Annotated in this window: 36 protein-coding genes, 1 tRNA gene and 3 pseudogenes; 21 read left to right on the forward strand and 19 right to left on the reverse strand. The window is 72.0% G+C overall.

What is annotated here, in order from left to right; all coding sequences use genetic code 11:
- Together G3I41_RS37725 and G3I41_RS29055 are read right to left on the reverse strand one after the other, a co-directional pair.
- Positions 1-140 (reverse strand): annotated as a pseudogene (locus G3I41_RS37725) (BatC protein); the annotation flags it as partial.
- A 147-nt stretch (positions 141-287) separates the two neighbouring features.
- Positions 288-2,576: a glycosyl hydrolase family 18 protein gene (locus G3I41_RS29055; RefSeq protein WP_164403374.1), complete on the reverse strand. Its 2,289-nt coding sequence runs from the start codon at positions 2,574-2,576 to the stop codon at positions 288-290.
- Between the two features lie 212 nt (positions 2,577-2,788).
- Here G3I41_RS29055 and G3I41_RS29060 point away from each other — a divergent pair.
- From G3I41_RS29060 to G3I41_RS29080, 5 genes are all read left to right on the forward strand, one after another.
- Positions 2,789-2,861: transfer RNA gene (locus G3I41_RS29060), tRNA-Cys, on the forward strand.
- Between the two features lie 29 nt (positions 2,862-2,890).
- Positions 2,891-4,027, forward strand: coding sequence for a gala protein (locus tag G3I41_RS29065; RefSeq protein ID WP_164403376.1), 1,137 nt, complete (start codon positions 2,891-2,893; stop codon positions 4,025-4,027).
- Positions 4,024-5,760 (forward strand): ankyrin repeat domain-containing protein, encoded by a 1,737-nt coding sequence (locus G3I41_RS29070; protein WP_164403378.1) that lies wholly within the window; start codon positions 4,024-4,026, stop codon positions 5,758-5,760. The genes G3I41_RS29065 and G3I41_RS29070 overlap by 4 nt, the downstream gene beginning before the upstream one ends.
- Positions 5,757-6,968 carry an AAA family ATPase gene (locus tag G3I41_RS29075; protein WP_164403380.1) on the forward strand — a complete coding sequence of 404 codons (1,212 nt, stop codon included), beginning with the start codon at positions 5,757-5,759 and terminating at the stop codon, positions 6,966-6,968. The genes G3I41_RS29070 and G3I41_RS29075 overlap by 4 nt, the downstream gene beginning before the upstream one ends.
- Positions 6,969-6,972: 4 nt before the next feature.
- Positions 6,973-8,160 carry a VWA-like domain-containing protein gene (locus tag G3I41_RS29080; RefSeq protein WP_164403382.1) on the forward strand — a complete coding sequence of 396 codons (1,188 nt, stop codon included), beginning with the start codon at positions 6,973-6,975 and terminating at the stop codon, positions 8,158-8,160.
- 7 nt (positions 8,161-8,167) lie between these two features.
- On the opposite strand, the gene G3I41_RS29085 is transcribed toward G3I41_RS29080, so the two are convergent.
- On the reverse strand, positions 8,168-9,172 hold the full coding sequence (locus G3I41_RS29085) for a fibronectin type III domain-containing protein (RefSeq protein ID WP_343242244.1): 1,005 nt from the start codon (positions 9,170-9,172) through the stop codon (positions 8,168-8,170).
- A gap of 148 nt (positions 9,173-9,320) precedes the next feature.
- On the opposite strand from G3I41_RS29085, the gene G3I41_RS29090 reads away from it, so the two are divergent.
- Together G3I41_RS29090 and G3I41_RS29095 are read left to right on the forward strand one after the other, a co-directional pair.
- Positions 9,321-10,382 (forward strand): amidohydrolase family protein, encoded by a 1,062-nt coding sequence (locus tag G3I41_RS29090; protein ID WP_343242245.1) that lies wholly within the window; start codon positions 9,321-9,323, stop codon positions 10,380-10,382.
- Positions 10,383-10,419: 37 nt separating this feature from the next.
- A complete protein-coding gene (locus tag G3I41_RS29095; protein ID WP_164403386.1) occupies positions 10,420-11,010 on the forward strand; it encodes a TIGR03086 family metal-binding protein in 591 nt (196 codons plus the stop codon).
- A gap of 36 nt (positions 11,011-11,046) precedes the next feature.
- Here G3I41_RS29095 and G3I41_RS29100 read toward each other — a convergent pair whose 3' ends face one another.
- Positions 11,047-11,730, reverse strand: coding sequence for an alpha/beta hydrolase (locus G3I41_RS29100; RefSeq protein WP_203601816.1), 684 nt, complete (start codon positions 11,728-11,730; stop codon positions 11,047-11,049).
- Between the two features lie 60 nt (positions 11,731-11,790).
- Here G3I41_RS29100 and G3I41_RS29105 point away from each other — a divergent pair, with 60 nt between their 5' ends.
- A complete protein-coding gene (locus G3I41_RS29105; protein WP_164403388.1) occupies positions 11,791-12,621 on the forward strand; it encodes a chitosanase in 831 nt (276 codons plus the stop codon).
- Between the two features lie 65 nt (positions 12,622-12,686).
- Positions 12,687-13,391, forward strand: a pseudogene (locus G3I41_RS29110) (chitosanase); the annotation flags it as partial.
- Between the two features lie 56 nt (positions 13,392-13,447).
- On the opposite strand, the gene G3I41_RS29115 reads toward G3I41_RS29110, so the two are convergent.
- The 10 genes from G3I41_RS29115 to G3I41_RS29160 all read right to left on the reverse strand — a co-directional run bounded on the left by G3I41_RS29115 (position 13,448) and on the right by G3I41_RS29160 (position 22,933).
- Positions 13,448-14,896, reverse strand: coding sequence for a nucleobase:cation symporter-2 family protein (locus tag G3I41_RS29115; RefSeq protein WP_164403390.1), 1,449 nt, complete (start codon positions 14,894-14,896; stop codon positions 13,448-13,450).
- Positions 14,897-15,168: 272 nt separating this feature from the next.
- Positions 15,169-16,566 (reverse strand): 8-oxoguanine deaminase, encoded by a 1,398-nt coding sequence (locus G3I41_RS29120; protein WP_164403392.1) that lies wholly within the window; start codon positions 16,564-16,566, stop codon positions 15,169-15,171.
- 42 nt (positions 16,567-16,608) lie between these two features.
- Positions 16,609-18,006 (reverse strand): nucleobase:cation symporter-2 family protein, encoded by a 1,398-nt coding sequence (locus tag G3I41_RS29125; RefSeq protein ID WP_164403394.1) that lies wholly within the window; start codon positions 18,004-18,006, stop codon positions 16,609-16,611.
- 70 nt (positions 18,007-18,076) lie between these two features.
- Positions 18,077-19,000 carry a factor-independent urate hydroxylase gene (gene pucL / locus G3I41_RS29130; RefSeq protein ID WP_018100513.1) on the reverse strand — a complete coding sequence of 308 codons (924 nt, stop codon included), beginning with the start codon at positions 18,998-19,000 and terminating at the stop codon, positions 18,077-18,079.
- Between the two features lie 7 nt (positions 19,001-19,007).
- Complete coding sequence (gene uraH, locus G3I41_RS29135; protein WP_164403396.1) at positions 19,008-19,400, reverse strand: hydroxyisourate hydrolase; 393 nt, start codon at positions 19,398-19,400, stop codon at positions 19,008-19,010.
- Positions 19,401-19,419: 19 nt separating this feature from the next.
- Positions 19,420-19,929 (reverse strand): 2-oxo-4-hydroxy-4-carboxy-5-ureidoimidazoline decarboxylase, encoded by a 510-nt coding sequence (uraD, locus tag G3I41_RS29140; protein WP_164403398.1) that lies wholly within the window; start codon positions 19,927-19,929, stop codon positions 19,420-19,422.
- 176 nt (positions 19,930-20,105) lie between these two features.
- Positions 20,106-20,483: a helix-turn-helix domain-containing protein gene (locus G3I41_RS29145; protein ID WP_164403400.1), complete on the reverse strand. Its 378-nt coding sequence runs from the start codon at positions 20,481-20,483 to the stop codon at positions 20,106-20,108.
- Positions 20,480-20,731, reverse strand: coding sequence for a hypothetical protein (locus tag G3I41_RS29150; RefSeq protein WP_143618285.1), 252 nt, complete (start codon positions 20,729-20,731; stop codon positions 20,480-20,482). Before G3I41_RS29150 ends, G3I41_RS29145 begins: the two co-directional genes overlap by 4 nt.
- A gap of 65 nt (positions 20,732-20,796) precedes the next feature.
- Positions 20,797-21,978 (reverse strand): lactonase family protein, encoded by a 1,182-nt coding sequence (locus G3I41_RS29155; RefSeq protein WP_164403402.1) that lies wholly within the window; start codon positions 21,976-21,978, stop codon positions 20,797-20,799.
- Positions 21,979-22,093: 115 nt separating this feature from the next.
- A complete protein-coding gene (locus G3I41_RS29160) occupies positions 22,094-22,933 on the reverse strand; it encodes a GntR family transcriptional regulator (protein ID WP_164403404.1) in 840 nt (279 codons plus the stop codon).
- 226 nt (positions 22,934-23,159) lie between these two features.
- Here G3I41_RS29160 and G3I41_RS29165 point away from each other — a divergent pair, with 226 nt between their 5' ends.
- From G3I41_RS29165 to G3I41_RS29200, 8 genes are all read left to right on the forward strand, one after another.
- Positions 23,160-24,428, forward strand: a complete 1,269-nt coding sequence (locus G3I41_RS29165) for an extracellular solute-binding protein (RefSeq protein ID WP_164403407.1) — start codon at positions 23,160-23,162, stop codon at positions 24,426-24,428.
- A 39-nt stretch (positions 24,429-24,467) separates the two neighbouring features.
- Entirely contained in the window at positions 24,468-25,454 is a 987-nt protein-coding gene (locus G3I41_RS29170; protein ID WP_164403409.1) for a sugar ABC transporter permease, read from the forward strand.
- Complete coding sequence (locus G3I41_RS29175; protein ID WP_164403410.1) at positions 25,451-26,293, forward strand: carbohydrate ABC transporter permease; 843 nt, start codon at positions 25,451-25,453, stop codon at positions 26,291-26,293. The genes G3I41_RS29170 and G3I41_RS29175 overlap by 4 nt, the downstream gene beginning before the upstream one ends.
- A gap of 89 nt (positions 26,294-26,382) precedes the next feature.
- The gene (locus tag G3I41_RS29180; RefSeq protein WP_164403412.1) at positions 26,383-27,975 is read left to right on the forward strand and encodes a beta-N-acetylhexosaminidase; all 1,593 of its coding nucleotides are present in this window, start codon (positions 26,383-26,385) and stop codon (positions 27,973-27,975) included.
- Between the two features lie 75 nt (positions 27,976-28,050).
- Positions 28,051-29,493 carry a cellulose binding domain-containing protein gene (locus G3I41_RS29185; RefSeq protein ID WP_164403414.1) on the forward strand — a complete coding sequence of 481 codons (1,443 nt, stop codon included), beginning with the start codon at positions 28,051-28,053 and terminating at the stop codon, positions 29,491-29,493.
- Positions 29,494-29,735: 242 nt separating this feature from the next.
- Complete coding sequence (locus G3I41_RS29190) at positions 29,736-30,575, forward strand: TIM barrel protein (protein WP_164403416.1); 840 nt, start codon at positions 29,736-29,738, stop codon at positions 30,573-30,575.
- A 44-nt stretch (positions 30,576-30,619) separates the two neighbouring features.
- Positions 30,620-31,519, forward strand: coding sequence for a 2-hydroxy-3-oxopropionate reductase (locus G3I41_RS29195; protein WP_164403418.1), 900 nt, complete (start codon positions 30,620-30,622; stop codon positions 31,517-31,519).
- A 229-nt stretch (positions 31,520-31,748) separates the two neighbouring features.
- A complete protein-coding gene (locus G3I41_RS29200; protein ID WP_164403420.1) occupies positions 31,749-33,206 on the forward strand; it encodes a catalase in 1,458 nt (485 codons plus the stop codon).
- A 649-nt stretch (positions 33,207-33,855) separates the two neighbouring features.
- Here the strand turns inward: G3I41_RS29200 and G3I41_RS29210 are convergent.
- Together G3I41_RS29210 and G3I41_RS29215 are read right to left on the reverse strand one after the other, a co-directional pair.
- Positions 33,856-34,500: a pentapeptide repeat-containing protein gene (locus tag G3I41_RS29210; protein WP_343242246.1), complete on the reverse strand. Its 645-nt coding sequence runs from the start codon at positions 34,498-34,500 to the stop codon at positions 33,856-33,858.
- Positions 34,497-35,426 (reverse strand): AraC family transcriptional regulator, encoded by a 930-nt coding sequence (locus tag G3I41_RS29215; protein WP_164403423.1) that lies wholly within the window; start codon positions 35,424-35,426, stop codon positions 34,497-34,499. Before G3I41_RS29215 ends, G3I41_RS29210 begins: the two co-directional genes overlap by 4 nt.
- Positions 35,427-35,530: 104 nt before the next feature.
- On the opposite strand from G3I41_RS29215, the gene G3I41_RS29220 reads away from it, so the two are divergent.
- The gene (locus G3I41_RS29220; protein ID WP_164403425.1) at positions 35,531-35,902 is read left to right on the forward strand and encodes a cupin domain-containing protein; all 372 of its coding nucleotides are present in this window, start codon (positions 35,531-35,533) and stop codon (positions 35,900-35,902) included.
- A gap of 118 nt (positions 35,903-36,020) precedes the next feature.
- Here G3I41_RS29220 and gcl read toward each other — a convergent pair whose 3' ends face one another.
- The gene (gcl, locus tag G3I41_RS29225; RefSeq protein ID WP_203601817.1) at positions 36,021-37,805 is read right to left on the reverse strand and encodes a glyoxylate carboligase; all 1,785 of its coding nucleotides are present in this window, start codon (positions 37,803-37,805) and stop codon (positions 36,021-36,023) included.
- Between the two features lie 261 nt (positions 37,806-38,066).
- Here gcl and G3I41_RS29230 point away from each other — a divergent pair, with 261 nt between their 5' ends.
- The gene (locus tag G3I41_RS29230) at positions 38,067-38,765 is read left to right on the forward strand and encodes a hypothetical protein (RefSeq protein WP_164403428.1); all 699 of its coding nucleotides are present in this window, start codon (positions 38,067-38,069) and stop codon (positions 38,763-38,765) included.
- Positions 38,766-38,918: 153 nt separating this feature from the next.
- Entirely contained in the window at positions 38,919-39,143 is a 225-nt protein-coding gene (locus G3I41_RS29235; RefSeq protein WP_164403429.1) for a hypothetical protein, read from the forward strand.
- A gap of 181 nt (positions 39,144-39,324) precedes the next feature.
- Here G3I41_RS29235 and G3I41_RS29240 read toward each other — a convergent pair whose 3' ends face one another.
- Complete coding sequence (locus G3I41_RS29240) at positions 39,325-40,932, reverse strand: AMP-binding protein (protein ID WP_164403431.1); 1,608 nt, start codon at positions 40,930-40,932, stop codon at positions 39,325-39,327.
- Positions 40,929-42,605 (reverse strand): AMP-binding protein, encoded by a 1,677-nt coding sequence (locus G3I41_RS29245; protein WP_164403433.1) that lies wholly within the window; start codon positions 42,603-42,605, stop codon positions 40,929-40,931. The genes G3I41_RS29240 and G3I41_RS29245 overlap by 4 nt, the downstream gene beginning before the upstream one ends.
- A 135-nt stretch (positions 42,606-42,740) precedes the next feature.
- On the opposite strand from G3I41_RS29245, the pseudogene G3I41_RS29250 reads away from it, so the two are divergent.
- A pseudogene (locus G3I41_RS29250) lies at positions 42,741-43,036 on the forward strand (helix-turn-helix transcriptional regulator); the annotation flags it as partial.

The raw sequence follows: 43,036 nt of genomic DNA on the forward strand, positions 1-43,036 counted from the left end.
CCCGGGGCACCGGCCGCGCCACCGTCCGCGGGGCCCTCGGCCCCACCGTCGGCGCCGCCGTCGTGGACGCCGGGCGTGCCCGCCGCGCCACCGTCCGCGGGGCCTTCCTGCTGGTTCGGGTCCTGCTCGGGGCTGGTCATGGTTCCTCCCGCGCGTCGAACGGCTGGGGCCGGACCCCGTGACGGGGCCCGGTGGTGAGGCACGGCGGTGCCACGGGGGCACCGCCGCGACCAGCCTACCGCTATGGGCGGTAAGTCTCGATTTGAGGGAAATGAACCATTGACGGGCTATTTCAGCCCGTTGTCCAGGGCGCCCATGAGCGTGCCCTGGGTGGTGTCGCCCGACATCTCCCAGACCATGACGCCGAGCAGCCCCTTGTCCTTGACGTAGTCCGTCTTCTTGCCGATGGACCAGGTGTCGTCGAAGGACCACCACTGGCTTCCGGTGTAGCCGTACGTGGAGATGGACTGCTCGTCGTGGTGGACCGCCATCGCCGGGTAGGCGCCGATGAGGTTCGAGTAGCCCCGGGTGCCGGCCTCCTCGGCGAACTGGCCGGGGGCGGCCCCGCCCGCCGGCTGCCACTCGCCCGCGGTGCCGCCGTCGGTGACGCCCTGCCAGCCGCGGCCGTAGAACGGGATGCCGAGGGTCAGCTTGCGGGGTTCGACGCCCGCGTCCGTGTACGCCTTGATGGCGCTGTCCGCGCTGAAGTGGAAGTCGTACGGGTCCTGGGTGTCGTTGTAGAGGTTGGCCTGGTGGCCGGTGCGGTTCGGTTCCCAGGAGTTGTCGCTGCCGGAGCCGTGGAAGTCGTAGCCCTGGACGTTGGCGACGTCGAGCGAGTCGAAGACCTTCGACAGGTCCCAGCCCTCGTCGATCTTCTGCGGATCGGCGGGGGTGAACGCGGTGAGGAGGCGGTGGCCGCCGCCCAGCGCGTCGAGCTGCCTGCGGAACTCGGCGAGCAGCAGCGTGAGGTTGTCCTTGTCGTCGGGCGAGTAGTGGTTGCCGGGGTGCCCGGTGCCGGTCCCCGGCCACTCCCAGTCGATGTCGAAGCCGTCGAAGATGCCGGCCGCGCTGCCCGGGCCGCCCGCGCCGTTGTACTGGGGCAGATTGCCCTTGATGTACATGTCGATGCAGGAGGAGACGAACTTCTTGCGGGCGGCGTCGGTGGCGGCGACGTCGGAGAAGTACTTGGAGTACGTCCAGCCGCCGAGCGAGACCACGATCTTCAGGTCGGGGTGCAGCTTCTTCAGCTTCTTGAGCTGGTTGAAGTTGCCGCGCAGCTTGCCCCAGCCGTCGTCCGCGATCCCGTCCACCGACTGGGCGGCGCTGAACGGGCGGGCGTAGTCGGCGTCCGCGTCGCCCGCGCCGGTGCCCTGCTCGGGGTCCTGCGGGTCCGCGGTCGTGCCCTTGGTGACACCGTTGAGGCAGGTGAGGTTGTTGGGGTCGATGTTGGCGAAGGCGTAGTTGACGATGTCGAGCTTGTCGGCGGCGCCGGAGGTCTCCAGGTTCTTGACGAAGTACTGGCGGCCGTAGATGCCCCACTGGACGAAGTAGCCGACCTTGGCGTAGTTGCCGGGGCCCACGATGTCGTCCGTCTTCACGGTGAGGGCGTTGCTCGCCGGGGAGGCGTTGTCGGCGGCGTCGCGGGCCTTCACGGTGAAGGTGTACGAGGTGGAGGGCGACAGGCCGCCGACCGTCGCGGTGGTCGTGGTGCCGGAGACCGTGGTGGCCAGTGCGGAGCCGCGGTAGACGTCGTACGCGGCGACGCGCTGGTTGTCCGTCGCGGCGTTCCACGCCAGCGTCACGGACGAGGAGTCGGTGGCGGTGGCCCGCAGGGCGCCGGGGGCCGTCGGGGCCGAGGTGTCGGTGGCCGGGTCGACGGTCGTGACCGTCAGCGGGGCGCTCTCGGCGGAGACGTTGCCGCGGGTGTCCTTGGCCCGGACGGTGAACGCGTAGGCGGTGGCCGGGGTCAGGCCGGTGACGGTGGCGGAGGTGGCCGCGGTGGCGGAGCCGACGACCTTGCCGCCCGCCAGGATGTCGTACGAGGCCACGGGGAAGTCGCCCGCGGTGGCGGCCGTCCAGGACAGGGACGCGGTGCGGGCGGTGACGTCGGTCCGCTTCAGCCCGCCGGGCGCGCCCGGGGGCGCGTCGGCGGAGCCGTCGCACTTGTCGTCGTTGATCCGGCACCCGGTGGGTGCGGTGATCGGGCCGGTGGCGACGAACCAGAAGCTGTACGGTTCCGTGCTGCTGTGCGCGGCGACCGTGCCGTTGTAGTGCGCGTTGACGGCGGTGATGTGCCTGCCCTGGGTGGTGGTGGTCCCGTTGTACGAGGACTGGATCGCGACCCCGGCGGGCAGGTCGAACTCCAGGCTCCAGCCGGTGACGGCGGTGTCCGTGTCGTTGCGCAGGACGTAGGTGCCCTTCCACCAGGGGCCGTTGTCGGCGGAGGTGAAGGTCGCCGTGAGCTTGCCCGCCGCGTGCGCGGGGACGGCCTGCAGGGACAGGAGCGCGAGGAGGAGGCCGAGGACGGCGAGCAGCGCGGTCGCCGTTCTGCGTCTCAGTGGCATGTGCTCGGACATGGTTTCTCCCTTACGGCAGGGACCGGTGAGGCGGTCCTCGGGGAGGTGCGGATGTCGTGCCATGGAGCACACGGGAAGGTAATTGGTCTGGACCAAGGCGTCAATAGGTACAGACCACTTGAGATGCGCGCGCCCCTCGGCCACCGGCGCCCGCGCACGTGTTGGTGCAGGTGTGCGAATTGATCGCCGTCGCGGTTAGGATCATCGGCGGCAAGGCTGTAGCGCAGAGGTCGTCGCGCCCTAGCAGCAAGCTGGAGGACGTCGGTTCGAATCCGACCGGTCTTGCCGCCTTTTCGTAGACGCGGGGGTAAGAGATGTCGCAGCCGATGCCGGTGCGCTGTCCGGCCATTGACCATCCGGACCTGCCTCTCGCCGATCCGGCGTCGCTGGGGCCGCTGCTCGACCGGCTGGCGGCGACGGAGCCCGTCGGCGCCGACGAGGCGTTCCCGCTGGGTGCGCTGCGCGCCGACGGGCGCGTCGATCTCTGCAAGCAAGGGCTCGGCGCGGCCGGCGCCGCCCGGGTCATGCCCGCCGCCGCCCGCTCCCCGCACGCCACCCACGTCCTGCTCGGCACCAACTCCCTCGGCGACGAGGGCGCTTCGGCCGTGGCCGCGGCGACGGCCGGGTCCGGCCACGGGCTGCGCACCCTCTACCTGGGCTGCAACCGCATCGGCGCCGAAGGGGCCGCCGCCCTCGCCTCCGCCCTGGCCGACGACGCCACCGTCCGCGCCCTCTGGCTCAAGCGCAACCCCCTCGGCGACGCGGGCGTCCGCGCCCTGGTCCCGATGCTGCGCCGCAACACCTCCCTGCGCACCCTCGACCTGGTCAACACCGGGGTCACGGCCGACGGACTCGCCGCCCTGCTGGACGTCCTGAGCACCCGTCCGCGCCCCGTCGAGCGGCTCTTCCTCGGCGGCAACGGACTGGGCGGCGACGCCGCGCCGCTGCTGGCCCGGCTGATCCTGGACGCGGGGGTGCGGGAGCTGTACCTGCCGTCCAACCACCTCGGCGACGAGGGCGCCGCCGTCCTCGCGGGCGCCGCCGACCCGTCCCGCCCCATCCGGCTCGGCCTGGGCGGCAACGGCATCGGTCCCGAGGGAGCCCGCGCCCTGGCCGGCGCGCTCGACGGGATCGAGGCGCTCGACCTGGGCCGGCCGCCCTCGGAACGCAGCCTGGGCGCCCCGCCCAACGCCACCGGGGACCTCGGGGCGCACGCGCTGGCCGAGGCGCTGCCGGGCAGTCCGCTGCGCCGCCTGGAACTCAGCCACACCGGGCTGACCGGCCGTGGCGCGAAGACCCTGCTCGCCGCCGTCGCCCCGGGGTCCCGGCTGGAGTACGTGGGTCTGGGCCCCGGGCTGCCGCGCCGCGTGAAGCGCTCCTTCACGGCGCTGCTGCGTCCGGACGGCGGGGCCCACGCCGATCTGCGCGCGGTCAGGAGCCTGTACCGATGAGCCCGCGGGACGTCCGGCTGTTCCTCTCCCCGCAGGAGGCGTCCAGTTGGCGCCAGGTCCGCCGTTACGCCGTGCCGCGCTCGATGATCGAGGAGTCGGCAGCGCTGCGGAAGGCCGGCGACTGGCGCGGGGCCTGCGCGGCGGCCGGCTTCGACGTGCGCATCGACGTCGACCGGGTCTCCGCCACGTACGGCGCCGGGGTCGCCGAAGCCCTCCTCGCCGACCTCCGGGACCTGGTGCCGGACCTGCTGCGCTGGCACCTGCCCCGGATCCTCGCGGGCCGCTCGACCCTGGCGACCGACCGGACCGTCCTCCTCGCGGGCTACGGCTCAGCGCCCGGCGCGTACCTCCAGCTGTCCACCCCGGCCATGGCCGACGGCCCCCAGCGCCTCACGCTCCGGTTCGGCCCGCCACGGCGCCGGACCGAGTACGCGACCGTCGAGAACTGGCAGCCGCTCGGGCACCTGTGGCGCGCGAGCCGGGCCGGTGAGCTGCGCGCACGGGCGGGCGGGGGCACGGACCGGCTGCCGTTCCTCGCGGCCGACGGCACTCCGCTCCCGGCGGACCGGCTGCCGCGGGAGGACCCCGGCGGCGGCGACCCGGTGGCCCGCGCCGAGTGGGTGAACCTGCTGTACGCGGACGGCCGCATCGCCGACGCGCTCGCGGCGGCCGGGATCGAGTGGGACCCGACGCCCCCGGAGGTGCACGCGTACCACCGGACCGCCCCGGAGAACGTCATGGCGGGCCTGGCGCTGGACGTGGCCCGGCTCGACGCGCAGGTGCGCCGGTACGCGGAGCTCGACGGGGCCGAGCGGTTCCGGATCGGGCAGGGCTGGCGGGTGCGCGTCCTGCTCGACTTCACCGCCCCCGGGCTCGGTGGCCGGCTACGGATCAGGGTCGTCAGCCGTGAGGCGTCGGAAGGCGCGTTCCCCCTGCCGGAAACGGCCTGGCGCAGGATGCCCGATCTGGACCTGCTCAGCGACGGCGTCCTGACCCCGGCGGACCTGCACCCGCTGGTGGCCCGGTCGCTCTTCCCGGAGCACGAGGGGCCGTGCGGGCCGCCCGCGGTCGCGCCGCCCGCTCCGGTGCGGGTGCGCTGCCGGGGCGACTGGCACGAGGTCCGCTTCCGGGACGGGGCGCTCGACTCCCCGCACACCGCGCAGGAGCACCAGCGCGAAAGCGCCCTGCGGGCCTTCGGCGGGGCGGTCACCGGCTGCTTCGCGGTCGAGCACGCCTGCCGCACCGGGGTGGGACGGCTGCCCCAAGCACTCGCCGCCCAGCGGCGCGACCTCTTCCTGCGCGCCCAGCACGGCGACACGGAGGGGGTCCTGGCGCTGCTGGACGCGGGCGTCGACCCGCGCGTCCGGGACGGCGGCAAGCACACGCTGCTCCACGTCCTGCCCCTGCTCGACCACACCGTGCTGCTCCCCCGGCTGCTGGCGGCCGGCCTCGACCTGGAGGCCAGGGACCACCGCGAGCGCACCCCGCTGAGCGTCGCCGTCTCGGGACGCGGGACGGCGGAGCTCGTCCGGGACCTGCTCGACGCGGGCGCCCGGATCGACGTGAGCGACCAGACCGAACTCTCGCTGGAACAGATGATCCGCAAGTACCGGCGGACCGATCTGAGGTTCCTCGCGGAACGGGTGCTGACGGAGCATCCGGACGCCGGGTCCGAGTGGTGGGACGAGTGGAACGAAGACGAGGACGACGACGAGGAAGGTGAGGACGCGTGAGCACCGTGGCCCCCGGCATCCCGGCCCAGGCGCCGCGTCCCCTGGACGCCGCCGACGCGCTCAACCGGCGGCTGCGCGCCACCCGGACCGAGACCGTCGCCAGTCCACAACTGGAGGCGCTGGCCCTGGCGGTGACGGCTAATCAGCCGGTGCTCCTCTGGGGCGAGCCGGGCATCGGGAAGTCGGCGGGGCTCGAACAGCTCGCGGCGGGCCTCGGCCTGGACCTGGAGACCGTCATCGCCAGCGTGCACGAGCCGTCCGACTTCGCGGGGCTTCCCGTCGTCGGTGAGGACCCGGCCACGACCGGGGTGCCGATGGCGCCGCCGGACTGGGCCGTCCGGCTCGCCCGGAAGGGCCGGGGGCTGCTGTTCTTCGACGAGTTGTCCTCCGCTCCCCCGGCCGTGCAGGCCGCCCTGCTCCGCGTCGTCCTGGAGCGCCGGGTGGGCAGCCTGAAGCTCCCCGACGCCGTGCGCATCGTGGCGGCGGCCAACCCGCCGTCGAGCGCGGCGGACGGCTGGCACCTGAGCCCCCCGCTCGCCAACCGCTTCGTGCACCTGCACTGGACGTACGACCCGCGCACCGTGGCACGCGGCATGGCCGGCACCTGGCCCGAGGCGCCCGTCCCCGTGGTCGATCCCGCCCGGACCGCCGGCGCGGTGGCGCGGGCCCGGGGCGCGGTCTCCGGGTTCCTCACCGCGCGCCCGGGTCTGGTGCACCACCTCCCGGCCGACGCGGAGGGCCGGGGCAGGGCCTGGCCGTCGCCCCGGACCTGGGACATGTCGCTGCGGCTGCTCGCCACCGGCCACGCGACCGGCACCGGCCGGGAAGCCGTCGCCGCCGCCCTGATCGGGGCGGTCGGGGAAGGGGCGGGCATCGAGCTCCTCTCGTACCTGGAGAACCTGGATCTGCCCGACCCCGACCGGGTGCTGGCCGACCCCGACGCGTTCGCGCTGCCCGAGCGCGGCGACCGGCAACTGGCGTTCCTGATCGCGGTGGTGGCCGCCGTCCAGGCCGAGCCGACCCGTCCTCGCTGGGAGGCGGGCTGGGCGGTGCTGGCGAAGGCCGTCGCGGCGGGCGTGCCGGATGTGGCGGCGCGGGCGGCGATGGACCTGGCGGCGATGCGGGACACCGACTGGCCGGTCCCGGAGGGCATCGACGCCTTCCTGGAACTCCTCCAGCTGTCCGGCGCGCTGCCGGGAAGCGCCTGAGGCCGTGTCCGTACCCGCGCGGCTCCCGCTGGACCACACCAAGCTGCTGGCGGCGCGCTACCGGGCGGCGAGCGACCGGCCGTACCTCGCCACCGCCTTGTACGCGCTGTCGGTGGTGGCGAGCGACCGGGTGCCGACGATGGGCGTGGACCGGCACTGGCGCTGCTACGTGTCGCCGGAGTTCGTGGAGCGGACGCCGGTCGCCGAGCTGGCCGGGGTGTGGGTGCACGAGGTGGCCCATCTGCTGCGCGACCACCACGGCCGGGCCGGCCGGCTCCCGGCCGCCGATCAGCGCGACGCGCACCGGGTCAATGTGGCGCAGGACTGCGAGATCAACGACGACTTGCTGGCCGACGGGCTGCCGTTGCCGGAGGGGCGGGTGGAGCCGGGGCTGTTCGGGCTGCCGACCGGTCAGCTCTTCGAGACGTACCTGCCCGCGCTGCCGCCGGGACCGCCGCCGCACACCTGCGGTTCGGGTGCGCACGGCCGCCCCGAGCCCTGGGAGCTGCCCGGTACGGAGGGGCCTTCCCCGCTGGGCGCGGCGGAGGCGGAGGCGTTGCGGCGGCGTACGGCCGAGTCGATGCGCGCCCACCAGCGCACCCGGGGCAGCCTTCCGGCGGGCTGGCGGCGGTGGGCCGAGGAGGTCCTGGAACCGACGGTGGACTGGCGGCAGGCGCTGGCCGGTGCGGTACGGGAGGCAGCGGCCTGGGCGTCGGGGGCGGTGGACTACACCTACCGCCGCCCGTCCCGGCGCGGTGCGGCCCTGCGCGGCGTCGTCCTGCCGACGCTGCGCCGACCGCTGCCCCGGGTGGCCGTCGTGGTCGACACCTCGGGCTCGATGGGCGACGGCGAACTGGCCGCCGCGCTGGGCGAGGTGACGGGGGTGCTGCGGGAGGTGGGCATCCGGGGCAACCGGGTCTCCGTGCTGGCCTGCGACGCCGATGTGCACGCCGTGTCGCGGGTGACCTCCGCCGACCAGGTCGCGCTGGGCGGGGGCGGCGGCACGGACATGCGGGTGGGCATCGCGAGGGCCCTGGCCGCCCCGGAGCGGCCCGGCATCGTGGTGGTCCTCACCGACGGGTACACCCCGTGGCCCGAGGAGTCGCCCTCGTGCCGGCTCGTCGCCGCGCTGATCGGGGCGGACGCCCCTCGGCCGCCCCTGTGGATCGAGACGGTCCGCGTTCCCCTCTGACGCGGGCTCACCGGCCGAGGACCACCGTGAGCGGCTCCGAGAAGTCGCCCCACTTGCCGTCGGGCAGCTGGGCGCGCAGCGTGATCGCGTGGCTGGTGCCGCGCGGTTCGGCGGTGGTGTACTGGTAGGTCGCCCGTTTCGTGGGCGGTGCGTCGCCCCAGGCGATGGTGGTGGTCATCTTGCCGTCCAGGTACAGCTGGTACGTACGGATCTCCCCGTCCGCCCTGGGCGGTGCCCACTCCAGGTCGACCGCGTACTCCTTGCCCTGGACCTTGTTCCTGGCCCGCAGGCCGGTGGGTGCGGTGCTCGCCGGGGCGCCGGGGGCCGACGCGGTGGTGAGGTGGAAGGCGTTGCTGTCGGGCGAGGAGGTGTCCGCGGCGTCGCGGGCGCGCACGGTGAAGGTGTAGGCCGTGCCGGGGCGCAGCCCGGTCAGGCGGGCCGTGGTCCCGGTGCCCGGCACGGTGTGGATGCGGGTGCCCTCCTGGTAGATGTCGTACGCGGTGACGCCGATGTCGTCCGTGGAGCCGCCCCAGGAGAGGGTGGCGGCCCGGTTGCCGTCGGCCTTGCCGCGCAGCCTCACCGGCCGGGTGGGGGGCCCGTGGTCGGCGGGCGTGGGGGCGGGGGTGGTGACGCGGACGGCCGCGCTGGGCGCGGAGAGGTTGCCGGCGGCGTCGCGGGCGCGGACGGTGAAGGTGTACGCGGTCGACGCGGTGAGCCCCTCCACGTCGATCATCACCTTGGACGCGGGGACGGCCTCGACCTTCTTGCCCTCCCGGTAGACCTCGTAGCCGGTGACGGCCGTGTCGTCGGTGGCGGCCTTCCACATCACGTGCGCGGAGGTGGCGCTGCTCGCCTGCACGGTGACCCCGCGCGGTGCGGTGGGCCTGCTGGTGTCCCCGTGGTCCTCGGAGCCGGAACCCGAGCCGGAGCCGGAGCCGCAGGCGGTGGCGAGTGCGGCGAGGAGCAGGGCGGCGGCGCAGGCCGGCGCGCGACGCGTGTGAGGGGATCGCACGGTGTTGCCTTCCGTCCGGAAGCAATGGTCCAGACCTGTATCGCATGCCCCGGGCCCCGCCGACAAGAGCCCGGAGCCGAACCTTCCGCAATGTGCCGGTGTGCCCCTGCCTTCGTGCCCCGCCCGGCGGTTGACGTACCGTCGGCGGGTGTTGTGCATACGAGGTGTGGTGCTGCCGGAGCGCGAGGAACGGGTGTTCCGGATCGAGGGCGAGGTGCTGCGCGAGGGCGCCCCGCCGGGCGGGTTCACGGGACGGGGCGCCGAGACCGTGGTGGACGGCGGCTGGCTGCTGCCCGGGCTCGTGGACGTGCACACGCATCCCGGGGCCACCGACACGAGCGAGCCGTTCAGCGAGGAGCTGCTGCGCGAACAGCTGCGCGCGCACCGGGACGCCGGGGTCCTCGCCGTCCGCACCCCGGGCACGGCCGCGCGGATGCCGGCCTGGGTGGACGGGGACCGGGAGCTGCCCCGCGTCACATCGGCGGGCCGCTGGCTGGCCACACCCGGCAGGTTCTTCCCCGGTTTCGGCCGGGACGTGAGCGAGGCGGAGCTCGTCCGGGCGGCCGTGGAGGAGGCGGCGGCCTCCTCGGGCTGGTGCAAGGTCGTCGGGGACTGGCGACTGGACGAGCCCCCGGTACCGCTCGCGCTGCTCACCGAGGTGGTCGCCGCCGTCCACGCGGCGGGCGGGAAGGTGGCGGTGCACTGCCAGACCGCCGAGGGCACCCGCAACGCGGTCCTCGCGGGGGCGGACAGCCTGGAGCACGGCATGCATCTGGACCCCGGGCTGCTGGACCGGATGGCGGCGCAGGGCACGGCGTTCGTGCCGACGCTGGCGGCGTTCGCCAGGGGCGTGGACGCGATGCGGGCGCGGGAGCCCAGTGCGCGCCGCGATCTCTGGCTGGCCGGCTGGGAGACGATGTCCGGCAACGTCCGGGCCGCCCACGAGGCGGGCGTCACGGTGCTGGCCGGCACCGACTCGTTCCCCTGCGGGACCGTCGCGAGCGAGGCGTCCTGGCTGCTCGGGGCAGGGCTGCCGGCCGACGCGGCGCTCGGCGCGGCGTCCTGGACGGCACGGTCGTGGCTCGGGCTGCCGGGCCTGGTGGACGGGGCGCCGGCCGACCTCGTCGCGTACGACACCGACCCGACCGCCGATCCGGCCGCGCTGGACCACCCGGTCCGGATCATTCTGCGGGGACACGTGGTGCGCTGACCGACGAGTCGGCGGCGGTCCGGCAGTCTGCACTGGTATGGACACACAACCGCTCGACCTCGAACCGGCCGCACGCCGGATCACCGCGCAGCTCAACGCCGTGGACGACGGCGCGCTGGGGGCCGCGACACCGTGCCCCGGCGTGACCGTGGGCGCCCTGCTCGCCCATATCGAGGGCCTGGCCGTCGCCTTCCGCGACGCCGCCCGCAAGGAGCCGGGACCGGCCACCGACTCGGCGCCCTCCGTGGAGTCCGGCGTCCTCGACGCCGGCTGGCGCACCACACTGCCCGCCGCGCTCGACGGGATGGTGGCCGCCTGGCGCTCCCCCGACGCCTGGGAGGGCATGACCAGGGCGGGCGGCGTGGACCTGCCCGGTCAGGTCGCGGGGATGGTCGCGCTCAACGAGCTGGTGCTGCACGGCTGGGACCTGGCGAAGGCGACCGGGCAGCCCTTCGACGCCGAGGAGGCGCACCTGCGCAACACGCTCGCGCTGCTGGCGGACCAGGGCGACGGCCCCTCGGCCGACTCCCCGTTCGGGCGGCCGGTGCCGGTGGCCGATGACGCGCCGCTGCTGGACCGGGCGGTGGCCCGGGGCGGGCGGGCCCCGGACTGGCGGCCGGCGGACTGAGGGGCGCGGGGCGCATGCGCCGGAGCGCGCGCCGGCTCAGCTCGTGAAGAACTCCGTGATCCGCTGAGCCGTCTGCTCCGGATCGGCCTCGTGCGGACGGTGACCGCCGCCCATCGTGACCAGGTGGCAGTCCGGGATCATCGACGCCATGTCCTGGAGCCGCCCCTGCGGCATCGTGCTGCCCGGCCCCCCTGCCAGCATCAGCGTCGGCGCCACGATCTCCCCGAGGCCCCGCGCCCACGCCGGATCCGGGTCCGCCAGCTCGCCGTTCACCGACGCGAGCACGGCCTCGTCGTAGTCGGCGGGCCCGTCCGGCCCGACGGCCGGGCCCGCCGCGCCGGGGAACGGCGGCGGCGTCTCCACCAGCACCAGCCGCTCCACCCGGTCCGGGTGCTCCTGCGCGAGGAGGTGGGCGACGACCCCGCCCATGCCGTGGCCGACCACGCCCGCCCGGTCCAGCTCGCACTCGTCCAGGAACCCGAGCACGTCGTCGCGCATCAGCTCCAGGTCGTACGCGTCGGGCCAGTCGCTCTCGCCATGGCCGCGCAGATCGATCGCGTACACCCGCCACTCCTGCCCCAGCAGGCTCCCGGCCGCGTCCCAGCTCGCCGCGCTCGCGCCGAGGTCGTGCAGCAGTACGACGGGCGACCCGAACGGGTCACCCCAGGTCCGGTACGCCAGCCGCACGTCGCCGACATCCACCACAGACTGATCATCCATGCCCCCGACGCTACCTCCGAATGCGCCGGGATCACGCCCCTGGCCTGGCAGGCTGGAACGGTGAAGCTCACCGCGCGTTCCCTGGTCACCCCGCTCGCCGCCCTCCTCATGTCCGCGACCGCGCTCAGCGGCTGCGCCCAGGCGGGGGGCTGGTCCGGCAAGGGCTCGGGGGGCGGACTCGCCGCTCCGGCGAAGAAGGACATCGCCATGCGGCTCGTCGCCAGCGCGGAGAACTCCACGCTGGACTGGAAGGCGCAGTACACGTACATCGAGGACATCGGGGACGGGCGCGGCTACACGGGCGGCATCATCGGCTTCTGCTCCGGCACGGGCGACATGCTCCGGGTCGTGGAGCGGTACGCGCGGTCCCGGCCGGGCAACCCGCTGGAACGGTTCCTGCCCGCACTGCGGAAGGTGAAGGGCAGCGACGCGCACACGGGGCTGGGCGGGCCGTTCACCCGCGCCTGGGCCGAGGCGGCCGGTGACGCGAGGTTCCGGGAGGCGCAGGACGCCGAGCGGGACGCGTCGTACTTCGATCCGGCGGTGCGCCGGGCGAAGGAGGACGGGCTGGGCACGCTGGGCCAGTTCGCCTACTACGACGCCTATGTGATGCACGGGGAGGCCGACGCGGACGGCACCACCGGTTTCCGTACGATCCGGAGCCAGGCGCTCGACGCGGCCAGGACCCCCGCGGAGGGGGGCGACGAGACCGCGTATCTCGACGCCTTCCTCGACGCCCGCGTCGCCGCGATCCGCGAGGAGCCCTCGCACCACGACACCAGCCGGGTCGAGACCGCGCAACGGGTGTTCCTGCGGAAGGGCAACCTGGACCTGGACCCGCCGCTGGCCTGGAAGGTGTACGGGGACAGCTACGAGATCAAAGGCCCGTAACCTGGGTCCCGTCGCCCGACTCGCCCGTTTCGAAGGAGTGCAAGGTGTCCGCCACCGCCCCGGCCGGTCTCGACGATCCGGCGAAGAAGGACATCGCCATGCAGCTGGTCTCCAGCGCGGAGAACTCCACGCAGGACTGGAAGGCGCAGTACGGGTACATCGAGGACATCGGCGACGGCCGCGGCTACACCGCGGGGATCATCGGCTTCTGTTCGGGCACCGGCGACATGCTCGACCTGGTGGAGCTGTACACGCGGCGCAAGCCGGACAACGTACTGGCCCGGTATCTGCCGGCCCTGCGCGAGGTGGACGGCGGCGACTCGCACGACGGGCTGGACCCGGGCTTCCAGGACGCCTGGGAGACGGCCGCCCGGGACCCGGACTTCCAGCAGGCGCAGAACGACGAGCGCGACCGGGTGTACTTCGACCCGGCCGTCAGCCGGGGCCGGGGCGACGGCCTGGGCACGCTCGGCCAGTTCGCGTACTACGACGCCCTCGTGATGCATGGCGAGGGCGACGACAGCGCGAGCTTCGGGGCCATCCGGCAACGGGCCCTGGCACGGGCGAAGCCGCCGGCCCGGGGCGGTGACGAGGTGGCCTACCTCGACGCCTTCCTGGACGAACGGGTCCGGGCCATGGAGCAGGAGGAGGCCCACGCGGACACCAGCCGGGTGGACGACGCCCAGCGGGTCTTCCTGCGGAACGGCAATCTGGACCTGGACCCGCCGCTCGACTGGCAGGTGTACGGGGACAGCTTCCACATCGGCTGAACCGGCAGTGGCGCGTACGGCCAACCCCGCACGCGCCACAGTCCGCTGACCGTACGTCAGTGAGCGGCCACCTCCATCGCCTTCACCGGGTCGTGGCCGCCGGGCGCGGTCCCCGCCTCCGGGTCCGGCTTCCGGCCGAGGTGGTTGAAGGCCAGGTTGAGGACGATGGCGACCACGCAGCCGGTGGAGATGCCCGAGTCCAGGACGACGAGGAGGTCCTCCGGGAAGGCGTGGTAGAAGTCCGGCGCCGCGATCGGGATCAGTCCGACCCCGACGGCCGCCGCGACGATCAGCGCGTTCTCGCCCTTCTCCAGGGCGGCGCCGGCCAGGGTCTGGATGCCGCTGGCGGCCACCGAGCCGAACAGGACGATGCCCGCGCCGCCGAGGACCGGCAGCGGCACCAGTGCGATGACGGACGCGGCCACCGGGAACAGGCCGAGCAGGATGAGGATGCCGCCGCCGGCCGCGACCACGAAGCGGCTGCGCACCTTGGTCATCGCGACCAGTCCGATGTTCTGGGCGAACGCGCTGCACATGAAGCCGTTGAACAGCGGACTGATCGCGCTGCCCAGGGTGTCGGCGCGCAGCCCGCCCTCGATGGTCCGTTCGTCGGCGGGGCGGTCCACGATCTTGCCGAGGGCCAGCATGTCCGCCGTGGACTCGGTCATGCAGACCAGCATCACGATGCTCATGGAGACGATCGCGGCGACCTCGAACTGCGGGGCGCCGAAGTGGAACGGGGTGGGGAAGCCGATCGCGTCGGCGTTCTTGATGGCGCCGAAGTCGGTGATGCCGACCGGGATGGCGATCAGGGTGCCGATGATGAGCCCGAGCAGGATGGCGATCTGCTGGAGGAAACCGCGCAGCAGTTTGCGCAGGGCCAGCACGATGACGAGGGTGACCGCCGCCATGGTGATGTTGGTGGTGGACCCGTAGTCGTGGGCGGTCGCGTTGCCGCCCTGGGACCAGTTGAAGGCGACCGGCAGCAGGGAGACACCGATCAGGGTGATGACCGTGCCGGTGACCACGGGCGGGAAGAAGCGGACCAGTTTGCAGAAGTAGGGGGCGAGGACGAAGCCGAGGAGGCTCGCGACGATGATCGCGCCGAAGATGACGGCGATCCCGTCGTGCCCCCGGTCCTTGCCGATCGCCACCATCGGGGTCACCCCGGCGAACGAGACGCCGTTGACGAACGGCAGCCGGGCGCCTATGCGCCAGAAGCCGAGCGTCTGGAGCAGGGTGGCTATGCCCGCGGTGAACAGGCTCGCCCCCATCAGGAACGCCGTCTCCTTGGGGCTGAGGCCCACGGCGGGCCCCACGATCATGGGCGGGGCCACCACGCCCGCGTACATCGCGGCCACGTGCTGGAGGCCGCTGGTGAACATCCTCAGCGGGGGGAGGGTCTCATCGACCGGATGCTTCCGGTCGGACGCCTCTGTCGTCGGGTCCTCTGCGGTGTGGGGGGTCGCACTTGCGTCGTCGCGAAACCTGGGCGTAGCTGCCACGGCGGTTCCTCCGGTCGGTTACACGTCGGCGGTGACGTGGGGTTCAGGGAGGTGGTGCCGGAGCCGGTCCGCCGGACCGGGCCCCGTTGCTGCGGTGATGCGGTGAGGCAGGTCGAACGGCTGGTGCGGGCAGCCGGGATCGCCGGTGCGGGTGGCGCGTGCGCGTGGGCGGCGCGCCACCCGCACCGGTTGCCGCGGACCCCGCTCGGGTCCGCGGCGGCCGTGCCGAGGGCCGTCCCCCTCGGCCGGCCGCTTTCGGGGCCGCCGGGCCGTCAGGCTCCGGCGGCGATCTGGGCGAGGCGGCGGGCCTCGTCGCGGGTGGCCCGGGCGATGGCCTCCTCGTCCGCGGTGACCAGGCGGCCGGACTCCACGACCGGCTTGCCGTCGACCAGCGACAGGGTGACCGGGGCGGCGGCGCCGAAGACGAGCGCGGTGACCGGGTCGGCGATGGAGGCGTGGGCGAGGGTGTCCAGCTTCCAGAGGACCAGGTCGGCGAGCTTGCCGGCCTCCAGCGAGCCGGTCTGCGCGGCGCGGCCCAGGACCTGGGCGCCGCCGTAGGTGCCGAGGCGCAGCGCCTGACGGGCGTTCAGGGCGCGTTCGCGGTGGGGGCCGAGGCGGTTGATGAGGAGGGCGTTGCGCAGTTCGGTGTGGAGTTCGCCGGACTCGTTGGACGCGGTGCCGTCGACGCCGAGGCCGACCGGGACGCCGGCGGCGAGCATGTCCGGGACACGGGCGATCCCGGCGGCGAGGCGGGCGTTGGAGGACGGGCAGTGGGCGACGCCGGTGCCGGTGCGGGCGAAGGCGGCGATGTCGGAGTCGTTCATGTGGACGCAGTGCGCCATCCACACGTCCTCACCGAGCCACCCCGTCGATGCGAAGTAGTCGGTGGGGCCCATGCCGAACAGCTCGTGGCAGAACTTCTCCTCCTCCACGGTCTCCGACCCGTGCGTGTGCAGCCGCACGCCCTTGCGCCGGGCCAGTTCGGCGCCCTGGCGCATGAGTTCGGTGGACACGGAGAACGGCGAGCAGGGCGCGACGGCGACCTGGGTCATCGCGTCGAACGAGGCGTCGTGGTGGGCGTCGACGGTCGCCTCGGTGGCGGCGAGCGCGCCTTCGAGGGTCTCCACGGCGAAGTCCGGGGGCAGCCCGCCGTCCTTCTCGCTGCGGTCCATGGAGCCCCGGGCGAGGGTGAAGCGCACGCCCATGTCGCGGGCGGCCCCGATGATGGCACCGGACAGGTCGCCGGAGCCCTTCGGGAAGACGTAGTGGTGGTCCATGGCGGTGGTGACGCCGCCGAGCGCCATCATGGCGAGCGAGCCCTGCGCGGCGGCCCGGGCCATCGGCTCGTCGACGCGCGCCCACGTCGGGTACAGCGCGACCAGCCAGTTGAAGAGGTTGTGGTCCGTGGCCAGGCCCCGGGTGATCCACTGGTAGAAGTGGTGGTGCGTGTTGATCAGGCCGGGGGTGGCCAGGTGGCCGGTGCCGTCGATCCGGCGTACGACGTTCTCCAGGCCCTCGGGTGCCCGGCCGGCGCCGACGGACTCGATACGGTTGCCGGCGACGACGACATGGCCCGAGGCGTACTCGGTGTCGGCGGCGTCGACGGTCGCGATCGAGCAGTTCTCGATGACGATGCGCTCCACCCGGTCGGGGGCTGCCGGTGCTGCCATGGTGCTTCCTTCTCTCATCTGGGACGTGGGCACGGCAGGACCCTAGGAGGATTTGAGTGCCACGGCGGTGCGGCCGTGGGTGCCGAGATGGTGGAAGAACAGGTTGAGCAGGACCGCGACGAGCGCTCCCGCGCTGATCCCGGAGCCCAGGACGGTCTGGGCCCAGGACGGGAAGTCCGCGTAGAACCCGGGCGCGGCGAGCGGCACGATGCCCGCGCCGAGGGCCACGGCGACCAGGATGATGTTGGAGCTGTCGTCCAGGCCGGCCTCGGAGAGCGTACGGATGCCGCTGACGGCGATCGAGCCGAAGAGGACGATGCCGGCGCCGCCGAGCACGGGCATCGGGACGAGCGAGACGACCGCGCCCAGCACCGGGAAGAGGCCCAGGACCAGCAGGGCGGCCCCGGCCGCGGCGACGACGTAACGGCTGCGGACCTTCGTGAGCGAGACGACGCCCACGTTCTGCGCGAAGGCGCTGGTGGGGAAGCCGCCGAAGACGGGGCCGATGAGCGTGGCGAGGCCGTCCGTGCGCAGGCCCCGGGTGAGGGTGCGTCCGTCGGTGCGGCGGTCGCAGATCTCACCGACGGCCAGCATCCCGGCGGACGACTCCGTCATCAGGACGAGCATCACGATGCACAGCGAGAGGATCGCGGCCGGCTGGAACTCCGGCGCGCCGAAGGCGAACGGCGTCGGCAGGGCGGCCAGCGGGGCGTCGCGCAGCGCGGAGAAGTCGGCGAGGCCGAAGGGTACGGCGGCCAGGGTGCCGATCACCAGGCCCATCAGCAGGGCCACTTGGCGCAGGAATCCCCGGCCGAAGCGCTGGATCAGGAGGATCACGACGAGGGTGAACGCGGCGAGCGCGAGGTACTTCATGTCGCCGAAGTCGGTGGCGTTCTTGTCACCGCCCTGGGCCCAGGAGACCGGTACGGGCATCAGCGTGACCCCGATGAGGGTGATGACGACACCGGTGACCAGGGGCGGGAAGAAGCGCAGGAGTCTGCCGAAGAACGGTCCGACGGTCAGGCAGAACACCCCGGCGACGAGCACCGCGCCGTAGATCGCGGGGAGTTGGTGTCCGGGCGCGTTGGTCTCGGCGATGGCGAGCATCGGGGCGATGCCGGCGGAGGACGCGGCGTTGACGAACGGCAGCCGGTTGCCGGCGAGGCCGCCGATGCCGAGGGTCTGGAGCAGGGTGGCGCAGCCGGCGATGAGGAGGCTGGCCGCGATGAGCCGGGTCATGCCCGCCGCGTCGAGGCCGACGGCCTGTCCGATGATCAGCGGCGGGGTGACGACGCCGGCGTACATGGCGGCGATGTGCTGGAGGGCGGCCGGCAGGAGCCGCGAGGGGGTGAGCTTCTCGTCCACCGGATGCACCGCACGCTCCGGCGGGGTGGGACAGGGGCCTTCTGCTGTCGCGGGCCCGGATGCTGGCTGTGCCATGAGGGTTCCCTCCGGCCCGGCCGGTGCCCGGCCGCCGTGAGCGGCGGGCGGGCACCGGCGCGGCGCCGCGTCAGAGGTTGGTCATGTCGACCGGGATCTGCGGCTCGACGCCGTCCCGGAGCACGGTGCCCTCGATGAGCCCGTACGGACGGTCGGCCGCGAAGTACACCTCGTTGTCGTTCTTGAGGCCGAACGGCTCCAAGTCCACGAGGAAGTGGTGGTTGTTCGGCAGCGAAAAGCGGATCTCGTCGATCTCGCTGCGGTTGTTGATGATGCGCGAACCCATCTGGTACAGGGTCTGCTGGAGCGAGAGCGAGTAGGTCTCGGCGAAGGCGTGCAGCATGTGCTTGCGCGCCTGCTCGTAGGACTTCTCCCAGTTCGGCATGCGCTGCTCGTCGCTGGTCCAGTTGTAGCGCCAGCGGGCGGAGACGTCGGTCGCGAGGATGCGGTCGTACGCCTCCTTGAGCGTCGTGTACTTGTCCTTGACGTAGCCCCAGAACTCGGAGTTGGTCGAGTTCATCACGGTCAGGTCCTTGAGCCCCGAGATGACCTGCCACTTCTCACCGTCGAAGGTGATCTGGGCGGTGCGGATCTCCTGGTTCTTGCGGACGAAGGAGTGCTTGACCTCGTCGGACCCGATGAAGCGGGAGTTGGCGTCGGAGGTGGCGATGCGCTCCCAGGCGTACTCCTCGATGCGGATGCGCGCGGTCTTGATCGGCTCCTGCGAGGTCACGAAGTGGCGGGCGAGGTGGATGCCGAACTGCTCGGCGGACTCGATCCCGTGCTCCTTGGCGAACGCGAACACCGTGTTCTTGGTGGTGTCCGTGGGCAGGACGTGCGCGTTAGAGCCGGAGTAGTGGACGTCGTCCATCTCGCCGGAGAGCGCGACCGAGACGTTCAGGTCCTTGATGTGGTGGGTGTCGCCGTCCCGCGTGATCTTGACGACGCGGTTCTCTGCTTTGCCGTACTGGTTCTGGCCGAGAATCGTGGGCATGTGTCTGCTAGCTCCCTCGGTATACGGAGTAGCCGAACGGGTTGAGCAGCAGCGGTACGTGGTAGTGCTCGCCCGGGGTGACGGCGAATGTGATCGCCACCTCGGGGAAGAACGCGCCGCTGTCCCTTACGCGGGGGGCGTCCTGCTGCGCCTCGGCTTGCTTCTTGGCTGTGAAGTACGGCTCGGTCTCGAAGTCGAGCCGTACGTGGGTGGTGCCCTCCGGCAGGGCCGGCAGGTCCTTGCAGCGCCCGTCCGCATCGGTCGCGGAGCCCCCGAGCGTCACCCACTCGGCGTCGGCGCCCGAGCGGGCGGCGAGCGAGACGGCGACGTCCGCGGCGGGGCGGCCGATGCTGGTGTCCAGGATGTGGGTGGACACCGATGCGGTGGCGAAGGTGCTCAAGACCTTCACTCTCCTTCTGTTACGCGTCTTCCGTGACGAGGCGGGTGAGGCGGATGCGGTTGATCTTGCCCAGTTCGGTGCGCACGATCCCCCGCTCCCGCTCGGGCGAGTTCCCGATGCGGGACTTCACCGCGTCGCGCATCTGCTCACCGGTGGCGCCGGTGGCGCAGATCAGGAAGACATGTCCGAACCGCTCCTGGTAGGCCAGGTTGAGTTCGAGCATCTCGGCCTTGAGCTCCTCGGACGCCCCGGCCATTCCCCGCTGTTCGCGGGAGGAGGTCGGGTCCCCGGGCTTCGGGCGGCCGATCGGCGGGTGACCGGCCATGGCCTCGGCCAGGTCCTCCGCGCCGAGTGCCGCCGTGGCGGTGTCGCTCGCGGAGAGCAGGGCTTCGGTGGTGGCGTACGGGCGGTGGGCGAGGATCGCTCGTCCCCAGGCCGCACTGGCACACACCTCGTGCAGTGCGGCGGTCGCCTCGGCGTCCGCCTGGGTGTTGAACCGGGCGAGGCCCGGCGTGGAGCTCGAAGTCACGGGAGCCTCCGTGGCTGTTCTTCGCTGTGCGTTGGTCGGGCTGCGGATAGCTAACGCCCTCGACAACACGACGTCAACAGTTTGTTGAAATTCCGTTGACAGAAAAAGCCGCCGCCCGGCGGACCGGGCGGCGGCTTGATCGATCATGTATCAAACGCCTGCGCTTACGTGCCCAACTATCCGCTCTTCGTGCCGTTTTCGCGGTTTAGATAGTTGTAAACGGTGAACCGGGAGACCCCCAGGGCCCCCGCCACGGTCTCGACCCCATGGCGTACGGAGAAGGCACCGCGTGCCTCCAGGAGCCGGACGGCCTCCTGCTTGGCCTTGCGGTCCAGCTCGGCCAGCGGCATGCCGTGCCGGCGCTCCATCGCGGCCAGGATGTGGTCCAGCGACTCCGAGAGCTGGGGCAGCCGGACCGCCACGACGTCCTCGCCCTCCCAGGCCAGCACCACGTCGTCGGGGTGCGCCTCACCGGGGCCGACGAGCTCGGCCCCCATGGCGTCCACGAGCGGCTTCACGGCGGTGACGAGGGGGTGGTCCACCGGTCCGGTCACTTCGGGTCCTCTCCGATGACGTTGACCTGGAGCGAGACCCGGGTGGCACCCGATGCCAGCGCTTGCCGCAGCAGGCTGTCCACGGCGGTGAGCACCTGATCGGCACCGCCCTCCGCCGTGTTGCCGAACGGGCCGACGTCGACGGCGTCCAGCTCGGCCCCCTGGATGACCTCGCGCGCCACGACCGCGTGCGCGGGCGCCTCGTCCAGGTCGAAGGGCTCGGTGGTGAACTCCACTCTCAAGCGCATGGTGCCTCCCTGATGCGTCGCGCCGCGTCCGGGGCGACCCGCGGCTCGGGCTCGACCCTAACGCCCTACACCGGCAGCACGCAGACCGCCGCCGGAGCCGCGAACGGGGTGCCGACGGAGGTCAGGGCGCCGGAGGCCGCGTCGACCCGGAAGGCGGTGACCGTGCCGGACCTCTGGTTGGCGGCGAAGAGCAGGGCGCCGTCCGGCGAGAACGCGGTGTGCCGGGGGAAGTCGCCGCCCACGGGCACGGTGTCGAGCAGGCGCAGCGCCGCTCCACCGTCCTCGACGGCGTACCGGGTGAGGCTGTTGTGCCCCCGGTTGGCGAGGTAGGCGAACCGGCCGTCCCCGGTGACGAGGAACTGCGCGGGGTAGCTGGTGCCGGAGCCCGTGCCGGTGGACTGGGGGTCCCCCGGGGTGAGCGTGCCGGTGGCGGGGTCGTAGCCGCAGGCCACCGCCGTGTTGTCGAGCTCGCAGGCCAGGTACGCGTGGCGCCCGTCGGGGTGGAAGGTGAGGTGGCGGGGGCCGGCGCCCGGCCGCAGCGCGGCGTACGAGACCTGTTCCAGGGTGCCCCGTGTCTCGTCCAGCCGGTACGTGTACACCGTGTCGTTCCCGAGGTCGACGGCGAGGACGTGGCCGCCGTCGGGCGAGGTGATGATCTGGTGCGCGTGCGGACCGCCCTGCCCCGGTCCGGGGGCGGGCGAGCCGTGGGCGACCAGGTCGGTACGCTCGCCCACCGATCCGTCGTCGGCCAGAGGGTGCACGGCGACGCTGCCGGAGGTGTAGTTGGCGCTGAACAGCCAGCGTCCGCCCGGATGGACCGAGAGGTGACAGGGTCCGGCGCCGCCGGTGGACCGGGTGCCGAGCACCCGGAAGCCGTCCCCGAGGGCGACCGCGGTGACGCCGCCGTTCTGCTGCTCGTCCACGGCGTAGAGCGTGCTGCCCCTGGGGTGGAGGGCGAGGTAGGACGGGTTCTCGACACCCGTCACGACGGTGCGGGCGGTGATGCTCCCGGCCGCCCGGTCGTACGCGGCGACGCCGATGCCGGTGCCGCCCGGGCTGGTCGAGGTGTAGGTGCCGAGGTAGAGGGTGCCGGTGCCGCGGGTCGCGGGATGGGCGGGATGGGCGGGGTGCGGGTGGTGGGGGTGGCGGGGCGCGGGCGCGGAGCGCGGGAGGCTGGGGGCGGCGGCGAGGGCGCCGCCCGCCAGGAGGGCTCCGAGCAGGGTGCGGCGGCTGGTGGGGGACGTCATGCGAGGCACCTCGTGGGGTCGGTTGCGTCGGATGTGCCAGCCACAGTGGCCCTGCCCGGGGCCCACCGCAAGAGGTGCACACGCCATTGCGCAGGGCGCAACGCCTGGGGCGCCCTCAGTCCCCGGACTGGATGTCTCCCCGCGTGGACGAGGTGATCGGCTCGCGCTGCGCGAAGTCGCCCGGCGGGATGCCCGGATGGTGGCCGCCCTCGACCGGCTCGACGGCGGCGGCCGGGCCGAGGGCCAGCCGGGACACGATCCGGTAGCGGTCGCCCCGGTAGAGCGAGTGCACGTACTCGACGGGGCGCCCCGTGGTGTCCGAGGTCAGCCGCTCGAAGAGCAGGGCCGGGGACAGCTCGGGCACGTCCAGGAGGCTGGCCTCGGCCCGGGTCACCACGGTGGGCTCGATCGCCTGGACCGCCTCGTGGACGTGCACGTCGTGGCGCTCGCGCAGGTGCTCGTACAGATCACCGCTCTCCAGCTCCTCGGCGGACAGGCCGGGCACCAGCTCGGCCCGGATGTGCAGGTGCTCGATGGCCATGGGCGCGCCGTCCACCAGCCGCAGCCGGGCGACGTACACGATCTCGGCGGCCGGTGACATGCGCAGCTTGCGGCCGACCCGGGCGCCGGCCTGGAGGGTGGTGAACTCGATGAGCCGGCTCGACCAGGCCCCGGCCGCCTGCGGCACCGACAGCGCGAGGTCCGCCGAGTTGAGCTCCTGGGTGATCTTCGCGGGTGCGACGAACATGCCCCGGCCGTGCTCCCGTACGAGGAGCCCCGTCGCGACCAGTTCGTCCACCGCGGCGCGCAGGGTCGGCCGGGAGACGCCCAGCGTGGCGCACAGGGACCGCTCCGAGGGGATCGCGTCGCCCGGGCGCCGGGACTCGATCATTTCCAGGATGGCGTCACGGGCCCGCTCCCGTTTGAGCACCGTCCCCGATGCGTCGGCGTCCATGCGCTGTCCCCCTCTGGCGGTTGGGCACCTGACCACTTAACCACTGGTCAGATGGATTGTAGCCGCTCTCGCGAGCCCCTCCCCTGAGAGATCGCCAAAACCCTTGAAATACAGGGGGCTTGACGGCTCCATTGGTCCATGCCACCTTCATCCACCAACAAGTGGCGAGCTGTCCAGCGGCCTTCACTGGTCAGGTGGTCAGGTCCTGTTCTCCCAGAGGTGAACCGTGAAGTACCGCTTGCTTGCCGGTGGGTCCGTGCTCGTGCTGGCCGCCGTCCTCAGCGCCTGTGGCTCGTCCGACGACTCCTCCGGCTCCTCCGGGGACGGCCGGACGGGCATCGACGTCTGGCTGATGCGCGACAGCGTCTCGGCGCAGTTCCAGAAGGAGTTCGTCCAGGGCTTCGAGAAGGCGCACCCCGACATCCGGGCCCGGGTCCAGATCCAGGAGTGGGACGGCATCGGGGAGAAGATCACCGCCGCGCTCGCCAGCAACGACGCCCCCGACGTCATCGAGAGCGGCAACACCCAGGTCGCCCAGTTCGCGCAGAGCGGCGGGCTGCTCGACCTCACCGACAAGGTGGACGAGCTGAACGGCAAGGACTGGCTCAAGGGCCTCGCGGAGCCGGGGGCGTACGAGGGCAAGCAGTACGGCATCCCGTACTACGCGGCCAACCGCGTGGTCATCTACCGCACCGACCTCTTCGAGCAGGCGGGCATCGACGCGAAGACCATCAAGACCCGCGACCAGTGGATCGCCGCGACCGAGAAGCTCAACAAGGGCGGCAACCAGGGCATCTACCTGCCGGGCCAGACGTGGTACGCCCTGGCCGGCTTCGTCTGGGACGAGGGCGGCGACCTCGCCACCGAGTCCGGGGAGAAGTGGAAGGGCGCCCTGGACACCCCGGAGGCGCTGCGCGGCATGGAGTTCTACGGGAAGCTCCAGGCGCTCGGCAAGGGGCCCAAGGACGCCGACGAGGCCGACCCGCCGCAGGCCGACGTGATGGCGCAGGGCAAGGTCGCCCAGGTCATCTCGACCCCGGGCGGCGCCAACGTCGTCATCGAGAAGAACCCGGACCTGAAGGGGAAGCTGGGCTTCTTCCCGATCCCCGGCAAGACCGCCGACACCCCGGGCGCCGTCTTCACGGGCGGCTCGGACCTGGTGATCCCCACCGCCTCCGGCAAACAGGAAGCGGCGCTCACCTTCATCAAGGAACTCACCGGCGACGCCTGGCAGAAGAAGCTCGCCGTCGCCATGAGCTACGTGCCGAACCGGACCACGCTCGCCTCCGCCGTGGCCGCCGACCCGGGCGCCGCCGCGATGGCGGTCGGCGCGGCGAACGGCCACGCCACGCCCAACACACCGAGCTGGGCCGCGGTCGAGGCGGAGAACCCGATCAAGGACTACATGACCGCCGTGCTCACCGGCGGTGACCCGGCGAAGGAGGCCGCCAAGGCGTCCGCCGACATCACCCGGGCCATGAACTCCGGCTCCTGACCCGCTGCCCGCGCCCAGACCGTCGAGAGGAGGCGTGCCGTGTCGGTCATCCGGGAACGGACCGCACCCCCCAGCCCCAAGCGCCGGGCCCTTCCCGGCACGTCCGGACCGCCGCCCCGCCGGCGGCGGTCCGGGGAACCGCGCGGCGTGTGGCCGTACGCCCTGATCGCACCGGCGGTCGGCGGCATGCTCTACCTGCTGGTCTATCCGCTGCTGCGGGCGGTCCTGATCTCGCTCCAGGACTTCCGGCTCCGCCAGCTGATCACGGGTGACGCGGAGTTCGTCGGGCTGCGCAACTACCGCACGCTGCTGACGGACGCGCGGTTCTGGGAGGTGGTCCGGCGCACCTTCCTGTTCATGGCGGTCAACGTGGTCCTGATCATGGTGATCGCGACCCTGGTCGCCCTGATGACCGAGCGGCTGGGCCGGATCGCCCGGACGGTGGTGCTCAGTTCGCTGGTGCTGGCCTGGGCGATGCCGGTGATCGCGGCCACCACGGTCTTCCAGTGGTTGTTCCACTCCGAGTTCGGCATCGTCAACCACCTGCTGACCGGTGCGGGGTTCTCCTCGTTCGACCGGTATCCGTGGTTCGCGCACGGCACCGCCGCCTTCGCCATCCTGGTCCTGCTGGTCGTGTGGCAGTCGGTGCCGTTCGCGGCGATCACCCTCTACTCCGGGCTGACCACGGTCCCGACCGAGCTGTACGAGTCGGCGCGGCTCGACGGGGCGAGCGGGGCCCGGATCTTCCGCTCGGTCACCCTCCCCGTGCTCAGGCCGATCTTCCTGCTGGTGTTCTCGCTGGAGGTGATCTGGACGTTCAAGGCGTTCGTCCAGATCTGGGTGATGACCCGGGGCGGCCCCGGCGACGCGACGACGATCCTGCCCGTGTACGCGGTCCAGACCGCGCTCGCCGGCCAGCGCTACGACCTGGGCTCGGCCGCCTCGATGGTCACCGTGGTCCTGATGTCCGGGGTGCTCGTCCTCTACTTCCGCCAGATGCTCCGCCAGGAGGACGAGATCCGATGAGCCGTGCCCGTAGCGCCCGCCTGCGGCGGCTTCCGCTGAACGCGGCGGCCGCGCTGACCGTCCTGATCTGCCTGTTCCCCGTCTACTGGATGATCTCCACCGCGTTCACACCGTCCAAGGACATCCAGTCCTCCGACCCGCGCCTCTTCCCGCGCACCTGGACGCTCGACCACTTCCGCACCGCCGTGCAGGCCGACGGCTTCGGGATGTTCTGGCGCAACAGCGTGCTGGTGACGGTGAGTTCGATCCTGCTGGCCCTGATCGTCGCGCTGGCCTCGGCGTACGCGGTGGCCAGGCTGCGCTGGAAGGGGCGGCGGCAGTTCATGCTCATGGTGTTCATCGCGCAGATGGCGCCCTGGGAGTCGCTGATCATCCCGGTCTACATCATCTCCCGCGACACGGACATGCTGGACCGGCTGCCGACGCTCACCCTCGTCTACTTCATGGTCACGCTGCCGTTCTCGGTGATCGTGCTGCGGGGCTTCATCGGGACGATCCCGCCTGAGCTGGAGGAGGCCGCCCAGGTCGACGGCTGCACCCGGACCGCCGCCTTCCGGAAGGTGGCCCTGCCGCTGCTCGCGCCCGGACTCATGGCCACCTCGCTGTTCGGCTTCATCACCGCCTGGAACGAGTTCGCGTACGCCAACTTCCTGATCATCAAGCACCAGGACAGCCGCACCCTGCCGGTCTGGCTGTCCTCCTTCCATAACACCTTCGGCACCGACTGGGGCGCCACGATGGCCGCCTCCACCCTCTTCGCCCTGCCCGCGCTGGTGGTCTTCCTGCTGCTCCAGCGCCATGTCACCTCCGGCTTCGCCGCCGGCGCCGTCAAGGGTTAGGCCGTGTGCGGTGGATCAGGGCCGGGGTCGCGACCCTGATCCGCCGCACACGGCCTGGCCGACCCCGCACCCCCTCCCGGAGGCCCCGCATGCCCGCCCACCGCCCCGAACACTCCCTCGTCCCCCGCCCCCGCAAGGTGTCCGCGCGCCCCGGCCGCTTCAGCCTGACCCCGGACACCGGCATCCGCGCCTACCCCGGTGCCGAGGGCGCCGCCGACCTGCTGCGCACCCTGCTCCGGCCCGGCACCGGTCTCCCCCTCGCGCCCTCCGCCACCGGCCGCGTCGTGCTCGCCCTGGACCCGCAGCTCAGCGGCCTCGGCGAGGAGGGGTACGGGCTCACCATCGGCCCGGACACGGTGCTGCTGCGGGCCGCCCGGCTGCCCGGCCTGCTGTGCGGGGTCCAGACGCTGCGCCAGCTCCTGCCCTCCGAGGCGCTCTCGGCGGGGGCCCGGCGCGGCGGCGCCTGGACACTGCCGTGCGTGGAGATCAGCGACGTCCCGGCGCACCCCTGGCGCGGCACGATGCTCGACGTGGCCCGGCACTTCCAGCCGGTCTCCTACCTGCGCCGTTACGTGGACCTGATGGCCCTGCACAAGCTGAACACGCTGCACCTCCACCTCACCGACGACCAGGGCTGGCGGATGCCGGTGGCCGCGTACCCGAGGCTGACGGGGATCGGCGGCCACCGGAGCCAGTCGATGTCCGGTCCGCCGGGCGGCCCGGTCGAGAGCTTCGACGGCATCCCGCACTCGGGGGCGTACACCACCGAGGAGCTGCGCGGCCTCGTCCGGTACGCGGAGGCGCGGGGGGTGCGGGTGGTGCCGGAGATCGAGATGCCGGGCCATGTCCGTGCCGCGCTGGCCGCCCATCCGGAGCTGGGCAACGACCCGTCGAGGCGGCTGGGCGTGTGGACCCGGTGGGGCGTCTGCGACACGGTGTTCGGCGTCCACGAGGGGGTCTTCGACTTCTGCCGGACGGTGCTGGACGAGGTCATGGACGTCTTCCCGTCGCCGTACATCCACGTCGGCGGCGACGAGTGCCCGGCCACCGAGTGGGAGAGCAGCCCGGCGGCCCGGGAACGGGCCGCCGCCGAGGGGCTGCCCGACGCGCGGGCCCTGCACGGCTGGTTCATGGGCCGCATCGGCGCGCACGTGACCGGGCGGGGGCGTATCCCGGTCGGCTGGGCCGAGACCGGCACCGGACTCCCCCCGGAGTTCACGGTGATGACCTGGCGCGACCCGGCCCACGCCCGCGCCGCCGCCCGCCGCGGCCACCAGGTGGTCGCCGCCCACTACCGGGCCACCTACCTCGATTACGCCGAGTCCGACGCCCCCGGCGAACCGCTCACGCAGCCGGGCCCGCCCGTCGCGCTGCGCACGGTGCACGGAGACCGCTCGCTGACCGACGACTGGGAGCCGGGCGACGCGGCCCGGCTGCTCGGCACGCAGGCCCAGCTGTGGACCGAGTACGCGCCCACCCCGGACCGGATCGAGTACCAGACGTATCCGAGGCTGTGCGCCCTCGCGGACCGCGCCTGGTCCGGCGGCGGCGACGGCTGGCCCGGCTTCCTGGCCCGCCTCGGCCACCACACCACCCGGCTGGACGCGCTCGGCGTCCGCTACCGCCCCCTGAGCCACCGGCCGCTCCCCGCGGCATCCCCAGGAACAGCGCCGACCCCGTGACCTCCCACTCCCCAGGAACAGCGCCGACCCCCTGAAGTCGCACTCCCCCACCACGTTCCCGGAAGGAACACACGCATGAAGTCACACGCGAAGAGCCGGCTGCGCGCCGCAGCCGCGGCCGCCGTCACCGTGGCACTGGGCTGTACGGCCCTGGCCGCCGTCCCCACGACGGCGAGCGCCGCCGGCGAGCCGATCGCCGTGCAGTACCGCACCGGCGCGTCGGGAGCCAGCGCCGACCAGAGCGAGCCCTGGCTGAAGGTGCGCAACACCGGCAGCGGGTCCGTGCAGCTCAGCGACGTGAAGATCCGCTACTACTTCAAGGGCGACGCGGTGGGCGAGGTCTACCGGTTCGCGTGCTCCTGGGCGGTGAAGGGCTGCGGGAACATCACGGGGACGTTCGGCACGCTCGCGCACCCGACCGCCACCGCCGACCGCTACCTGGAGATCGGCTTCACCTCCGGCGCGGGTTCGCTGGCACCGGGTGCCGACACCGGTGACATGCAGCTGCGGTTCTACCGGTCGAACTGGCAGCCGCTGGTGCAGAGCGACGACTACTCGTTCGGCGCCGGCTCGACCGCGTACACCGACTGGACGAAGGTGACCGCGCAGCTCGGCGGCGCCACGGTCTGGGGCACGGCCCCGGAGGGCAACGACCCCACGGACCCGACCGACCCCACGGACCCGACGGACCCGACCGACCCGGGTGAGGACGGGCCGACGCTCTTCGACGACTTCAACTACAGCAGCCACAGCGACCCGCGGATCGCGGCGCACGGCTGGAGTGTCCGCTCCAACGCGGGCGGGCCGGGCGTGCCCGGTGCCACCTGGGCGCCGGACAAGGTCACGTTCGCCACGCAGAGCGGCAACTCCGTCATGAACCTGGAGACGTCGACGGCGGGCACCGGCGAGTCGACCAAGCAGACCGAGATCCTGACCCAGTCCATGAAGTTCCGCAACGGCACCTACGCGGCGCGGGTCAAGTTCAACGACGCGCCGAAGTCGGGCCCGGACGGCGACCACCTCGTCCAGACGTTCTTCACCATCAACGACCTCAAGGCCCCGATGGCGGACGACTACGCCGAGTACGACTTCGAGTACCTGCCCAACGGCGGCTGGGGCGAGAGCGGCAACATCCTCTACACCACCTCCTGGGAGACCTACCGGCCCGATCCCTGGGAGGCGGTCAACCAGCACACCGAGTCCCGGCAGAGCTACGCCGGCTGGCACGACCTGGTGGTGACCATCGACAACAGCAGCATCACGTACTACATCGACGGGCAGCTCTTCGGCACGCACGGCGCGGCCTACCTCCCGGAGCGCGGGATGTCGATCAACTTCAACCAGTGGCTGATCGACCTCGCCGGGCAGACGAGCACCACGCCTCGCGCGTACGACCAGCAGGTGGACTACGTCCTGCATGTGAAGGACAAGGTCCTCACGCCTTCGCAGGTGAACGCGAAGGTGGCCGCGTTGCGCGCGGCGGGGACGACGTTCCAGGACACGGTTCCGGCCGGGTGAACCGGTCTGCGAGAACCCGGGTGAACCGGTAGCGGGACGAGCGGGCGGGGCGGGGCCGAAGGGCCTCCGCCCCGCTTTTCGCGTGTCCGGAGCTTCTGCCCGAGGCAGCCGCCGCGCCTCGTACGGACCTCCTGACCGGCCCGAATTTCCGGGGACCCCCTTGACAGCCCCACCACCCTCCGGGCAATCTTCCATTAAGCAGAAACAAACTTCCGCAATACGGAAGGAGCGCCGAAACCCTCATGGGCTACCCGGACCAGCGCTTCGATGTGAACCTCTCGATCCTCTTCACGGAACTCCCGCTCCTGGAGCGGCCCGCGGCAGCCGCCGCGGCCGGCTTCACGGCGGTCGAGCTGTGGTGGCCCTGGATCGAGACCCCCACCCCCGAGCAGGCCGAGCTCGACGCCCTCAAGAAGGCGCTCGACGACGCCGGCACCCAGCTGGTGGGCCTGAACTTCTACGCCGGAGAGCTCCCCGGCCCCGACCGCGGCGCGCTCTCCGTGCCCGGCACGGAGTCGGAGCGCTTCCGGGCCAACATCGAGGTGGCGGCCGACTTCGCCGCCTCGGTCGGCTGCAAGGCGCTCAACGCGCTCTACGGCAACCGGGTCGACGGCGTCGACCCCGCCGCCCAGGACGAACTCGCCCTGGAGAACCTGGTCCTGGCGGCCCGCGCCGCCGACCGGATCGACGCGGTGCTGCTGATCGAGACCCTGAACGAGCCGGAGTCCCCGCGCTATCCGCTGGTGAGCGCACCGGCCGGGATCGAGGTCGTGGACCGGGTCAACGCCGCGACCGGCCTCGGCAACGCGAAGTTCCTGCTGGACCTGTACCACCTGTCGATGAACGGCGAGGACCTGAGCCAGGTCATCACCGCGTACGCCGACAGGACGGGGCACGTCCAGATCGCCGACAACCCGGGCCGCGGCGCGCCCGGCACCGGCTCGCTCCCCCTGGAGCAGCTCCTCGACGAACTGACGAAGGCCGGTTACGAGGGCTGGGTCGGGCTGGAGTACAAGCCCGGCGACCGCCCGAGCGCCGACTCCTTCGACTGGCTCCCGGCCGCGGCGCGTCCCGCCCGCTGAGGCCCCGCAGGAGCCCCTGTACACGCTGATCGGAAGGCACCCTCATGAGCAACAACCTCCCCAAGGTTGCGTGGATCGGTCTCGGCATCATGGGTTCGCCCATGTCGGAGAACCTGATCAAGGCCGGTTACGACGTCACCGGTTACACCCTGGAGCAGGACAAGGTCGACCGCCTGGCCGCCGCCGGCGGCACCGGCGCCTCCTCGATCGCCGAGGCGGTCGCGGACGCGGACGTGGTCATCACGATGGTGCCCGCGTCCCCGCAGGTCGAGGCCATCTCGTACGGCCCCGACGGCATCCTGGAGAACGCGAAGCGCGGGGCGCTGCTGATCGACATGTCCTCGATCACCCCGCAGACCTCCGTCGACCTCGCGAAGAACGCCGCGGAGAAGGGCATCCGGGTCCTGGACGCCCCCGTCTCCGGCGGCGAGGCCGGCGCGATCGAGGCCGTCCTCTCCATCATGGTGGGCGGCGAGCAGGACGACTTCGACGCCGCGAAGCCGCTGCTCGAAGCGCTCGGCAAGACCATCGTGCTCTGCGGCCCGCACGGCTCCGGCCAGACGGTGAAGGCCGCGAACCAGCTGATCGTCGCGGTGAACATCCAGGCGTGCGCCGAGGCCGTGGTCTTCCTGGAGAAGTCCGGCGTGGACCTCGCCGCCGCGCTGGACGTCCTCAACGGCGGCCTGGCCGGTTCGACCGTGCTGACCCGCAAGAAGGACAACTTCCTCAACCGGGACTTCGCCCCCGGCTTCCGGATCGACCTGCACCACAAGGACATGGGCATCGTCACGGACGCCGCCCGCAACGTCGGTGCGGCGCTGCCGGTCGGCGGTGTGGTCGCCCAGCTCGTCGCCTCGCTGCGCGCGCAGGGCGACGGCGGCCTGGACCACTCGGCGCTGCTGCGCTCGGTCGAGCGGCTGTCCGGCCTGCCCGTCCAGGGCTGAGCCCGGCCGCTCCCCTTCCTCCCCACAGACTTCCGGACGGTGCCGTCGCTGACACCTGTCCTGTCGCGCCCAGGCGCCGGCACCGTCCGGAACACCCTCCCACCACGAATTTCAACAAACTGTTGACGCCGCATCCCGGGTCTCTTTACGCTCCGGACACGCCCCCAGGACTCTGCCCCCTGGCCGTCGCAGTTCAGCAGCTCCCCGTACGGAAGGTCGCCCCGACACCATGACGCAGCGTGTGCTTACGACCGAGTCCGGCGCCCCGGTCGCCGACAACCAGAACTCCGCCACCGCGGGTGCCGGAGGCCCGATCCTCCTCCAGGACGGCCACCTCCTGGAGAAGCTCGCCCGCTTCAACCGGGAGCGCATCCCGGAGCGCGTGGTGCACGCCCGGGGCTCCGGCGCCTACGGCTACTTCGAGGTGACCGACGACGTCACCGCGTACACCCGCGCCGACTTCCTCTCCGAAGTGGGCCGCCGCACCGAGACGTTCCTGCGCTTCTCGACCGTCGCCGACTCGCTGGGCGGCGCGGACGCGGTGCGCGACCCGCGCGGCTTCGCCGTCAAGTTCTATACGAACGAGGGCAATTACGACCTCGTCGGCAACAACACCCCGGTGTTCTTCATCAAGGACCCGATCAAGTTCCCCGACTTCATCCACTCGCAGAAGCGCGACCCGTTCACGGGCCGTCAGGAGCCGGACAACGTCTGGGACTTCTGGGCGAACTCCCCCGAGGCCACGCACCAGATCACCTGGCTGATGGGCGACCGGGGCATCCCCGCGTCGTACCGCCACATGAACGGCTTCGGCTCGCACACCTACCAGTGGACGAACGCCGCGGGCGACGCGTACTTCGTGAAGTACCACTTCAAGACCAACCAGGGTGTGCGCTCGCTCTCCGCCGACCAGGCCGCCGAGCTCGTCGGCAAGGACGCCAACTCCCACCAGACGGACCTGCTCCAGGCCATCGAGCGCGGCATGAACCCGTCCTGGACGCTGTACGTGCAGCTGATGCCGGCCGCCGAGGCGGCGGACTACCGCTTCAACCCGTTCGACGTCACCAAGGTGTGGCCGCACGCGGACTACCCGCTCCAGCGGGTGGGCCGGCTGGTGCTCGACCGCAACCCGGACAACGTCTTCGCGGAGGTCGAGCAGGCCGCGTTCTCGCCGAACAACTTCGTGCCCGGCATCGGCCCGTCCCCGGACAAGATGCTCCAGGGCCGCCTGTTCGCCTACGCGGACGCGCAGCGCTACCGCCTGGGCATCAACCACACCCAGCTCCCGGTCAACGCCCCGCGCGCCGCGACCGCGGACAACTACGGCCGCGACGGCTTCCACGCCACGCGGTACGGCTCGCGCCACGACAAGAACTACGAGCCCAACTCGTACGCGGGCCCGGCCCAGACGGACGCGGCGCTCTCCGCCCCGCTCCCCGTCCAGGGCTGGACCGGCACCCACGAGGCGCCCGCCCACACCAAGGACGACGACTTCTTCCAGGCCGGCGAGCTGTACCGCCTGATGTCGGCCGACGAGAAGGACCGCCTGATCGCGAACATCGCGGGCGGCCTGTCCCAGGTCTCCCGGGACGACGTCATCGAGAAGAACCTCGCCCACTTCCACGCCGCCGACCCCGAGTACGGCAAGCGCGTGGAGGAGGCGGTCCGCGCCCTCCGCGAGGACTGACCTCACCCCTGAACCCTGCCCGCGCCGACGCGTCCACCCGGATGAGGGGTTGTTGCGCGGTGCGGGCAGGACGAGGCCGCGGCGGTGGCGCGATGCCAGTGCGGTGGTACGCGGGAGGGCGGCCCGGTCACCAGACCTGAAGGCCCGTGCAGCCCCCCTTCGCGCCACTGCCGCGGCCCCTGTTCCCCCTGAACCAGGGCGCGGAGTACGGATACGGTCCCGTACTCCGCGCCCTTTTCGTGCGCTGGGGGTGTGCGTCGAACTCCAGAACCAGCGCTTCACCATCGGCTGAACGAATCTCCCGGCGACCCACGGCAGCAGCTCCGGGGTGGCGTCGTACTCATCAAGGAATCCCAGCTTCGGCTCGGACAGCTGGCCCTCGAAGCACCAGACATCGACAAGCCCTTCCAGATGCCTGGTAGCGCTGGGGGTGCGGGCCTGTTCCCACACCTCCAGCCACGGATGCAGAGCGCCCGTGACGACCGTGACGATGTTGGGGGCGTCCGCGGCGAAGAGCGCGACGTTACGCCACGGTCTTCGGCAAGGAAAGCGCATTGCCGCCGCTCATCAGCCGAGGGCGATGGCCGTGGATCAGGTCGGGCGGCCGGTGAACCCCGACGTGCGCGGCCCAGGGGCCGCCGGCAGCGCGCTACTCGAAGACGATCCCCGCCTCCCGGGCCAGGCTCAGGGCCAGTTCCATCGAACCCGGGCCCTGCACCACGACGCCCCTGAGTGAGGCGGCGCCGCCCACGTCCGTGAGTGTGCAGTGCTCGAAGCGGACGCTTCCCGCGGCCAGGTGCGCGAACTGGGCTCCGGTGAGATCGCAGTTGGTGAAGCGGACGTGGTGCATCTCCGATCTCTGGAAGTCCACGCCGTGCATGGGGACGTCCTCGAAGGCGACGCCGTGGAACCTGCACTCCCGGAAGAGCGCGTGGTCGGCCTTGCCGTTCTCGAAGCGCACGTCGCGGAAGGTCGCGGCCCTCCACGAGGATCCGGTGAGACGGCTGCCCGACACGGTGCAGCGAACCAGTGAGACGTCGTCGGCCTTCAGTTCGGCGAAGTCGCAGGTGTCGAGGACGGAGTCGGAGATCTGGCTCTGCCGCATCACGGCCCCGGCGAAGCGGGCCCCCTCGAACCGGCAGCCCTCCGCCTCGAAGGCCTCAGCGTGCGCACCGGCGAACGAGGTGCCGGCATACACGACGCGTTTGACGGTCGCGTCGTCCTCCAGCCCGTCCCGCCACAGCTCCGCCGGTTCGAGGCGGGACGGCAGGCGCGGTGCCGCGGGACTCTTCACCGGTCCGCCTTGCCGCGTGGGTCGGGGCATCCGTGCCGCTCCTTCTCCGCCCGTCTCCGGGCGTTCAGCGTGGGGTCCGTCGCACGAGCAGGTGCGACCGGGGTGGTCGGGTACGAACGGGTGCGGGTGCGCTGGTAGCGCGCGGGTGTGGTGCCGACGTGGCGTGTGAAGTGCCGGTTGAGGTGGGCCTGGTCGTGCAGCCCGATGGCCGTGGCGACCTCGGCGGGGCGGTGGCCGTCGAGGAGGAGGCGGCGGGCGTGCTCGATCCGCTTGCCGGTGAGGTACGCGTGTGGCGGCAGGCCGTACGTCTGCGTGAAGCAGCGGATCAGGTGGGTGGGGTGGGCGTGCAGGGTGGCCGCGGCCTCGTGCAGAGGGAGGCCGGAGCGGGTCCGCGCGTCGAGCAGGTCCCGCAGCTGCGCGGCGAGTCGGTTCGCCTCCCGCCCCGGTGTGCGGGGCCGGAGCGCCGAGAGGTGGAAGTGGAGCCGTTCTCGGATGAAGGCGAGGCGTAACTCGGCCTCGAAGGCGTCGTCGGGGTGGACGAGAGCGGCGTGCAGCTGGTCGATGCGGCCGCGCAGCAGCCGATCGTCGAGGACCGGCGCGTCCGCCGCCCGGCCGGCCAGGCGCTGCGGAAGTACGGAGTCGTCGAGGTAGAGGTTGCGTTTGCGGAATCCGGAAGCGGTGACCGTACGCCCGTCATGGGGGATGCCCGGCGGAAGCAGCAGGACGCTGGTGTTCCCGGTCGCTCCGTGGCGGTGCCGGTCGAGCGCGAAGTCGACTGAGCCGTCGTCGAGGATCATCAGGTCCCACGTGTCGTGGGTGTGGGCCGGGTACGCGTGGTCGGTGAAGTGGGCGTGGAAGACCTCGGAGATCCCGGGGACCGGTGGCCTCCAGGCGCTGACGGACGTGCGGGGGTGGTCAGAGGCCATGCCAGGAACGTACAAGACGCGCGGAGTCGCGGCACGGCAGGCTCATCGCACCGGCCCGGGTCCGACAGGCCGATCCGGTCCCCGGTCCTGAGGAGGGATGCCATATGTCCACGTCAGCCGTTCCCGTCAACCTCGCCGACAAGCTCGCGCAGTTCAGCGAGCTGTGGTCGCAGAAGAAGGTGGCGGTGCTCAACGATTACGAGGTCAAGCTGGCCAAACTGAAGGGGGAGTTCGTCTGGCACACCCATGAGGACACCGATGAACTGATCATGGTCATCAGCGGGCGGCTCACCATTCAGCTCAGGGAGGGCGATGTGGTGGTGGACCCCGGAGAGCTGTTCGTGGTCCCCCGCGGGGTCGAGCACCGCACCGTGGCCGACGAGGAGACCGCGATCCTGTTGCTGGAACCGGCTGGAACGATGAACACCGGTGACACGGGGGGCCCGATGACCAAGGCGGCCGAGGTGCTCGACTGAGGGCGGCGTCAGGCCGGCATGGAGACCACGCTGACGCGCATCGCGCGGGACACAGCCGAAGGAGCACCTGCGGACGTCCGCAGGTGCTCCTTCGGAGCCGGGCCCCAGGCCCCGCGGGTCAGGCTCCCACGTACGGCCTGATCGCCGTCGGGGCGTGCGACGGGTCCGTCGCGATGTCCTCGAACTCGTTGACCGACGCGATGTCCGAGCCGCTCATCGAGATGTTCGTGACGCGTTCCAGGATCGCTTCGACCACCACCGGGACGCGGTGTTCCGCGGCCAGCTTCTTCGCCTCCTCGAAGGCCGGGAGGAGGGCGTCCGGCTCCGTGACGCGGATGGCCTTGCAGCCCAGGCCCTCGACCACCTTGACGTGGTCCACGCCGTAGACGCCCAGCTCCGGGGAGTTGAGGTTCTCGAACTCCAGGTTGACCTGGAAGTCGATGTCGAAGTTGCGCTGGGCCTGGCGGATCAGGCCGAGGTACGAGTTGTTGACCAGGACGTGCACGTACGGGATGCGGTGCTGGGCGCCCACCGCGAGCTCCTCCAGCATGAACTGGAAGTCGTAGTCGCCCGAGAGCGCGACCACCGAGCCGTCGGGGTCGGCGGTGGCGACGCCGAGCGCGGCCGGGATGGTCCAGCCGAGGGGGCCGGCCTGGCCGCAGTTGATCCAATGGCGCGGGCGGTACACGTGGAGCATCTGGGCGCCCGCGATCTGGGAGAGGCCGATCGTCGTGACGTACCGGGTCTCCGGGCCGAACGCGCGGTTCATCTCCTCGTACACCCGCTGCGGCTTCAGCGGGACGTTGTCGAAGTGCGTACGGCGCTGCAAGGCCGCACGGCGTTCCTGCGTGGAGGCGGCCCAGGCCGAGCGGTCCGCGAGCCCGCCCGCCGCCTTCCGCTCGCGGGCGACCTCCACGAACAGTTCCAGCGCCGCCTTCGCGTCGGAGACGATGCCGAGGTCCGGGGCGAAGATCTTGCCGATCTGGGTGGGCGCGATGTCCACGTGGACGAAGGTGCGGCCCTCCGTGTAGACGTCGAGCTTGCCCGTGTGGCGGTTGGCCCAGCGGTTGCCGATGCCGAGGACGAAGTCGGACTCCAGGAAGTTCGCGTTGCCGTAGCGGTGCGAGGTCTGGAGGCCGACCATGCCGGCGTTCAGCTCGTGGTCGTCGGGGAGGATGCCCCAGCCCATCAGGGTCGGGACGACCGGGACGCCCGTCAACTCGGCGAACTCGACGAGGAGTTCCGACGCGTCGGCGTTGATGATGCCGCCGCCCGCGACGAGCAGCGGGCGCTCCGAGGCGTCGAGCATGTCCAGCGCGCGTTCGATCTGCTTGCGGGACGCGGCGGGCTTGTGCACCGGCAGCGGCTCGTACAGGTCGGGGTCGAACTCGATCTCGGTGAGCTGGACGTCGATCGGGAGGTCGATGAGGACCGGGCCGGGGCGGCCCGTACGCATCAGGTGGAACGCCTGCTGGAAGACGCCGGGGACCTGCGCGGCCTCCAGGACGGTGGTGGCGGCCTTGGTGACCGGGGCGGCGATCGAGGCGATGTCGACGGCCTGGAAGTCCTCCTTGTGCAGGACGGCGGTCGGTGCCTGGCCGGTGATGCACAGGATCGGGATGGAGTCCGCGATCGCGGAGTACAGGCCGGTGATCATGTCTGTGCCGGCCGGCCCCGAGGTGCCGATGCAGACGCCGATGTTCCCCGGGCGCGCCCGGGTGTACCCCTCCGCCATGTGGGAGGCGCCCTCGACGTGGCGGGCGAGCGTGTGGTGGACGCCGCCGGCCGCCTTGAGGGCCGCGTAGAAGGGGTTGATCGCGGCGCCGGGCACACCGAACGCGTTGCTGACGCCTTCGCGCTTGAGGATCTCGACTGCCGCGCGGGCAGCGGTCATACGAGGCATTGAGTGCTCCTGCTCGTCCCTGGGTGGAGTCGGGGATGGAGTCGGGCTCTGTCGCGCCACCTGAGAGCACCAAATCACCGATTCCGCATTGCGGAAAACTTCTTCTGTTATGTGGAAGCAAATCTAAGCCGCCTCCGGACCCTCGTCAAGGGAGCGGTGAACGGCGGACAGAAGGGCGTCAAGTGGAGCGATTCCGCACCCAGCGGCGGGCTCCTGGGGGAGCATGGAGGGACTACGGAAGTGGCACGGAGGGAGCACACGGTGGAGTCAGTGCCGGTACGGTGCCCGGCCTGCCGCCGCGACCACGCGTACGCGGCCCCCGCCTACCCGTGCCCGTGCGGGCAGCCGACGGCCCCGCCACTGTTGCGCGGCGCGCCCGTCGTCCCGATCACCCACCGCACCTGGAACGACGACTGGGTGACCGTGCGCTGCCGGGGCTGCGGGCGGCACGACCAGTGGCCGCAGCCCGAGCTGTGCTGCCCGTGCGGTGCGGTGCTGCGGGTGCCGGTGCGGCCGGTGGCGTCCGCCGTGGCAGTCCGGCCGGCGCACATACCGCTGCCGCGCACGGCGGCGGCGCCGCGTCCGGCGTTCCGTCCGCTGACCATCCGCACCGCGCGGGACGCGGTCGCGGCGGCGGCGCTCTATCTCGCCTGGCTCGGCTTCCGGGACGTGACGCACCCGGCGGACCGGCCGGCCTCCCGGACCGGCCTGCGGGCGGCCGGGCTGATCGCGGAGGTCGACTCCACGACGGGGCCGACCGCCCTCCGCGACGTCGAGTGCCTGTGGCTCAACGCGCTCAACGGCTCCGTGCGGGGAGTGCTGTTCTCGCTCGCGGGCTACACACCGGAGGCCCGGAAGCGCGCGGACACCCTGCGCGTTCCGCTGTTCGTCCTGGACCTCACCGGCACGCCGCAGCCGGTGAACGGCGCGGCGGACGAACTCGTCAGCACCGGCGCCTGACCGCGCGCACCCCGCACTTTCGGACACGGAGGACGGCCGAGGTGTCGTACCTCACAGGAATCGCCCGGCCACCCTGCGTGTGATCCGTCACGTTCTGGCCAACGGCCCCCGATGTGCGGTTCGTTGTCAGTGGCGGGCCCTACAGTGGAGCGCATGGTCTTAACTCCACGGACTTCACCACCCTCGGACACGCCCGCGCACGCCCCCGCGCTCCCGAGGCGCTCCGCCCTGGAGGCCAACGAGGCGATTCGCGCGCTCGTGGACGCCCGCGCGGGCCAGGACTGGTCCCCCGTGGAGTCCGCCGCGTACGAGGTGCTGCTCCTCCAGTGGGCGGCGGCAACGCGCGGCGGCACGGGGGACGTGACCGAGGCGGCCTGAGCCGCTAGGGCGTGTTTCGAAAGTCCCGCCTGTCCGGCGACGCCTGGCACGCACGCTCGCCGCGTTGTCGGGATCACCCCGATACAACCAGTATCGGGGCGACCCTCCGCCTTGCGATCGCACGCACCAGACGCCGCCGGACCCGCCCTACGGGCGGACGGCGCTACTTTCGAAACACGCCCTAGGGCCGATAGGTCTCCCGCAGCTCGACCTTGCGGACCTTGCCGCTGACCGTCATCGGGAAGGTCTCCAGGATCCGGAGCAGGCGCGGGATCTTGTAGTGCGCCAACTGCCCGTCGCAGAAGGCCCGTACGTCGTCCAGGGCCGGCGGGTCGGCGGGGTCGGCGGGGATGACGCAGGCCAGCACCTCCTCGCCGTACCGCTCGTCGGGCACACCGACCACCTGCACATCGGCGATCTTCGGGTGGCGGTACAGGAACTCCTCGATCTCGCGCGGGTAGATGTTCTCGCCGCCCCGGATGATCACGTCCTTGATGCGCCCGACGATCTGCACGTAGCCGTCCTCACGCATCACCGCGAGGTCCCCGGTGTGCATCCAGCGCCCCGCGTCGATCGCCTCGGCGGTGCGCTCGGGCTGGTCCCAGTAGCCGAGCATCACGCTGTAGCCCCGGGTGCACAGCTCGCCCGACCGCCCGCGCTCCAGGGTCACACCCGTCGCGGGGTCGATGACCTTGACCTCGATGTGCGGCATGACGCGGCCCACGGTGCCGGTGCGGCGTTCCAGGTCGTCGTCGCGGCGGGTCTGCGTGGAGACCGGGGAGGTCTCCGTCATGCCGTAGCAGATGGACACCTCCTCCATGTGCATCTCGGCCACCACCCGCTTCATCACCTCGACCGGGCACGGCGAGCCGGCCATGATGCCGGTGCGCAGCGAGGTGAGGTCGTACGAGGCGAAGTCCGGCAGGTTCAGCTCGGCGATGAACATCGTGGGCACCCCGTAGAGCGAGGTGCAGCGCTCCTGCTGCACGGCGCTCAGCACGGCGGCCGGTTCGAACGAGGGGCCGGGGATCACGATGCAGGCGCCGTGCGAGGTGATGCCGAGGTTGCCCATCACCATGCCGAAGCAGTGGTAGAAGGGGACGGGGAGGCAGACCCGGTCCTGCTCGGTGTAGGCGACCAGCTCGCCCACGAAATAGCCGTTGTTGAGGATGTTGTGGTGGGAGAGCGTCGCGCCCTTGGGAAAGCCGGTGGTGCCCGAGGTGTACTGGATGTTGATCGGGTCGTCGCAGGACAGCTCCGTCTCGCGTGCGGCCAGCTGATCGGCCGTCACCCCGGTTGCCGTCGACAGCAGTTCGTCCCAGGACCCGTCCCCGATGTAGTGCACTGCCCGCAGGTCGGGGCAGTTGGCCCGGACCTCGTCGACCAGGGCCCGGTAGTCGCTGGTGCGGTGCGCGAGGGAGGCGGCGAGGAGGGAGATCCCCGCCTGCTTCAGCACGTACTCCAACTCGTGTGCCCGATAGGCCGGGTTGATGTTCACCATGATCGCGCCGATGCGGGCGGTGGCGTACTGGACGAGCACCCACTCGGGGCAGTTGACCGCCCAGATGCCGACCCGGTCCCCCTTGGCCACGCCCGACGCCATCAGCGCCCGCGCCAGCTCGTCCACGGCCGCGCCGAACTCCGCGTACGTCCAGCGCCGGCCGGACGGTACGTCGACCAGCGCCTCGCGGCCGGGCCAGGCGGCGACCGCCCGGTCCAGGTTGCGGCCGATGGTGTCGCCGAGCAGGGCGGTCGTGCCCGTGCCGTGCGCGTACGAGAGCTCGGTCATGCCAGGTCCCCCTCGGCGTACTCGGTGCCGCCGCCCTGGGCGGTGCGCTCACGCAGTTCGATCCGGCGGATCTTGCCGGACACGGTCTTGGGCAGCTCCGCGAACTCCAGCCGCCGGACCCGCTTGTACGGGGCGAGCACGGACCGGGAGTGGGCGAAGAGCACCTTGGCCGTGTCGGGCCCGGGCTCCCAGCCCTCGGCGAGCACCACGTACGCCTTCGGGACGGAGAGCCGGACCTCGTCGGGGGCCGGGACGACGGCGGCCTCGACCACCGCCTCGTGCTCCAGCAGGGCGCTCTCCAGCTCGAACGGGGAGATCTTGTAGTCGGAGGACTTGAAGACGTCGTCGGCGCGCCCCACGTAGGTGATGTAGCCGTCCTCGTCGCGTGAGCCGATGTCGCCGGTGCGGTAGTAGCCGCCGGCCATCGCCTCGGCCGTGCGCTCCGGGTCGCCGTGGTAGCCGGTCATCAGGCCCACCGGACGCGCCGACAGGTCGAGCGAGATCTCGCCCTCGACCGCGCCGGGCTCCCCGCTCACCGGGTCGAGCAGGACGACCCGGAAGCCGGGGCTGGGCCGCCCCATGGAGCCGGGCTTGAGGGCCTGGCCGGGGGTGTTGGCGACCTGGACGGCGGTTTCCGTCTGGCCGAAGCCGTCGCGGATGGTGACGCCCCACGCACGCCGGACCGCCTCGATGACCTCGGGGTTCAGGGGTTCGCCGGCGGCGACGACCTCGCGCGGCGGGGTCTTCAGCTGGGTCAGGTCCGCCTGGATGAGCATGCGCCACACGGTGGGCGGGGCGCAGAAGCTCGTGATGCCGGAGCGGTCCATCTCGGCCATCAGGCGGCCGGCGTCGAAGCGGGTGTAGTTGAAGATGAAGACGGTCGCCTCCGCGCTCCACGGGGCGAAGAGGTTGGACCAGGCGTGCTTGGCCCAGCCGGGCGAGGAGATGTTGAGGTGGACGTCGCCCGGCTTGAGCCCGATCCAGTACATCGTCGCCAAGTGGCCCACCGGGTACGAGACATGGGTGTGCTCGACCAGCTTGGGGCTGGCGGTCGTGCCGGAGGTGAAGTAGAGCATCAGCGGTTCGTCCGCGTCGGTCTCGCGGTCCGGCGTGAACGCGCGGGGGGCCTCGGCCGCCTCCGCGTAGTCGAGCCAGCCCTCGGTGGGGGCGCCGACGCAGATACGGGTGTAGCGGCCGGGCACCTCGGCGAACTTCCTGGTGTCGGTGTCCCGGACCAGGACGTGCCGGACCCGGCCGCGCTCGACCCGGTCGCGCAGGTCGGCGGGGCCGAGCAGCGGGGTCGCGGGGATGACCACGGCTCGGAGCTTCATCGCGGCGAGCGCGGTCTCCCACAGCTCGACCTGGTTGCCGAGCATGACGAGGACCCGGTGGCCCTCGCGCACCCCTCGGGCACGCAGCCAGTTCGCGGCCCGGTCCGAACGGGCGGACATCTCGGCGAACGACACCTCGGTGCGGGTGCCGTCCTCCTCCACGATGTGCAGGGCGGTGCGGTCGTTGTCCCGGGCGATGACGTCGAACCAGTCGAGCGCCCAGTTGAAGTGGTCGTCGCGGGGCCAGCGGAAGCCCTCGTAGGCGGCCGCGTAGTCCTCGCGGTGCCGGAGCAGGAAGTCCCGGGCCGCCCGGAACGTCTCCGTCGCACTCGTTTCCGGCATGTGCCCTCCTCTTTACCGACCCGGCCGGTCCTTTGGCTCCTCCCATGATGTAAACAGTGACCCAGGTCTCACCACCCCCGGACGGGGGTGTCGCGGGGCCGCCATCCACCGGGGGCCGGGCAGAGAGGCGACAGGGTGCCGGAATCCGTCGACGCGGTCGAGATGCAGGCGGCGCTGTTGCGGCTGCGCCGGACGAGCGGGCTGCCCGTGGCCTTCGGCGGGCTGCTCTCCGACAGCCGCCACGCCAGGATCGCCGAGGTGAACGGGGCGCGTACGGGGGCCCTGCGGGGTCTCGTGATCTCGTCGGGCAGTGGCCTGGGCGGCAAGTCCATGGCCCTGTCGAGGCCGTGCGCGGTGACCGACTACCGCTTCTCGCGCCACATCAGCCACGAGTACGACACGGCCGTCGCGGCCGAGGGCCTGCGCTCGGT

The sequence above is a fragment of the Streptomyces sp. SID9727 genome (assembly GCF_010550605.1).
Lineage (GTDB): Bacteria > Actinomycetota > Actinomycetes > Streptomycetales > Streptomycetaceae > Streptomyces.

Bases quoted from the DNA above. Each gene is read 5' to 3' on its own strand.
- G3I41_RS29055 (WP_164403374.1), bottom strand. From the start codon at position 2,576: ATGTCCGAGCACATGCCACTGAGACGCAGAACGGCGACCGCGCTGCTC.
- G3I41_RS29065 (WP_164403376.1), top strand. From the start codon at position 2,891: ATGTCGCAGCCGATGCCGGTGCGCTGTCCGGCCATTGACCATCCGGAC.
- G3I41_RS29070 (WP_164403378.1), top strand. From the start codon at position 4,024: ATGAGCCCGCGGGACGTCCGGCTGTTCCTCTCCCCGCAGGAGGCGTCC.
- G3I41_RS29095 (WP_164403386.1), top strand. From the start codon at position 10,420: ATGGACACACAACCGCTCGACCTCGAACCGGCCGCACGCCGGATCACC.
- G3I41_RS29100 (WP_203601816.1), bottom strand. From the start codon at position 11,730: ATGGATGATCAGTCTGTGGTGGATGTCGGCGACGTGCGGCTGGCGTAC.
- G3I41_RS29120 (WP_164403392.1), bottom strand. From the start codon at position 16,566: ATGGCAGCACCGGCAGCCCCCGACCGGGTGGAGCGCATCGTCATCGAG.
- G3I41_RS29125 (WP_164403394.1), bottom strand. From the start codon at position 18,006: ATGGCACAGCCAGCATCCGGGCCCGCGACAGCAGAAGGCCCCTGTCCC.
- pucL (WP_018100513.1), bottom strand. From the start codon at position 19,000: ATGCCCACGATTCTCGGCCAGAACCAGTACGGCAAAGCAGAGAACCGC.
- G3I41_RS29150 (WP_143618285.1), bottom strand. From the start codon at position 20,731: ATGCGCTTGAGAGTGGAGTTCACCACCGAGCCCTTCGACCTGGACGAG.
- G3I41_RS29155 (WP_164403402.1), bottom strand. From the start codon at position 21,978: ATGACGTCCCCCACCAGCCGCCGCACCCTGCTCGGAGCCCTCCTGGCG.
- G3I41_RS29160 (WP_164403404.1), bottom strand. From the start codon at position 22,933: ATGGACGCCGACGCATCGGGGACGGTGCTCAAACGGGAGCGGGCCCGT.
- G3I41_RS29175 (WP_164403410.1), top strand. From the start codon at position 25,451: ATGAGCCGTGCCCGTAGCGCCCGCCTGCGGCGGCTTCCGCTGAACGCG.
- G3I41_RS29180 (WP_164403412.1), top strand. From the start codon at position 26,383: ATGCCCGCCCACCGCCCCGAACACTCCCTCGTCCCCCGCCCCCGCAAG.
- G3I41_RS29185 (WP_164403414.1), top strand. From the start codon at position 28,051: ATGAAGTCACACGCGAAGAGCCGGCTGCGCGCCGCAGCCGCGGCCGCC.
- G3I41_RS29190 (WP_164403416.1), top strand. From the start codon at position 29,736: ATGGGCTACCCGGACCAGCGCTTCGATGTGAACCTCTCGATCCTCTTC.
- G3I41_RS29195 (WP_164403418.1), top strand. From the start codon at position 30,620: ATGAGCAACAACCTCCCCAAGGTTGCGTGGATCGGTCTCGGCATCATG.
- G3I41_RS29200 (WP_164403420.1), top strand. From the start codon at position 31,749: ATGACGCAGCGTGTGCTTACGACCGAGTCCGGCGCCCCGGTCGCCGAC.
- G3I41_RS29215 (WP_164403423.1), bottom strand. From the start codon at position 35,426: ATGGCCTCTGACCACCCCCGCACGTCCGTCAGCGCCTGGAGGCCACCG.
- G3I41_RS29220 (WP_164403425.1), top strand. From the start codon at position 35,531: ATGTCCACGTCAGCCGTTCCCGTCAACCTCGCCGACAAGCTCGCGCAG.
- gcl (WP_203601817.1), bottom strand. From the start codon at position 37,805: ATGCCTCGTATGACCGCTGCCCGCGCGGCAGTCGAGATCCTCAAGCGC.
- G3I41_RS29235 (WP_164403429.1), top strand. From the start codon at position 38,919: ATGGTCTTAACTCCACGGACTTCACCACCCTCGGACACGCCCGCGCAC.
- G3I41_RS29240 (WP_164403431.1), bottom strand. From the start codon at position 40,932: ATGACCGAGCTCTCGTACGCGCACGGCACGGGCACGACCGCCCTGCTC.
- G3I41_RS29245 (WP_164403433.1), bottom strand. From the start codon at position 42,605: ATGCCGGAAACGAGTGCGACGGAGACGTTCCGGGCGGCCCGGGACTTC.